General features: G+C 71.7%; 51 protein-coding genes and 1 pseudogene (1 of these 52 only partly in view). 26 read left to right on the forward strand and 26 right to left on the reverse strand.

Annotated features, from left to right (window positions below; all coding sequences use genetic code 11):
• Window positions 1–261, forward strand: a 261-nt coding sequence (locus AB0K28_RS03615) for a hypothetical protein (RefSeq protein ID WP_364364623.1), incomplete at its 5' end; no start/stop codon positions are given.
• 46 nt (window positions 262–307) lie between these two features.
• On the opposite strand, the gene AB0K28_RS03620 is transcribed toward AB0K28_RS03615, so the two are convergent.
• A complete protein-coding gene (locus AB0K28_RS03620) occupies window positions 308–2,149 on the reverse strand; it encodes a hypothetical protein (protein WP_364364625.1) in 1,842 nt (613 codons plus the stop codon).
• Between the two features lie 194 nt (window positions 2,150–2,343).
• Window positions 2,344–3,591: a methyltransferase domain-containing protein gene (locus tag AB0K28_RS03625; protein WP_364364628.1), complete on the reverse strand. Its 1,248-nt coding sequence runs from the start codon at window positions 3,589–3,591 to the stop codon at window positions 2,344–2,346.
• Between the two features lie 380 nt (window positions 3,592–3,971).
• Here AB0K28_RS03625 and groES point away from each other — a divergent pair, with 380 nt between their 5' ends.
• The 5 genes from groES to AB0K28_RS03650 all read left to right on the forward strand — a co-directional run bounded on the left by groES (window position 3,972) and on the right by AB0K28_RS03650 (window position 7,834).
• The gene (gene groES, locus AB0K28_RS03630) at window positions 3,972–4,286 is read left to right on the forward strand and encodes a co-chaperone GroES (protein ID WP_219545199.1); all 315 of its coding nucleotides are present in this window, start codon (window positions 3,972–3,974) and stop codon (window positions 4,284–4,286) included.
• Between the two features lie 73 nt (window positions 4,287–4,359).
• Window positions 4,360–5,979 carry a chaperonin GroEL gene (gene groL, locus AB0K28_RS03635; RefSeq protein ID WP_345395756.1) on the forward strand — a complete coding sequence of 540 codons (1,620 nt, stop codon included), beginning with the start codon at window positions 4,360–4,362 and terminating at the stop codon, window positions 5,977–5,979.
• 160 nt (window positions 5,980–6,139) lie between these two features.
• Complete coding sequence (locus AB0K28_RS03640) at window positions 6,140–6,739, forward strand: hypothetical protein (RefSeq protein WP_364364631.1); 600 nt, start codon at window positions 6,140–6,142, stop codon at window positions 6,737–6,739.
• A 310-nt stretch (window positions 6,740–7,049) separates the two neighbouring features.
• Window positions 7,050–7,685 (forward strand): sigma-70 family RNA polymerase sigma factor, encoded by a 636-nt coding sequence (locus AB0K28_RS03645; RefSeq protein WP_132334441.1) that lies wholly within the window; start codon window positions 7,050–7,052, stop codon window positions 7,683–7,685.
• Complete coding sequence (locus tag AB0K28_RS03650) at window positions 7,682–7,834, forward strand: hypothetical protein (RefSeq protein WP_345395765.1); 153 nt, start codon at window positions 7,682–7,684, stop codon at window positions 7,832–7,834. Before AB0K28_RS03645 ends, AB0K28_RS03650 begins: the two co-directional genes overlap by 4 nt.
• Here AB0K28_RS03650 and AB0K28_RS03655 read toward each other — a convergent pair.
• Together AB0K28_RS03655 and AB0K28_RS03660 are read right to left on the reverse strand one after the other, a co-directional pair.
• Window positions 7,795–8,172, reverse strand: a complete 378-nt coding sequence (locus AB0K28_RS03655; RefSeq protein WP_355425493.1) for a DUF5319 domain-containing protein — start codon at window positions 8,170–8,172, stop codon at window positions 7,795–7,797. The genes AB0K28_RS03650 and AB0K28_RS03655 overlap by 40 nt on opposite strands.
• Window positions 8,173–8,211: 39 nt before the next feature.
• A complete protein-coding gene (locus AB0K28_RS03660; protein WP_364364635.1) occupies window positions 8,212–9,228 on the reverse strand; it encodes a LuxR C-terminal-related transcriptional regulator in 1,017 nt (338 codons plus the stop codon).
• Between the two features lie 504 nt (window positions 9,229–9,732).
• On the opposite strand from AB0K28_RS03660, the gene guaB reads away from it, so the two are divergent.
• The 4 genes from guaB (at window position 9,733) to AB0K28_RS03680 (ending at window position 13,246) form a co-directional block, all read left to right on the forward strand.
• Window positions 9,733–11,214: an IMP dehydrogenase gene (gene guaB, locus AB0K28_RS03665; RefSeq protein ID WP_364364638.1), complete on the forward strand. Its 1,482-nt coding sequence runs from the start codon at window positions 9,733–9,735 to the stop codon at window positions 11,212–11,214.
• A 4-nt stretch (window positions 11,215–11,218) separates the two neighbouring features.
• Entirely contained in the window at window positions 11,219–12,340 is a 1,122-nt protein-coding gene (locus AB0K28_RS03670) for a GuaB3 family IMP dehydrogenase-related protein (RefSeq protein ID WP_364364641.1), read from the forward strand.
• A gap of 46 nt (window positions 12,341–12,386) precedes the next feature.
• Window positions 12,387–12,632 (forward strand): hypothetical protein, encoded by a 246-nt coding sequence (locus tag AB0K28_RS03675; RefSeq protein WP_345395777.1) that lies wholly within the window; start codon window positions 12,387–12,389, stop codon window positions 12,630–12,632.
• A 173-nt stretch (window positions 12,633–12,805) separates the two neighbouring features.
• Window positions 12,806–13,246 (forward strand): phosphotransferase, encoded by a 441-nt coding sequence (locus tag AB0K28_RS03680; protein ID WP_364364644.1) that lies wholly within the window; start codon window positions 12,806–12,808, stop codon window positions 13,244–13,246.
• Here AB0K28_RS03680 and AB0K28_RS03685 read toward each other — a convergent pair.
• Genes AB0K28_RS03685 through AB0K28_RS03700 form a run of 4 tightly spaced genes read right to left on the reverse strand, consistent with a single transcriptional unit; the run spans window position 13,233 to window position 16,979 of the window.
• A complete protein-coding gene (locus AB0K28_RS03685) occupies window positions 13,233–14,060 on the reverse strand; it encodes a class II fructose-bisphosphate aldolase (protein WP_364364647.1) in 828 nt (275 codons plus the stop codon). The genes AB0K28_RS03680 and AB0K28_RS03685 overlap by 14 nt on opposite strands.
• 11 nt (window positions 14,061–14,071) lie before the next feature.
• Window positions 14,072–14,977 carry a 1-phosphofructokinase family hexose kinase gene (locus AB0K28_RS03690; RefSeq protein WP_364364650.1) on the reverse strand — a complete coding sequence of 302 codons (906 nt, stop codon included), beginning with the start codon at window positions 14,975–14,977 and terminating at the stop codon, window positions 14,072–14,074.
• A complete protein-coding gene (gene nagA / locus AB0K28_RS03695; RefSeq protein WP_364364653.1) occupies window positions 14,974–16,110 on the reverse strand; it encodes an N-acetylglucosamine-6-phosphate deacetylase in 1,137 nt (378 codons plus the stop codon). The genes AB0K28_RS03690 and nagA overlap by 4 nt, the downstream gene beginning before the upstream one ends.
• Entirely contained in the window at window positions 16,107–16,979 is an 873-nt protein-coding gene (locus AB0K28_RS03700) for a sugar isomerase (RefSeq protein ID WP_364364656.1), read from the reverse strand. The genes nagA and AB0K28_RS03700 overlap by 4 nt, the downstream gene beginning before the upstream one ends.
• 130 nt (window positions 16,980–17,109) lie before the next feature.
• Between AB0K28_RS03700 and AB0K28_RS03705 the strand changes: the two genes are divergently transcribed.
• Window positions 17,110–17,880, forward strand: coding sequence for a DeoR/GlpR family DNA-binding transcription regulator (locus AB0K28_RS03705; RefSeq protein WP_345395795.1), 771 nt, complete (start codon window positions 17,110–17,112; stop codon window positions 17,878–17,880).
• An 86-nt stretch (window positions 17,881–17,966) separates the two neighbouring features.
• Window positions 17,967–19,703 carry a glycerol-3-phosphate dehydrogenase/oxidase gene (locus tag AB0K28_RS03710; protein ID WP_364364659.1) on the forward strand — a complete coding sequence of 579 codons (1,737 nt, stop codon included), beginning with the start codon at window positions 17,967–17,969 and terminating at the stop codon, window positions 19,701–19,703.
• Between the two features lie 58 nt (window positions 19,704–19,761).
• Here AB0K28_RS03710 and AB0K28_RS03715 read toward each other — a convergent pair whose 3' ends face one another.
• From AB0K28_RS03715 to AB0K28_RS03725, 3 genes are all read right to left on the reverse strand, one after another.
• Window positions 19,762–21,018, reverse strand: coding sequence for a S8 family serine peptidase (locus AB0K28_RS03715; RefSeq protein WP_364364661.1), 1,257 nt, complete (start codon window positions 21,016–21,018; stop codon window positions 19,762–19,764).
• A 157-nt stretch (window positions 21,019–21,175) separates the two neighbouring features.
• Window positions 21,176–23,146 carry a beta-propeller domain-containing protein gene (locus AB0K28_RS03720; protein WP_364364664.1) on the reverse strand — a complete coding sequence of 657 codons (1,971 nt, stop codon included), beginning with the start codon at window positions 23,144–23,146 and terminating at the stop codon, window positions 21,176–21,178.
• Between the two features lie 31 nt (window positions 23,147–23,177).
• Window positions 23,178–25,391, reverse strand: coding sequence for a protein kinase (locus AB0K28_RS03725; protein ID WP_364364667.1), 2,214 nt, complete (start codon window positions 25,389–25,391; stop codon window positions 23,178–23,180).
• 118 nt (window positions 25,392–25,509) lie between these two features.
• On the opposite strand from AB0K28_RS03725, the gene AB0K28_RS03730 reads away from it, so the two are divergent.
• Window positions 25,510–26,493 (forward strand): pyridoxal-phosphate dependent enzyme, encoded by a 984-nt coding sequence (locus AB0K28_RS03730; protein WP_364364670.1) that lies wholly within the window; start codon window positions 25,510–25,512, stop codon window positions 26,491–26,493.
• Window positions 26,494–26,548: 55 nt separating this feature from the next.
• Here the strand turns inward: AB0K28_RS03730 and AB0K28_RS03735 are convergent, their stop codons facing one another.
• Window positions 26,549–27,292, reverse strand: a complete 744-nt coding sequence (locus AB0K28_RS03735; RefSeq protein WP_364364673.1) for an N-acetyltransferase — start codon at window positions 27,290–27,292, stop codon at window positions 26,549–26,551.
• A gap of 87 nt (window positions 27,293–27,379) precedes the next feature.
• On the opposite strand from AB0K28_RS03735, the gene AB0K28_RS03740 reads away from it, so the two are divergent.
• The 4 genes and pseudogenes from AB0K28_RS03740 to AB0K28_RS03755 all read left to right on the forward strand — a co-directional run bounded on the left by AB0K28_RS03740 (window position 27,380) and on the right by AB0K28_RS03755 (window position 30,180).
• Complete coding sequence (locus tag AB0K28_RS03740) at window positions 27,380–28,873, forward strand: DUF885 family protein (RefSeq protein WP_364364676.1); 1,494 nt, start codon at window positions 27,380–27,382, stop codon at window positions 28,871–28,873.
• Between the two features lie 56 nt (window positions 28,874–28,929).
• Window positions 28,930–29,805: an SDR family NAD(P)-dependent oxidoreductase gene (locus AB0K28_RS03745; protein WP_364364679.1), complete on the forward strand. Its 876-nt coding sequence runs from the start codon at window positions 28,930–28,932 to the stop codon at window positions 29,803–29,805.
• Window positions 29,783–29,872: pseudogene (locus tag AB0K28_RS03750) on the forward strand (hypothetical protein); the annotation flags it as partial. The gene AB0K28_RS03745 and the pseudogene AB0K28_RS03750, both read left to right, overlap by 23 nt.
• The gene (locus AB0K28_RS03755) at window positions 29,845–30,180 is read left to right on the forward strand and encodes a transposase (protein ID WP_345395821.1); all 336 of its coding nucleotides are present in this window, start codon (window positions 29,845–29,847) and stop codon (window positions 30,178–30,180) included. The pseudogene AB0K28_RS03750 and the gene AB0K28_RS03755, both read left to right, overlap by 28 nt.
• Here AB0K28_RS03755 and AB0K28_RS03760 read toward each other — a convergent pair.
• The gene (locus AB0K28_RS03760) at window positions 30,125–31,066 is read right to left on the reverse strand and encodes a hypothetical protein (protein WP_364364682.1); all 942 of its coding nucleotides are present in this window, start codon (window positions 31,064–31,066) and stop codon (window positions 30,125–30,127) included. The two genes, AB0K28_RS03755 and AB0K28_RS03760, sit on opposite strands and share 56 nt — an antisense overlap.
• A 100-nt stretch (window positions 31,067–31,166) precedes the next feature.
• On the opposite strand from AB0K28_RS03760, the gene guaA reads away from it, so the two are divergent.
• A complete protein-coding gene (gene guaA / locus AB0K28_RS03765; protein ID WP_364364685.1) occupies window positions 31,167–32,714 on the forward strand; it encodes a glutamine-hydrolyzing GMP synthase in 1,548 nt (515 codons plus the stop codon).
• 113 nt (window positions 32,715–32,827) lie between these two features.
• Here the strand turns inward: guaA and AB0K28_RS03770 are convergent, their stop codons facing one another.
• Entirely contained in the window at window positions 32,828–34,249 is a 1,422-nt protein-coding gene (locus AB0K28_RS03770; RefSeq protein WP_364364688.1) for an MFS transporter, read from the reverse strand.
• Between the two features lie 79 nt (window positions 34,250–34,328).
• Between AB0K28_RS03770 and AB0K28_RS03775 the strand changes: the two genes are divergently transcribed.
• The 4 genes from AB0K28_RS03775 (at window position 34,329) to AB0K28_RS03790 (ending at window position 38,201) form a co-directional block, all read left to right on the forward strand.
• Window positions 34,329–34,763 carry a helix-turn-helix domain-containing protein gene (locus AB0K28_RS03775; protein WP_364364691.1) on the forward strand — a complete coding sequence of 145 codons (435 nt, stop codon included), beginning with the start codon at window positions 34,329–34,331 and terminating at the stop codon, window positions 34,761–34,763.
• Between the two features lie 185 nt (window positions 34,764–34,948).
• A complete protein-coding gene (locus tag AB0K28_RS03780) occupies window positions 34,949–36,136 on the forward strand; it encodes a SpoIIE family protein phosphatase (protein ID WP_364364694.1) in 1,188 nt (395 codons plus the stop codon).
• Complete coding sequence (locus AB0K28_RS03785) at window positions 36,136–37,737, forward strand: ATP-binding protein (protein ID WP_364364697.1); 1,602 nt, start codon at window positions 36,136–36,138, stop codon at window positions 37,735–37,737. The genes AB0K28_RS03780 and AB0K28_RS03785 overlap by 1 nt, the downstream gene beginning before the upstream one ends.
• Entirely contained in the window at window positions 37,734–38,201 is a 468-nt protein-coding gene (locus tag AB0K28_RS03790) for a response regulator (protein WP_345395837.1), read from the forward strand. Before AB0K28_RS03785 ends, AB0K28_RS03790 begins: the two co-directional genes overlap by 4 nt.
• Here AB0K28_RS03790 and AB0K28_RS03795 read toward each other — a convergent pair.
• From AB0K28_RS03795 to AB0K28_RS03840, 10 genes are all read right to left on the reverse strand, one after another.
• The gene (locus AB0K28_RS03795) at window positions 38,143–39,594 is read right to left on the reverse strand and encodes a hypothetical protein (RefSeq protein WP_364364700.1); all 1,452 of its coding nucleotides are present in this window, start codon (window positions 39,592–39,594) and stop codon (window positions 38,143–38,145) included. The two genes, AB0K28_RS03790 and AB0K28_RS03795, sit on opposite strands and share 59 nt — an antisense overlap.
• A gap of 27 nt (window positions 39,595–39,621) precedes the next feature.
• Entirely contained in the window at window positions 39,622–40,263 is a 642-nt protein-coding gene (locus AB0K28_RS03800; RefSeq protein WP_345395846.1) for a polysaccharide deacetylase family protein, read from the reverse strand.
• Window positions 40,264–40,365: 102 nt separating this feature from the next.
• Window positions 40,366–41,073, reverse strand: coding sequence for a class I SAM-dependent methyltransferase (locus AB0K28_RS03805; RefSeq protein WP_345395849.1), 708 nt, complete (start codon window positions 41,071–41,073; stop codon window positions 40,366–40,368).
• A gap of 4 nt (window positions 41,074–41,077) precedes the next feature.
• The gene (locus tag AB0K28_RS03810) at window positions 41,078–42,283 is read right to left on the reverse strand and encodes a glycosyltransferase (protein ID WP_364364704.1); all 1,206 of its coding nucleotides are present in this window, start codon (window positions 42,281–42,283) and stop codon (window positions 41,078–41,080) included.
• Window positions 42,284–42,390: 107 nt separating this feature from the next.
• On the reverse strand, window positions 42,391–44,484 hold the full coding sequence (locus tag AB0K28_RS03815) for a hypothetical protein (protein ID WP_364364707.1): 2,094 nt from the start codon (window positions 44,482–44,484) through the stop codon (window positions 42,391–42,393).
• On the reverse strand, window positions 44,481–45,989 hold the full coding sequence (locus AB0K28_RS03820) for an acyl-CoA reductase (RefSeq protein WP_364364709.1): 1,509 nt from the start codon (window positions 45,987–45,989) through the stop codon (window positions 44,481–44,483). Before AB0K28_RS03820 ends, AB0K28_RS03815 begins: the two co-directional genes overlap by 4 nt.
• Complete coding sequence (locus tag AB0K28_RS03825) at window positions 45,989–47,065, reverse strand: acyl-protein synthetase (RefSeq protein ID WP_364364712.1); 1,077 nt, start codon at window positions 47,063–47,065, stop codon at window positions 45,989–45,991. The genes AB0K28_RS03820 and AB0K28_RS03825 overlap by 1 nt, the downstream gene beginning before the upstream one ends.
• Window positions 47,066–47,183: 118 nt before the next feature.
• The gene (locus AB0K28_RS03830) at window positions 47,184–48,521 is read right to left on the reverse strand and encodes an AMP-binding protein (protein ID WP_364364715.1); all 1,338 of its coding nucleotides are present in this window, start codon (window positions 48,519–48,521) and stop codon (window positions 47,184–47,186) included.
• Window positions 48,521–49,288 carry an SDR family oxidoreductase gene (locus AB0K28_RS03835; RefSeq protein ID WP_364364718.1) on the reverse strand — a complete coding sequence of 256 codons (768 nt, stop codon included), beginning with the start codon at window positions 49,286–49,288 and terminating at the stop codon, window positions 48,521–48,523. The genes AB0K28_RS03830 and AB0K28_RS03835 overlap by 1 nt, the downstream gene beginning before the upstream one ends.
• 58 nt (window positions 49,289–49,346) lie before the next feature.
• On the reverse strand, window positions 49,347–49,595 hold the full coding sequence (locus AB0K28_RS03840) for an acyl carrier protein (RefSeq protein WP_345395873.1): 249 nt from the start codon (window positions 49,593–49,595) through the stop codon (window positions 49,347–49,349).
• A gap of 162 nt (window positions 49,596–49,757) precedes the next feature.
• On the opposite strand from AB0K28_RS03840, the gene AB0K28_RS03845 reads away from it, so the two are divergent.
• From AB0K28_RS03845 to AB0K28_RS03855, 3 genes are read left to right on the forward strand one after another with little or no spacing between them, the layout of a single operon-like run.
• Window positions 49,758–50,660: a hypothetical protein gene (locus AB0K28_RS03845; protein WP_364364721.1), complete on the forward strand. Its 903-nt coding sequence runs from the start codon at window positions 49,758–49,760 to the stop codon at window positions 50,658–50,660.
• A complete protein-coding gene (locus tag AB0K28_RS03850; protein WP_345395882.1) occupies window positions 50,657–52,273 on the forward strand; it encodes a hypothetical protein in 1,617 nt (538 codons plus the stop codon). The genes AB0K28_RS03845 and AB0K28_RS03850 overlap by 4 nt, the downstream gene beginning before the upstream one ends.
• A 19-nt stretch (window positions 52,274–52,292) precedes the next feature.
• Window positions 52,293–54,179 (forward strand): glycosyltransferase family 2 protein, encoded by a 1,887-nt coding sequence (locus tag AB0K28_RS03855; protein ID WP_345395885.1) that lies wholly within the window; start codon window positions 52,293–52,295, stop codon window positions 54,177–54,179.
• Between the two features lie 4 nt (window positions 54,180–54,183).
• Here the strand turns inward: AB0K28_RS03855 and AB0K28_RS03860 are convergent, their stop codons facing one another.
• Window positions 54,184–55,308 (reverse strand): aminotransferase class V-fold PLP-dependent enzyme, encoded by a 1,125-nt coding sequence (locus AB0K28_RS03860; RefSeq protein ID WP_364364726.1) that lies wholly within the window; start codon window positions 55,306–55,308, stop codon window positions 54,184–54,186.
• Entirely contained in the window at window positions 55,308–56,285 is a 978-nt protein-coding gene (gene pseB / locus AB0K28_RS03865; RefSeq protein WP_355410927.1) for a UDP-N-acetylglucosamine 4,6-dehydratase (inverting), read from the reverse strand. The genes AB0K28_RS03860 and pseB overlap by 1 nt, the downstream gene beginning before the upstream one ends.
• Window positions 56,286–56,398: 113 nt before the next feature.
• On the opposite strand from pseB, the gene AB0K28_RS03870 reads away from it, so the two are divergent.
• A protein-coding gene (locus AB0K28_RS03870; RefSeq protein WP_364364729.1) for an NTP transferase domain-containing protein crosses the window boundary here: on the forward strand, window positions 56,399–56,607 show its beginning. The gene runs 511 nt beyond the window's last position; only the first 209 of its 720 coding nucleotides appear in the window; it begins with the start codon at window positions 56,399–56,401; its stop codon lies beyond the right edge, outside the window.

Here is a 56,607-nt window from a genome sequence, read left to right on the forward strand (position 1 = left end):
TCGCATCGCGCCGCATCGCATCGCATCGCGCCGCATCGCATCGCATCGCGCCGCATCGCATCGCATCGCGCCGCATCGCATCGCATCGCGCCGCATCGCATCGCATCGCGCCGCACCGCGCCGCACCGCATCGCGTCGCGCGCCTGTCTGCGCCGTTCGCCCTTAGGGGGCACCTGTCCGCGTTGTTCTGCGGGGCCGTTTGTGCCGTTCGTGGCCTGGCCTGGGCTGTGCGCGGGCTTTGCGGTAGAGGTGCCTTGGTGACAGGGGCCGCCCGCCTCCGATCGTGGGGCGGGCGGGAGCGATCTGCTCAGTCCTTGGGGCGGGTGGGGCGGAGGAGGGCTTCGGCTAGGGCGAGCATGGTTTCCTCCAGCGCGCTCAGGCGCTTTGTCAGTTCGTCCGTGGCCGGCTGGACGACCTCTGTTACCACGCCTGAGACGGCGCCGGTCATCTCCTCGCTGTCGGGGCGGGAGCGGACCAGTTCGCTGAGGGCTTCTGTGGCGGCGGCGAGGCGTTCTGACTGTTGGCCTGCGTGGGTCTGGAGGAGTTCGCCTACCTGCTGGGTCATCCGGTCGGTCAGGTCGGGAAGGTCGCCCACGCGGCGGTTGACCGCTTCGATGCGGTCGTCGACCGACTCCAGGTGTTCTGTGGCCTGTTCGGCGCGGGTGGCGAGGCCGTTCAGGTGGGTGTTGAGGCCGTTGAAGCGGCTGTCGAGGCCGCCGAAGTGGTCGTCGAGCGAGTCGAAGCGGCTGCTGATGTGCTCCTCGGCCTCGACCAGGCGTTCGTCGATGGCGTCGACCTGGCTGTCGAGGCGGTTGAAGCGGCCCTCGTTGCGGGTCGCGATCTCGGCGGCGCGCTGGTCGGTGGCCTGCAGGCGTTCGTCGAGCGAGGCGAAGCGGGTGTCCATGCGGACGTCGAGGGCGTCGAAGCGGTCGTCGTGCCGCCCGAGGTGGCCGTCGAGGGTGCCGAGGCGCTTGTCGACGGCGCCGAGCTGGCCGTCCATGGACGACAGCCGCTTGTCGACGCCGCCGATGCGCCCGTCGAGGCCGTCGAGCCTGGTGTCGATGTCGGCCAGGCACTCGTCGGCCGACTCCAGCCGGCTGTCGAACCCGGTGAGCCGGGAGTCGAGGCCGGTGAGCCGGCCTTCGGCGCGTTCGAGGCGGGCGTCCACGGCGCTGAGCCGGGACGTGAGGCGCTGCTCGCTCTCGCCGAGCTGCACGGCGAGGTGCTGGTCGGTCTCGTCGAGGCGGACGGTCAGGCGCTGCTCGATGGCGGCCAGGCGGGCGCCGGCCTGCTCGTCGGCCTCCTTGAGCCGGGCCACGAGCCGCTCGTCGGCCTCCAGCAGGGCCGTGGCGAGCCGCTGGTCGGTCTCGTCGAGCCGGGTGCTGAGCCGCTGGTCGGTCTCGCCCAGACGGGCGCTCAACCGCTGGTCGGTCTCGTCCAGCCGAGTGGTGAGGCGCTGGTCGGTCTCGTCCAGGCGGGTCGTCAGGCGCTGGTCGGTGTCGTCGAGGCGGGTGGTGAGGCTCTCGGACAGGTCGGAGACCGCCACCTCGACCCGGTCGGTGCGGGACGTCAGCTCCGCCATCGACCGGTCGAGCCGGGTGAAGCGCCCGGCCGCGGCCTCCATGCTGGCGTTGAGCCCCGCCAGGGTGGCGGCGAAGTCGGCCATGCCCTTGGTGATGCCGTCGGTGGTGTCGAGCACCGACTGCAGCCGGTTGAGCGCCTCGTCGACGCTCTCGCCCACGGTGCCGAGGTCGGCCCACACGCTCGGCAGGTCGGTGATCGGGGAGACTCTGGCGTCCACCCCGCTCACCCTGTCGCCCACGGCGTCCACGTGGTCGCGTACGGCCTCGACGTGCTGCGCGAGGCCCTCCGCCCACATCGGCGGCTTGGCGGAGATCTCGTCGAGCCGCCCGCTCACCGCCTCGATGGACCCGCTCAGCCCGCCCAGCTCCCGCTCGCGGACCTCCCGCAGCAGCCATTCCATGCCCTCCAGGCGCTGGCGGATCTCGTCGAGCACCGCGCCCTGGGTGCGCTGCTCGTAGACGTGGTCCTGGGCGGCACGGGCGAGCAGGTCCCGCATCCTCTTGGGGACGACGTCGGCGTTGTACGCGCCCGATTGGAGAAGGGTGGTGTGGTTGGAATGGTCCACCGAAAGCTCCTTCGCTCGCCGACGGACTGCCGCGCAGTGGTCGGGTAGGTCCGGTTCAATATCTGAAGAGCGAGAACGCGGTTAACCGCAATAGGGGGAGAACTCCCGCCCGCCCACCTTAGCCTTTCGATCAAGGTCCGTCAGGGCTGAAGTGAAAGATCGAGGAAAGCGATTCGATGGCCGAATTTGGCGATTCAGGCAGGTGAGGAGGGCTTACAGAGGATTACCGAGGGTTTGTCGAGAATCCTGGTCAGGGCGATGACCATGGTGTTCTCCCCGCTGAGCCGCAAATCGGCACGGAGGCGCTCGATGTCGACGGCGGACCCGCGCTTCTTGATGGTGACATTGCCGATTTGTCGGGCGCGGAGTGCGGCGCGGAGTTTTTTCAGAGAAAAGGGGATGATGTCTTCTATTTCGTATCTGGCGGCCCATGGGGTGTCCGCCGGGGCGTCGGACGTGACGTACGCGATCATCGGGTCCATCAGCCGCCCGCCGACCAACTCGGCCACCTCGCCGACGAGGTGCGCGCGGATGGCGGCGCCGTCGGGCTCGTAGAGGTAGCGCCCTGGCGGGCCCACCTCGGCCGTGACGCCGGTGGCGGTCAGCGTGTGCCCGCCGGGCAGCAGGGCCGCGCGCCTGCCCGCGGTCACGCCGGCGCCCGTCCACAGCGTGGCCTCCTTGACCTCCCCCTTGTACGACACCCACTCGGCCAGCCCGCCCTCGGGGATGAACTCGTACGGGATGCCCGGCGCCACCTTGAGGCAGGCGAGCCGGGCGCGTGAGATCAGGTCGAGCACCACGGGCCAGGGCGGCGAGTACGCCATCGGGTCGAACGTCCTGCCCCTGCCCGTGCGCCGCGCCGGGTCGGCGAACAGCGCGTCGTACTCCTCGGGACGCACCTCGGCCGCGTCGCCCACGTGAATCGTCACCCGCTCGCCCAGCCCGAACGCCTCCGCGTTCGCCCGCGCCACGGCCACCGTCAGCGGGTCGGTGTCGAACGCCGTCACCGTGCACCCGGCGCGGGCCAGCGCGAGCAGGTCGCCCCCGATGCCGCAGCAGGCGTCCACGACGCGGGCGCCGGAGGGCGGCAGGGCGGGCGGCAGGGCGGGCGGCAGGGCGGGCGCCTGGGTGGGCAGCAGGGTGGACAGCAGGGCGGCGCGGTGGGCGGCGACCTCGGTGCGGGTGGCCTGTTCGAGCCCGTGCGGCGTGAAGAACATCCGGTCGGCGTCCGCGCCGAACTTGGCCCTTGCCCGCTGCCGCAGCCCCGCCTGGGTGAGCGCGGCGGAGGTGAGCGCCGCGTCGTACGTCTTGCGCAGGGTCGTGGCGGCGGCCACGGGATCGGCGCCCGCCAGCTCGCCCGCCTCGGCGAGCGCCCGCAGGCCGCGCGGGGTCAGCAGCTCCGTGAAGGCGTCGAGGTCCACGTCACCCGACGTTAGCGCCACGCCCGCCATCCTCAGGACGCTGAGACGCGCCTCGGGGGAGTCCTAAGGGCGGGGAGACCTGTGCGAGGTGGTGCGGGTAGGAGGTGTGCAGGTGGGTAGGGGCGGGTCGGCGTCGTGGTCCGAGCGGGCGGGAGCGGCGTGGCCGGTGGGGCGAACATTCGTGCACGTGGGAGACTGGACCAGGTCAACGGCCTCTTCCCGAGCTCTGATCGCTCTCAGCAGACGCGTTCGTGTTGACTGTCAAGCCCCTCTTGCATATGTTTCCTGTTGGCACTCTCCCCTTGAGAGTGCCAACGTGCGACGAGGCAGGTCTGACACCCGCGACGGCAGGCCCAGCTGGTCGCCTCTTCTAGATCATTCAAATCTGAAGGGGAGGTCCGATCGTGACGACCGCCACCAAGGTTCCCGTTAAGCCGCTCGGCGACCGCATTGTGGTTCAGCCGCTTGAGGCCGAGCAGACCACCGCTTCCGGTCTGGTCATCCCGGACACCGCCAAGGAGAAGCCGCAGGAGGGCAAGGTCCTCGCGGTGGGCCCGGGCAACTGGGACGAGGACGGCGAGAAGCGGATTCCGCTCGACGTCTCGGAGGGCGACATCGTCCTCTACAGCAAGTACGGCGGCACCGAGGTCAAGTACGGCGGCGAGGAGTACCTCGTGCTCTCCGCCCGCGACGTTCTCGCGATCATCGAGAAGTAGGCCGGATGTGTCGAGCCCCGGGCGCTCTTGAGGGCGGCCGGGGCTTTCGACGCTAGGAGAGGACTTTCAGACAATGGCGAAGATCCTGGAGTTCGACGAGGACGCCCGCCGCGCGCTCGAGCGCGGCGTGAACGCCCTCGCGGACGCCGTCAAGGTAACCCTCGGCCCGCGCGGCCGTAACGTCGTCATCGACAAGAAGTTCGGTGCGCCGACGATCACGAACGACGGTGTGACCATCGCTCGTGAGATCGAGCTGGAGGAGCGCTACGAGAACCTCGGCGCCCAGCTCGCCAAGGAAGTGGCGACCAAGACCAACGACATCGCGGGCGACGGCACCACCACCGCGACCGTCCTGGCCCAGGCCATGGTCCGCGAGGGCCTGCGCAACGTCGCCGCCGGCGCCTCGCCGCTGTCGCTCAAGCGCGGCATCGACAAGGCCGCCAAGGCCGTCAGCGACCGCCTGCTGTCGACCGCCCGCGAGGTGGCCGACAAGAAGGAGATCGCCAACGTCGCCACGATCTCCGCGCAGGACGCGCAGATCGGTGACCTGATCGCCGAGGCGTTCGACAAGGTGGGCAAGGACGGTGTGCTCACCGTCGAAGAGTCCAACGCCATGGGCATGGAGCTCGAGTTCACCGAGGGCATGCAGTTCGACAAGGGCTACCTGTCGGCCTACATGGTCACCGACCCCGAGCGCATGGAGTCCGTCCTCGAGGACGCCTACATCCTGCTCACCCAGGGCAAGATCTCCTCCATCGCGGACTTCCTGCCGCTGCTGGAGAAGATCGCCCAGACGAAGAAGCCGCTGCTCGTGGTCGCCGAGGACGTCGAGGGCGAGGCCCTGGCCGTCCTGGTCACCAACAAGATCCGCGGCACCTTCACCTCGGTGGCCGTCAAGGCCCCCGGCTTCGGCGACCGCCGCAAGGCGATGCTGCAGGACATGGCCATCCTCACCGGCGGCCAGGTCGTCAGCGAGGAGGTCGGCCTCAAGCTGGAGCACGTCGGTCTCGAGGTGCTCGGCACGGCCCGCCGCGTCGTCGTCACCAAGGACGCCACGACCATCGTCGACGGCGCCGGTGACGCGCAGGCCATCGAGGACCGCGTCAAGGAGATCAAGATTGCCATCGAGCAGTCCGACTCCGACTGGGACCGCGAAAAGCTGCAGGAGCGGCTGGCCAAGCTGGCCGGCGGTGTGTGCGTGCTGCGCGTCGGCGCCGCCACCGAGGTCGAGCTGAAGGAGAAGAAGCACCGTCTCGAGGACGCGATCTCCGCGACGCGCGCCGCGATCGAGGAGGGCATCGTCTCCGGCGGTGGCTCCGCGCTGATCCACGTCTCCAAGGACCTCGATGACCTCGGTCTGTCGGGCGACGAGGCGACCGGTGTCGGCATCGTGCGCCGCGCGCTGGTCGAGCCGGCCCGCTGGATCGCCGAGAACGCCGGCCTCGAGGGCTACGTCGTGACGCACAAGGTCGCCGAGCTGGAGGCCGGTCACGGCCTCAACGCCGCGACCGGCGAATACGGCGACCTCATCGGCCAGGGCGTCATCGACCCGGTCAAGGTCACCCGCTCGGCCGTCCAGAACGCCGCTTCGATCGCGGGCATGCTGCTCACGACCGAGGCGCTCGTGGTGGACAAGCCCGAGGAGGAGGCGCCCGCCGCCGGCGCGGGTCACGGTCACGGCCACGGCCACTGACCGTCCCTTCCTTCCGCTGACCGTACGGCCCGCACCCGCTCAGGGTGCGGGCCGTACGGCTTTCCTGCGTCTGTACGGCTTGGCGGTGCCTGGGGTCGGCGTGCGGCTGGGGTGGGCACGTACGCTGGGCGGCGGTCGGTGTGAGGAGGTGGCCGGGGGCGTGCGGTACCGGCGGGCGGTGGAGCGGTTGCGGATGCTCGCGCGGGCGTGCGAGCAGACGCGGCGGGTGCGGGCGGACGAGCCGTTCCTGCGGGCGGCGTACGTGTTCGGCGACCTGCTCGGCGGGGCCGATGAGATCGAGTGCTTGGAGGTGGCGTTCGTGCTGAACCTGCCACCCGAGGAGGTGGCGTGGGGCACGCAGCCGCCGGGGACGGCCTGGCTGGTCGACTTCCTCGATCTGGACAAGGGCGGGGTGGCCTACGTCTGGCGCTCGCATCGGGACCCGGTGGCCAACCATCACGTCAGGGAACCGGTGCGGATCTGGTCGCTGGACGGCATCGAGGAGGACGTGCTGGCGGCGCTGGCGGAGCGGCGCTTCGGCGAGGCGCGGGCGGCGTCCGAGGGCGGGGCCGCCGGCAACGGGGTGGCCGACGTCGAGGCGGAGCTGCGGACGGCGCTGGAGCACCTCAGGGCGGTGCACGGGGCGTACTGGGACCGGCGGTGGCGGCGCGAGCACCGGAGCCTGGGCCGCTACCCCGAGCATCACCTGTGGGAGGCCGTACGGGGCTACCTGGAGCTGCTGGACGCGCGCGACGACTGAGGGAGCGCGCGCGGCGCGGCGCGGCGGGAACTCGGCCGAGGGCGCCCACGCTTGGGGGCCGGTTCTGGGCGGGCGGCTTATCGGGCGATGGGGGAAATTGGGGGGAAAGGTGGATTGTTGGTCGTAAACCGGGAGTGGGCGATAAGCGTCTGAGGTCTGACAAATGTCGTGCATTCCGGGTTATCAGGTGAAATATTATGTCAGTATTAAGGCTTAGTGTGGTCGCCTGATTACTGCTCGTTATCGTCGCTTCAATGTGACCAATCCGTAGCCGTTCGCCATGACGACAGGCCGGATCAGTGCGGGCATCATGCCTATCGTGAGCGAGGGAAGCGTCGCCGACGCCAAAATTGGGGTAAGGCTCGCGTCGAGACTTCCGGCACGGACGGATGACTCCGACCTTAGGGAACTGACGAGCCTCGCCGTACAGGGGGATCGCAGTGCGATCGAATCCCTGCTCGGCGAGTTGCGTCCGATGGTGGTGCGGTATTGCCGCGCCCGGCTGGGCAGGGTTTCAGGGCAATATCACATTGCCGATGACGTCGCCCAGGAGGTGTGCATCGCGGTGTTGTCCGCGCTGCCGCGATACCGCGACATGGGGCGGCCGTTCGCGTCGTTCGTGTTCGGCATCGCCTCGCACAAGGTGGCCGATGCGCTACGAAGCTCGGTACGGTCGGCGGTGCCGACACAGGACCTGCCCGACGGCCCCGACGACGGCCCGGGGCCCGAGGAGACCGTGGTCCGCTACATCGAGGTCGAGCACGCCAGGCGGCTGCTGGCCCGTCTGCCCGAGAACCAGCGGGAGTTGCTGCTGCTGCGGGTGGTGTCGGGGCTCTCGGCGGAGGAGACCGGTAATGTACTCGGTATGTCACCGGGTGCAGTGCGCGTCGCCCAGCATCGGGCGCTGGCCAGGCTGCGGCAGATGGCCGAGCTGGAGTCCGCTTGACGCCAGAGGACGAGACCGACGCGCTGCTCGACGCGCTCGGCCGTGGAGAGATGCCCGATCCGGGCGATCCCGCGGTGCGGCTGCTGGCCGTGCTGCGGGATGACGTGACTCAGCGGCGCTCCTCCGTGTCGATGACGCCGTCGACGTAGCCTCTGGCGTAGTCCCAGCTGACGTAGTCGGCGGGGTCAGGGTGGAAGGCCGGCTCGTGCACCTGTGGCTGGCCTTTCTCGATCATCTGCTTGAGGTTGCCGCGCAGCAGATCCCAGTCGAAGAAGTGCTGCTCGCCACACTCCGGGCAGTCGAGTACGAGCCCCAGCACCCCCTGCGGTTCGAGCAGGGAACGGAAGACCTCGACGTCGGCGAGGTCGGTGATGGCCTCGTCGCGCTCGGCGGCCGTGAGCGGCTCGGCATCGTCGAGCGCGCCCATCGCTGAGGAAGGGTCGTTAGGGTCGTCCGCGAACGGATCGCGGGGGACGTCTTCCAGCACCTTCCCACCATATGACCGATGCGGCCCGCGCGGTGAGTATTACCTCAGCCACCCGCGCCTGGCGGCCTCCACACCTGCGCGGAAGCGGGATTGCGCGCCCAACTCGGTCATGGCGTCGGCCCATCGGGCGCGCACGGTCCGTACGGACACGCCGAGCTGGCGGGCGATGGAGTCGTCGCACAGGCCCTGTGCGGCCAGGCGCAGCACCTGGCGCACGCCGTCGGCCCTGGGCGCCCACGGCAGGGGCTGCGCGCGGGCCCACAGCTCCGTGAACAGGGTGCTCAGCACGCCGACGATGACGGGAGTGCGGACGAGGTAGAAGTTGTAGGCGTGGTCGGGCAGGTTGCCGCCCCAGCAGGCGGGCAGGCCGGCTGTCTCGGACCCGGCGGTCATGAACCAGCTCGGCACCCGGTCGAGCGTGCGGACCTCGCCGCCGGCCTCGATGACGTTGGTCAGCTGGTCGCGTACGCCGGGGTCGCTCAGCGTGAAGACCGGGACGACGGCGCGTACGGTCAGCAGGTTTCGTTTTTGCGCATCAATCCAGGGATCCGCGAATTTACGCGCAAAATCGGTCATCGTGCGTTCGTCGGGAATCGCGGTCAGTAAAGGCATCGGCGGCGACTGCGACTGCACCGCGATGCCGACGACGCTTTCGTAGAGGATGTCGGCGCCGCTCGCCATCTCCACCATGAATGGGCCGCTGCGATAGTCGCGCCCGGCGTCGTAGTCGCGGATCAGGCCGCGGATGGAGCCGAGCGCCGAGTCGATTCTGCGGCTCTCCTCGGCGAGCCGGTCGAGGCGCTGCGCGATCACCCGGCCGAGCGCGGCGGCGGGATGCCTGGCCAGGTATTGGCCCGACTGCTCGTCGATGACGCCCAGCTTGACCAGGTCGTCGAGCTGGCGGCCTACTTTGTCGACCGGGCCGTCCATCGCCTGGGCCAGATCGGAGAGGGTCGCCCTGTGCAGGCGCAGCACCGCCGTGTAAAGCGCGGTTTGGGCCGAGTCGAGACCCAGCGTCTCGAAGGGATCGGACACGGTGTGGGGCTCGTCGCGCATGCTGGGCGGCTCCGGCGGGGGGACACGGGCGTGCCGCGAGGATAACTCCGCGATCGGCGCCTGTCCCGCCCTTTCGGCGAGTTGTTCCGGTGGATGTGCAACTTCGTGCAGTTGCACGTTTGCCCATTGCGATACGCCGCTCCGTAACGCACGCTTTACCCAGCGTCGGCATTCAGAGATGGGCGCGGCGGCGCCGGCCATCAGGACGCGGAGGGGGGTTCGGTGGTGCGGAGCGCCACCTCGCCCGGATGCCGATGGCCCGGGGACGGGACGGATCACCGACCGTCCCGTCCCCGGGCACTTCCGATGCCGGGAGTACGAACGGCTGTGGGGGCCTTCGTCCTCCCGGCATCAGTGCGTTCCCCGCCGGATCCCCGCCGGATCCCACCGATTCCCCGCCGATTTCACGCCGAATCGCGCGGGCCGCCTCCCTGCCTCGATGCGTTTGGAGGCAGGCCCTAGACTTGAGTCCATTCAGCGTGCGAGGCAGGAGGGGGCCGCGGCATGTCCAAGTTCACCGAAATGGGTTTGACCTTCGATGACGTGCTGCTGGTGCCCGGCTATTCAGATCTCCAACCAGGCGAGGCCGACACCCGATCACGCCTGTCACGGGGCATCACGCTGTCGATCCCGCTGGTCTCCGCGGCCATGGACACCGTGACCGAGGCCCGCATGGCGGTCGCCATGGCGCGCCAGGGCGGCATCGGCATCCTGCACCGCAACCTGGCGGTCGAGGAGCAGGCCCAGCAGGTCGATCTCGTCAAGCGGTCCGAGGCCGGCATGGTCACCAACCCGGTGACCTGCAGCCCCGACGACACGCTCGCCGACGTCGAGCGGCTGTGCGCCACCTACCGCATCTCCGGTGTGCCGGTGACCGACGTGGCGGGCAAGCTCGTCGGCATCGTGACCAACCGTGACATGCGCTTCGAGACCGACCAGACGCGCCCCGTGCGCGAGGTCATGACGAAGATGCCGCTGGTCACCGCGCCCGTCGGGGTCTCCCGCGACGAGGCGTTCACGCTGCTGCGGCACAACAAGATCGAGAAGCTGCCGCTCGTCGACGCTGACGGCCGGCTGCGCGGGCTGATCACCGTCAAAGACTTCACCAAGAGCGAGCAATACCCGCTGTCCACCAAAGACGCCGACGGCCGCCTGCTGGTCGGCGCCGCGGTGGGCGTCGGCGGCGACGCGGAGGAGCGGGCCAAGGCGCTCATCGACGCCGGCGTCGACGTGATCATCGTCGACGTCGCGCACGGCCACTCCAAGGGCCTCGCCGACATGATCGCCAAGGTCAAGGCCAACAGCGGCGTCGAGGTCATCGGCGGCAACATCGCCACCAGGGCGGGCGCCCAGATGCTGGTCGAGGCGGGCGCCGACGCCGTCAAGGTCGGCGTGGGCCCCGGCTCCATCTGCACCACCCGCGTCGTGGCCGGGGTCGGCGCGCCGCAGGTCACCGCCATCTACGAGGCGTCGAAGGCGTGCGTGCCCGCCGGGGTGCCGGTCATCGGCGACGGCGGCCTCCAATACTCCGGCGACATCGTCAAGGCCATCGCCGCGGGCGCCGACACGGTCATGCTGGGCTCGCTGCTCGCCGGCTGCGAGGAGTCGCCCGGTGAGCTGATCTTCATAAACGGCAAGCAGTTCAAGTCCTACCGGGGCATGGGGTCGCTCGGCGCCGTACGCAACCGCGAGCGCGGCGGCACCTCCTACAGCAAGGACCGCTACGCGCAGGCCGAGTCCGGCGGCGAGGACAAGTACATCCCCGAGGGCATCGAGGGCCAGGTCCCCTACCGCGGCCCGGTCGCCGCGGTCGCCCACCAGCTCGTCGGCGGGTTGCGCCAGGGCATGTGGTACGCCGGCTGCCGCACGATCGAGCAGATGCACACCGACTGCGAGCTCATGCCGATCACGGCGGCGGGGCTCAAGGAGAGCCACCCCCACGACATCCAGATGACCGTGGAAGCTCCGAACTATCACAGAAGGTAAGTTCATGACTCAGCAGGTGGAGATCGGCCGGGGCAAGACCGGGCGGAGGGCGTACTCGCTCGACGAGATCGGCCTGGTGCCCTCGCGGCGCACCCGCGACCCGGAGGAGGTGTCGATCGCCTGGCAGATCGACGCCTACCGGTTCGAGCTGCCCGTGGTCGTCGCTCCCATGGACAGCGTGGTCTCGCCGGCCACCGCCATCGAGATCGGCCGGCTCGGCGGCCTCGCCCCGCTCGACCTCGAAGGGCTGTGGACCCGTTATGAGGACCCGCTGCCGCTGCTGGAGGAGTGCGCCGCCCTCGACCAGGAGGCGGCCACCAGGCGGCTGCAGGAGATCTACGCCGCGCCGATCCAGGAGGAGCTGATCGGCCGCAGGATCGAGGAGATCCGCGCGTCCGGGGTGACCGCGGCCGTCCGCCTGTCGCCGCAGCGCACGGTGCAGTACCACAAGGCCGTGATCGACGCGGGCGTCGACATCTTCGTCATCCGCGGCACCACCGTCTCCGCCGAGCACGTCTCGGGGCGGGCCGAGCCGCTCAACCTCAAGCAGTTCATCTACGAGCTCGACGTGCCGGTCATCGTGGGCGGCTGCGCCACCCACACCGCCGCGCTCCACCTCATGCGCACCGGCGCGGCCGGCGTGCTGGTCGGCTTCGGCGGCGGCGCCTCCCACACCACCCGCAACGTGCTCGGCGTCGCGGTGCCGATGGCGACCGCGATCTCCGACGTGGCGGCGGCCCGGCGCGACTACATGGACGAGTCCGGCGGCCGCTACGTGCACGTCATCGCCGACGGCGGCATGGGCACCTCCGGCGACATCGCCAAGGCCATCGCCTGCGGGGCCGACGCGGTCATGGTGGGCTCGCCGCTGGCCCGCGCCGCCGAGGCGCCCGGCCACGGCTTCCACTGGGGCTCCGAGGCACACCACCCCGACCTGCCGCGCGGGCGCCGGGTCGAGTTCGGGACGGTGGGCACGCTGGAGCAGATCCTGCACGGGCCGTCCAGCGTGGCCGACGGGTCGATGAACCTCATGGGCGCGCTCAAGCGCACCATGGCCTCCACCGGCTACTCCGACATCAAGGAGTTCCAGCGGGTCGAGGTCGTGGTGGCGCCGATCCAGCGCTGATCCTCCTCAAGGCGCACGCGCGGGGCCACCGCTAGAGTCCCTGTCCATGGACGAATCGCTCGAAGACCGGGTCAAACGGCTCGAACAGCAGGTGGCCTCGCTCCAGCGTTACCTGGGCATCCAGCTCGACGACTCCGGCGGGCTGCGGCTGCCGCCGGAGTTCCACGAGGCGTTGCGCAACGGCAAGCTGGTCAAGGCCATCGCGATCTACCGCAAGGAGACCGGGGCCTCGCTGGTGCACGCCAAGAAGGCCGTGGAGAACATGCAGCGCCGCCTGTCGGTCGAGCCCTGACCCCCGGATGGCTGATCTGACGCACACCCACGCCCTGTCGTACGAGGGCGATCGGGTCGTCAAGCGGCACCTCGCGACCGAGCCGGGCGCGGGCGATCGGGAGTGGCGGGCGCTGACCCTGCTGGCCGCGCCGGGAAGGCGTCCCCGTACGTCCCTATCAGCGGGAGGACGTCGTGGAGTGGGTCGGGCGCAGGTGCGCGGAATGGCGGTCCAGGGGCGCCAGGGCGGACCTGGCGGTCAAGGAGGGGCTGCGGTGGCTGGAGGGCTGGCAGCCGGGGCAGGAGGGCGTCACGCCCGTCTTCGGGGCCGGTGACGGCAACCTGGCCAACTTCCTGTGGGACGGCGACCGCGTCCGCGTCGTCGACTTTGAGGAGTCAGGCCGCAGCGACCGGGCGTACGAGCTGTCCGAGGTCGTGGAGCACGTGTCCACGTGGGTGGACGGCGATGTGGACATCGCGGCGGCCGTCGAGCTGAGCCCGCAGGAGGAGCGGCGGATGCGGGAGTGCAGGAGGCTGCACGCGCTGATGTGGCTCTTCCTGCTCTCGCACGAGAGTCCCCGCAACCCGCCGGGCACGTTCGAGCGTCAGGTGGAGCGGGTCCTCACCCGCCTGTGAGCACGCCGAGCAGGTGCGAGACTTCGCGGGCCACGGCGTCGCGGCCCGCCTTGAGGTATTTGCGGGAGTCCACCACGCGCTCGTCGTGGGCCAGGTAGTCGCGGACGGCCCCGGTGAACGCCTTGTTCAGGTGGGTCGCGATGTTGATCTTCTTCATGCCCCGCTGTACGGCCTCGCGCAGCACGTCGTCCGGCACCCCGGAGGAGCCGTGCAGCACCAGCGGCACCGGTACGGCGGCCCGCAGCTCGGCGATCAGCTCCAGGTCGAGCACCGCGTCCTTGGTCGTCATGGCGTGGGAGGTGCCGACGGCCACGGCCAGCGCGTCCACGCCGGTCCGCGTCACGTAGTCGACGGCCTCGTGCGGCTTGGTGCGCGCCCCGGGCGCGTGCACGCCGTCCTTGCCCCCGACCTCGCCCAGCTCGGCCTCCACCCACACGCCGCGCTCGTGGCACCAGGCGGCGACCTCGGCCGTGCTCGCGACGTTCTCCTCGTCGGGCAGCGCGGAGGCGTCGTACATGACCGAGCCGAGGCCCAGCCCGACGGCCTCCTCGACGAGCGCGCGGTCGGTGGCGTGGTCGAGGTGCACGGCGACCGGCACCTCGGCGCGCCGGGCGACGGCGAGCGCGGCCAGCGCGATGGGCTCCAGCGCGCCGTGGTAGCGCACGCAGTTCTCGCTGATCTGCAGGACGACGGGCAGGCCGAGCGCCTCGGCGCCGGCGACGATGGCGGTGGCGTGCTCCAGCTGGATCACGTTGAACGCGCCCACTCCTGCGGGTGACCGACGGACGATGTCGCCGATGGGGGTGAGGGGCATGGCGGGCTCCTTCAGCTGATGGTGATCTGGGGGTGGATGTCGGCGTACACGCCGGGGTCGATCTCGCCGGCGACGGGCGTGGCGACGGCGGCGGCGCCCAGGGCGGCGGCGCGGCGCAGGCGCTCCGGCCACGGCTCGCGCTCGACCAGGCCCAGCGCCAGCCCGGCGACGAGCGAGTCACCGGCCCCCGTGGGGTTGCCGCGCACGGCGTACGGCATGCGCGCGCGGAAGGTTCCCTCGCCGGTGACGGCGAGCAGCCCGTCGGCGCCCATGGACACGACCACCGCCTCCGCGCCCTGTCCGCGCAGGGCCTGGGCACCCTCGGCCGGATCGCCCGGCACGGCTCTGGCCAGCTCTTCGGCGTTGGGCTTGACGATGGAAGGACGGCCCTTGGGCGCGTGGCGCAGCGGCTCGCCGTCGGCGTCCACGATGGCGGGCACGCCCAGGGAGGCGGCGATGGCGGCGAGCGTGGCGTAGGCGTCGGCGGGGACGCCGCGCGGCAGGCTGCCGGACAGCACGACCGCGTCGGCACCCGCCAGCAGCGACTCGTAGCGGCGGGTGAAGCCGGCCAGCTCGGCGGCGCTCACTTCGGGCCCTGGCTCGTTGAACAGCGCCGTACGGCCCGCGTCCGGGTCGGTGACGGCGAGGGTGGTCCGCGATTCGGCGGTCACGGGGTGGAGGTCGTGGGGGAGACCGACGGCCCGCAGATCGTCGGCGATCGCCTGGCCGGTGGCGCCCCCGGCCAGGCCGGTGACCAGCACGTCGCGGCCGAGTGCGCGCAGCACCCTGGCGACGTTCACGCCCTTGCCCCCGGCCCGCCGGTGCACGGCGGCGACGCGGTTGACGCCGTCCCAGTCGGCGCCCGGCACCCGGTAGGTGGTGTCGAGGGCGAGGTTGAGGGTCACCGTGACGATCATGAAGGCTCCGTGATCCAGACGCCGTCCTTCAGCACGCCGTCCACTTGCAGGGAGTCGGAGAGCACGACCAGGTCGGCGGCCTTGCCGACGGCGATCGAGCCGATGCGGTCGGCGAGGCCGAGCACGCGGGCGGGGGTCAGCGAGGTCACCTGGACGGCGTCCGGCAGCGACAGGCCCAGCTCCTGGACCGCGCGGCGGAAGGCGACGTCCATGGTGAGCGTCGAGCCGGCGATCGAGCCGCCCTCGGCCAGCCTGGCCACGCCGTCGCGCACGTGCACCTTCATGGGGCCGAGCACGTAGTCGCCGTCGCCGAGCCCGGTGGCGGACATCGCGTCGGTGATGAGCATCGTGCGTCCTGGCCCGGCCACCTCGTACGCCAGCCGCAGCATGGCCGCGTGGACGTGCACCCCGTCGTTGATCAGCTCGACCGTCACCCGCTCGTCGTCGAGCAGCGCCGCGATCGGGCCGGGCGCGCGGTGGCCGAGCGGCGGCATCGCGTTGTAGAGGTGGGTGGCCACGGTGGCGCCCGCCTCGATGCCGGCGATGGTCTGCTCGTAGTCGGCGTCGCTGTGGCCGATGGCGGCGATGACGCCCTCGGCGGCGGCCATCCTGATCGTGTCGAGCGCGCCGGGCAGCTCGGCCGCGATCGTCACCATGCGGGCGTGCCCGCGCGCGGCCTTGACCAGCCCGGCGAACTCCTGCGGCGACGGCTCGCGCAGCAAGGCCGGGTCGTGCGCGCCGCAGCGGGCCTTGGCGATGTAGGGGCCCTCGAAGTGCACGCCGGCCAGCAGGCCCTCCTCGCACAGCTCCGCCAGCGCGGCGGCCGCCCTGCTCACGCCGTCGAGCATGTCGGTGACCAGGCTGCCCACCATCGTGGTGGTGCCGTGGCGCCGGTGCAGCGCCACGGCGTCACGTGCCTTGTCCTGCTCGCCGGTGGGGAAGGAGCCGCCCGCGCCCCCGTGGTTGTGCACGTCCACGAACCCGGGGACCACGTGACGTCCGCCCAGCCGCAGGCCGGGCCCAGGGGCGGCGCCGTGGCCGACGTGCGTGACGCGGCCGTCTTCGATGGTCAGCCACCCCTCGTGAACTCCCTCGGGCGTCACGATCCTGGCGTCGGCAAGAGTAAGGCTCATGAAGAAAGGATCACAGATCGCGTGAGGTGCATGGGCTCGTCGGGGTTGAGCCCGCGGGCGAAGGCCCGCGCCACCGCGACCCGCTGGGCGCGGATCAGCTCGGCCATCGGGTCGAGCCCGGTCTCCACGAACGTGCCGCCGGTCGCCTCCACCTGGGCGCGCAGGCCCTCGGGAGCGGTGCCGAGCATCCACGTCACGCGGCCAGGCCCCGCGATGCTGATCGGGCCGTGGCGGTATTCCATCGCCGGGTACGCCTCCGTCCACGACCTGGACGCCTCGCGCATCTTCAGCGCCGCCTCCTGGGCGAGCCCGACCGACCAGCCGGCGCCGAGGAAGCTGAACTGCTCGGCGGCGACCAGCGCGTCGGGCAGCGGCTCGGCGACCGCCCGCTCGGCGTCGGCGATCGCCTGGGTGAGGTCCTCGCCGAGGCTGGCGCGGAGCATGGCGAGCTGGGTCGTGGCGAACCTGGTCTGCACGACGGACCGCTCGTCGGCGTAGTCGAGCACGATCAGGTCCTGCGCGGTGTCCCTGATCGGCGTCTCGGGGTCGGCCGTGATGGCGGTGGTCCTGGTCCCGGTCCTGCCGAGCAGGTCGAGCACCTCGGTCGTGGTGCCGGAGCGGGTCAGCGCGAGCACGCGGTCGTAGCCGCGGCCCTCGGGGAACTCGGAGGCGGCGAACGCGTCGGTCTCGCCGTGCCCGGCACGCTCGCGCAGCACCGCGTACGCCATCGCGATGAACCACGACGTACCACAGCCGACGACGGCGACCCGCTCACCTCGTGCGGGGAGCGCGCCGGCGGGGACGTTCGCGACGGCGCGCTGCCAGCACGACGGCTGGGACGCGATCTCGGCTTCGGTGTGGGTGGTCACCACTTACCTCCCCATGATTGATTGTTTCTGCGGTTTTTATACCAGAACAGAGCATAAATGAACATTGGTAGCTCTGGAGTCCCAGGTTGTGCCACGCTTGCTCCTGACCTCATCACCTAGGGAGTCCGCCGTGTCCCGCTACGACCGCTGGAATGCCATCCTGGAGCTGCTCGCGCAGGAAGGCAGGCTGTCGGTGGAAGAGGCAGCGCAGGCGCTCGACGTCTCCACCGCCACCATCAGGCGGGACTTCGACCAGCTCGCCCAGCAGCAGATGCTCATGCGCACGCGCGGCGGCGCGGTCTCCCAGAGCGTCAGCTACGACCTGCCGCTGCGCTACAAGACCGCGCGGCACGCCGACGAGAAGCACCGCATCGCCGCGGCGGCGGCCGAGCTGGTCTCGCCCGGCGCCGTGGTCGGGCTCAACGGCGGCACCACCACCTCCGAGCTGGCCCGCACGCTGGCCACCATGGCCACGCTGGAGAGCGGCTTCACCATCGTCACCAACGCGCTCAACATCGCCTCCGAGCTCACCGTGCGCAGGCACGTCAAGATCGTGGTGACCGGCGGGGTGGCCAGGCCGCAGTCGTACGAGCTGATCGGCCCGCTGGCCTCGGGCGTGCTCGAACAGGTCACGCTCGACGTCGCCTTCCTCGGCGTGGACGCGCTCGACGTCGAGCTGGGCGCCTCCGCCCACCACGAGGGCGAGGCCAGCGTCAACCACCTGCTGATCAGCAGGGCCGCCCAGGTCGTGGTGGTGGCCGACTCCTCCAAGGTCGGCAGGCGGGCGTTCTCCCGCATCTGCCCGATCGACCAGATCGACACGCTCGTCACCGACGCCAGGCTCAGCGACGAGCTGGCCGGCCGGCTCACCGAGGCCGGGGTCAAGGTCGTCCGCGCCTGAGAGCGCGCCCCCGCAGAAGGCGTTACAGGTCGGACGCTGGGCGGGTAGGTATGAGTAACAGCGACAAAGCCGTTTCAGGGGGAAATATGGCGTCGGGAAAGTGCGCGGCCCGGCTCGGGCCCGCGGAGCGGGCCGAGGCGCTGGAGCGCATGACGGCTCAGGAACTCGACGTGGTCGTGGTCGGCGGCGGCGTCGTGGGTGCCGGCATCGCGCTCGACGCGGTGACGAGGGGCCTCGACGTGGCCCTCGTGGAGGCGCGCGACTTCGCCTCCGGCACCTCGTCACGCTCGTCCAAGCTGATCCACGGCGGCCTGCGCTACCTGGAGCAGCTCAACTTCGACCTGGTACGCGAGGCGCTCCAGGAACGCGCCCTGCTGCTCCAGCGCATCGCGCCCCACCTGGTCAGACCCGTGCCGTTCCTGTTCCCGCTGACCCACTACGGCTGGGAACGCCCGTACGTGGGCGCCGGCGTCACGCTCTACGACACGCTCGGCTTCGCGACGGGCCTCACCCGCGGTGTGCCCGGACACCGCCACCTGTCCAGGTCGCGGGCGCTGCGCCTGGCCCCCGCGCTGAAGAAGAGCGCCTTCACCGGCGCCGTCCAATACTGGGACGCCCAGGTGGACGACGCCCGCTTCGTCATGATGACGCTGCGCACCGCGGCGACCTACGGCGCGCACGTCGCGCAGCGGGCCCAGGTCGTCGGGTTCCTGCGGGAGGGCGAGCGGGTCACCGGCGTACGGGTGCGCGACCTGGAGAGCGGCGACGAGTTCGACGTACGCGCCAGGCAGGTGGTCAACGCGACCGGCGTGTGGACCGACGACATCCAGGAGCTGGTGGGCGGCCGCGGCCAGATCCACGTGCGCGCCTCCAAGGGCATCCACCTGGTCGTGCCGCGCGACCGCATCCACTCGCTGACCGGCATCATCCTGCGTACGGAGAAGTCGGTGCTGTTCGTCATCCCGTGGGGCCGCCACTGGATCATCGGCACCACCGACACCGACTGGACGCTCGACAAGAGCCACCCGGCCGCCTCCCGCGCCGACATCGACTACCTGCTCGACCACGTCAACGCGATCCTGTCGGTGCCGCTGACCCGGGACGACGTCGAGGGCGTCTACGCGGGGCTGCGGCCGCTGCTGTCGGGCGAGTCCGACGAGACCTCGAAGCTGTCCAGGGAGCACGTGGTCGCGCACCCCGTGCCCGGGCTGGTGATGGTGGCGGGCGGCAAGTACACGACGTACCGGGTGATGGCGCGCGACGCCGTGGACGCGGTGGCGCACGGGCTGGACCAGCGGGTGCCGCGCTCGTGCACCGACCGCGTCCCGCTGGTCGGCGCCGAGGGCTACCAGGCGCTGTGGAACGCCCGCCACCGCCTCGCCCAGGAGTCGGGGCTGCACGTGGCGCGGATCGAGCACCTGCTGCACCGCTACGGCTCGCTCATCGACGAGCTGCTTGAGCTGATCAAGGAGGACCCGTCGCTGGCCAGGCCGCTGGACGGGGCCGACGACTACCTGCGGGCCGAGATCGTCTACGCCGCCACCGCCGAGGGCGCCCGGCATCTGAACGACGTGCTGACCCGGCGTACCCGCATCTCCATCGAGACCTTCCACCGCGGGGTGGGGGTGGCGCGGGAGTCCGCCGAGCTGATGGCCGGGCCGCTCGACTGGGACGGCGAGCAGGTCAAGCGGGAGGTCGAGTACTACACCAAGCGGGTGGAGGCCGAGCGGCGCTCCCAGGAGCAGGACTCCGACCAGGAGGCCGACGCCATCAGGCTGGGGGCGCCGGAGATCGTCCCCGTGGTGGTGCCGGAAGGCGCCTAGCCATAGGGAAGGGCGGCCCGCGGCGCTGCGGATCTCCGCGGACCGCCCGTGTCAGAGGTCAGGCGGGGTTGTAGACGCTCGCGTCATGGACGTCGAGCAGGGGCTCCTTGACGCCGTCGCCGGAGTCGTCGGTCCAGTTGGAGTTGCCGGTCGAGATCAGCGTGCTGCGCACGGCCAGCGAGCCGGCCCGCGTCGTCGGCTTGGCCGCGCCCGAGGTGAGCAGGGCCGCCGCGCCCGCGACGTGCGGGCTGGCCATCGAGGTGCCGCTGATCGTGCTGTAGCCGCCGCTGCGGTAGGTCGAGTAGATGCAGGTGCCGGGTGCGGTGATCTCCACCGTGGCGCCGTAGTTGGAGTAGAACGCGGACGTGTCGTCCTGGTCGGTCTCGCTGCGACAGGACAGCCTGTTGCCGCCGGCGCCGCCCGCCAGGCCGTCGTTGTCGGTCAGCGCGGAGACGGTGACCACGTCGGGGTGGTTGGCGGGGAAGAACGAGGACGTGTTGGCGTGGCTGTTGCCCGCGGCCACCACGACGACGATGCCGGCGTTGACCGCGTTGGTGATGGCCGAGCTGATCGCGCTGCTGGAGCAGCCGCTGCAGCCCAGGCTCAGGTTGATGACCTCGATGGTGGCGCGCCGTGCCACCACCCAGTCGATACCGGCCGCGATGCCCGCGAGCGAGCCGGAGCCGGCCGAGTTGAGCACCTTGACGGCGTGGATGCGCGCGCCGGGGGCGACGCCCACCGGGCCGATGGCGTTGTCGATCGCGCCGACGGTGCCGGCGACGTGGGAGCCGTGGCCGTTGTCGTCGGTGCCGGAGTTGTTGGTGCAGAAGCCGATCACACAGTTCGCCCTGGCGACCACGTTCAGGTCGGGGTGGTTCTGGTCGACACCGGTGTCCACCACGGCGACGTCCACGTCAACGCGCTCGTCGTCGGTGCCGTCGATGTCGAGGTTGGGGTTGCTGGGGCCGAAGATCCGGTTGACGCCGGTGGGCGTGGTCTGCGCGAAGTGGGTGACCACGGCGTCGGGCTCCACGCTGAGCACGCTGGGGTCGCCCTTGAGCTTCTCGGCGGCGGCGGCGCTCAGGCGGGCGGTGTAGCCCTTGAAGGCGTGCTGGTAGACGCCGACGAGCTCGCCGCCGAGCTGCGCGACCTGGGTCTCGGCCGCGCTGTGCGTGCCGCGCAGTGACGGGTTGAGCTGGACGATGTACGTGCTGTCTGGGGCTGCTTGCTGGACGGTTGCGGACACGGGCAGCGGCGCCGCGGATAACGCGAGCGCGCTGACGAGCAATGCGAGCAGGGGGGTGCGTGGTCGCATGGCAGCGTGGGCCCTTTCTCGTGACGCGGACCGGCGGCGGCTTGTGACGGTCTACCGCCTGATCCGACAGGACGGTGTCATCAAAGTTTTCATCATTTGTCGGGATAAGTCCATAAAAAAGGTGCCGATTCGTTACGAACCGGCACCTTTTGGTTGCTTAACGAAGCGGGATCCACGCTTGTGAGGCGAGCGACTCCATGTCGTTGACCTGGACGCCCTCGTGCGAGACCGTCCAAATGGAGTCACCGATGACCACCGAGCGCTCGATGCCCGGCTGGTATGGGTACTCGCCTTCCTTCACGGGATGCTCGATCATGCCGAGCCGCCGCACCTCCCTGTCGTCGATCTTCAGCACCAGCGCGCCCGACTTCTCCGCCTGGACCAGCGGCACCACCGCGAGTCCCGTCTTCGGCCAGTACAGGAACGCGTGCGGGTCCCACTCCGCGCCCGAGCCCGAGTCGCGCTGGAAGAACTGCGACAGCCGGCGCGGCGCGGCCGGGTCGCTCACGTCGAACAGCGACACCTGCGTGCCCAGCGTCCTGCCCTTCTCGCTGGCCTCCTGCCCGATCCCGATCAGCCGGCCGTCCGCACCCGGATGCAGGTACGCCGAGTAGCCGGTGATCTTCAGCTCGCCCGTCACCTTGGGCCGCGCCGGGTCGCGCAGGTCCAGCGTGTAGAGCGGGTCCACCTGGCGGAACGTCACGCAGTAGCCGATCGGGCCGATGAAGCGCACCGAGTAGATGCGCTCGCCCTTGCCGAGGCCGCCCACCTCGCCCACCTTCTCCAAGGTGGTGGCCTTGAGCACGTGGACGGTGCTGGAGCTGTCGGCGCCGTCGGCCGCGGTGAGCGTGGTGGCCAGGCGGAGGTGGCCGTCGTGCTCCGACAGCGAGTACTGGTTGAGCAGACGGCCCGGCACCTTGCCCGAGGCCACGTACGCGGGAGCGCCCGGCTTGGTGATGTCGAAGCGGTGCACCTCCGTCTCCTCAGGAGGCGGCGTGCGCGTCGGATACGGCACGTCGACGGCCGGCTCGCTCGGGGTCGGCTCGTCGGCGGGGGCCGCGCCCGACGAGCGGGGCGCCGGGGTGGGCGGGGGCTCGACGGGGAGCGGGCGCACGATGGGGAACCACCAGCGGGGGTTGCTGGCGACGTACAGGCTCTGGCCGGTGCCGTAGACGATGTCGCCGTCGGCGGCCAGGCTGATCGGGTCGGTGCCCGCCGCCGTGACGCCGCCGGCCAGGTCGATCGTGTGCACGGTCAGCATCGAGGTGCCGGTGTAGTCGGCGGGGTGGCTGACCCGCTCGCACGCCACCCGGCTCTTCGTGACCTTCCCCGCCGCGTCGGTGATCTCGATGGTCGGCAGCCAGCTCTCCGCCGGCGCCCGCTTGACCGCGGCCCGGTTCGCCGCGATCAGCTCCGCCTGCTGGGCGTCAGGGCGCGGCTCCGGGAAGGTGATCTCGGGCTCGCTGCGGGTGACCAGCCGGACCGTGTCGCCCACCAGCCGGGCGTCCACGTACGAGCCCTGCGGCTTGATCGTGCTCAGCACCTTGGGCTCGCCCGCGAGGTCCACCAGCACGTACCGGGTGTCACCCACCGGGCCGGCGATCCGCTTGTACATGATGTCGCCGCCGCGCATCAGCACCAGCGCCCGGTCACCCGAGACCAGCAGGTCCGCGGGGACGCCGGGGCCGCCCTCCCCCTCGGTCAGCCTGAGTGAGGCGGTGATCTTCCTGGTCGCCGTGTCGATGACGCGCAGGGTGCCGTTCGCGACCGTGATGAGCCGGTCGCCGTCGGTCTTGACCAGGTCGGGCTCGTCCACGCCGGCCTCGTGCACGTTCGTGGTCGAGTGCTCGGGCGTCTGCGTCGTCCGCGCCTTCGCCTCGCTGCGTACGCTGTCCTCCATGACCATCGGCATCGCGTGGCCGAAGCCGTACGGGCCGACGTTCTCGGCGGCGTGCTCGCGCAGGCCGGTCAGCAGGTCGTCGCACCCGTCGTAGGCCACCAGGCGCACCGCGCCGAGACTCGTCCTCCTGGGCGCCGGGTCCTCGCCCCCGCCCGTCGAAGCGGTGCAGGCGGTCGTGACCGCGGCCAGCGCGGCGGCGGTCACGACCGTACGGATCAGCGTGTTCATGTCCCCATCACGGCCGGGCGGGCCGGATGGTTCACGAACCGTGCGCCGGGTTCCTGGTGAAGACCGGATCGAGGTCGAGGCTGTCGGGCACCTCCATGAGCTTGCGCACGAGCTTGCCCTTGAAGTCCACCACCTGCACCTCGTCGTTGGCGCCGTTGTCGTTCTCCCAGCAGAACAGGTGCTCCTCGTCGTAGAAGCCGAGCACCTCGTCGCAGTCGGAGTAGAACGTGCGCAGCCGCTCGCCCGTCCCGGCGTCCCACACGCAGTGGTCGTTGTACGTGCCGTCCGGGCAGTTGGTGACGAACGCGTCGCCCGAGGGCGAGAAGAGGTCCTGGGTGGTGTCGGCGGCGAGCGTGCCGATGTTCGCCTGCGAGCGCACGGCCCTGCCCTGGGCGTCGAAGAAGCGCAAACTCAGATTGTCCTCGTCGCCGTGGACGTTGACCGTGCCCGTCTCGTCGCCGTCGAAGCCCCACGAGCTGCCCCTGACGTCGGGGTCGCTGACGTCCACCCGCCTGACGCGCTTCGTGGCCACGTCCACCAGCATGAAGCCCGGGTACGTCCAGGTGTCGCCGCGCTTGTGCCCGATGCTGAGCAGGATCGTCGCGCCGTCCTTCGACCAGTTCCTGATGATGCCGGTCTGCGGCTTCTTGACGGTCTTGATCGTGGTGCGCTCGCCGGTCTCGCGGTCGGCGATGACGATGAAGTCATGGTCGTCGGGGGTGTAGCGCTTGCCCCTGGAGGCCAGGTAGCGGCCGTCGGGGGAGACCAGCGACTCCATGTTGCCCGCGTACTTCGTGAACGGGCCGCGCAGCGAGTCCCTGGCGTAGTCGGTCCACGTCTCCTTCTTCTCGTCGTAGATCTCGTACGAGGTCAGCACGATGGCGTCGGACGGGTTCTCGTACAGGGAGATCGCGCCGCCGGGCAGCGTCCGTTTCGTGCCCCTGGCCGGGACGTCCGTCCGGCCCGCCGAGGTCGTCTCCTGCCTGGGGCGGCCGCGCTCCGCCTGCGGGGTCGTCGTCTTCCTCCCCTCCTCCCGCGGGGTGGTGGACGGGCTCGCCACCGACGCCTTGTCCGCCTGGATCGCCACGAAGACGCCGGCGAGGACCAGCAGCGCGATCGCCACGGCGGCGCCCGCGACCAGCGGCGCCCGCCTGCCGCTCCTCGGCGGCTGGGCGGCCGGGTGGGTGGGCGGAGCGTAGGCGGGCGGCGTGTAGGCGTGCGCGGGGACGGGCCCCTGAGAGTGCGGGCCCGCGGTGTGCGGGCCCGCGTGCGAGTGCGGGCCTGCGGAGGGAGGGCCGGCGTGTGAGGGCGGACCTACGTGGGAGGGCGGGCCGGCGTGTGCGGGCGGGCCGGCGTGGGAGGGCGGCCCCGGGAAGGCAGCGGGGGGTGGCGCCGCCGCCTCCGCCGCGCCCTGTGCGAGCATGCCGGAGCCGGGCGCCGACTGCTGCAGCAGCCGCATCATCACCTGCTCGGCCGTGGGCCGCTGCGCCGGGTCCTTGGCCAGGCAGGCGGCCACGACCTCGCGCAGCGTGCCGTCCAGCACGCCGAGGTCGGGCTGCTGGCTGAGCACCCGGTTGATCACCGCGGGCATCGTGTCGCTGCCGAACGGCGCCCGCCCCGACGCCGCGTAGATCATCGTCCCGGCCCACGAGAACATGTCGGCGGCCGGACCCACCGTGTGCCCCATGATCTGCTCGGGCGGCATGTACGACGGCGTCCCCACCACCGAGTTGCTGATCGTCGAGGTGGCGTTCAGCGCCCGCGCGATGCCGAAGTCGATCACCCGCGGCCCGTCCGCGCCGATGATGACGTTGGCCGGCTTGAAGTCGCGGTGCACGATGCCGGCCTGGTGGATCGCGGCCAGCGCGGTCGCGGTGCCGATGGCCAGCCGGTGCAGCACCGTCCCCGTACGCGGGCCCTGCTCCTGCACCACCCGCTGCAAGGAGGGGCCCTCGATGAATTCGCTGACGATGTAAGGACGGTCCTGCTCGATGCCCGTGCCCAGCACCGCGGCCGTGCAGAACGGCGCCACGTGCCTGGCCACCTCGACCTCGCGCAGGAACCGCCCCACGCTCACCTCGTCGCCCGACAGGTCGGGCCGCAGCCACTTGACCGCCGCCTTGCCGCCGTCGGCGTTCTCGCCCAGGTAGACAACGCCCTGACCGCCCTCGCCGAGCCGGCCGAGCAGGCGCAGGCCCCCCAGCGAGCGCGGATCTGCCGGGCGGAGCGGAGCGAAGGATGCCATGTCAGGATTCTGGCCCCATGCCGCCCGTACGGGGAAACTTCGCAGTTCCAGTGATCGAGTCGGTACGTTCCTGGCGAAACTCCGGACCCCGTGCGGGCATGCCTGAAAGGCTGGACACGTGAGCTGGAACGCACGAGCCCTCGATGTGCTGGCGGCCGGGGAGCCCACCCCGCTGATCGAGTTCCCGGTGCGCGTGCCGGGGATCACGCTGTTACTCAAGGACGAGTCGCGCCAGCCCACCGGCAGCCTGCGGCACCGGCACGCCAGGGCGCTGTTCCGCCGGGCCGTGCTCGACGGGCTGGTCACCGAGGGCGCCACCGTGGTCGAGGCGACCGGCGGCAACGCGGCGGTGGCGCAGGCGTGGTTCGCGCGGCGGCTCGGGCTGCCGTACATCGTGGTCATGCCGGGCAAGGCGGGGCCCGAGCGGGCGCGGCCGGTGGAGGAGCTGGGCGGCGAGTGCCGGTTCGTGACGCCGCCACTCGCCATCTACGACGCGGCGCGCGAGATCGAGGGGCACTTCCTCGACCAGTTCGGCCGGGCGGCCGAGCACGACCTGGCCGGCGAGCTGTTCTCCCAGGTGAGCCCCGACTGGGTGGTCACCGGCGCGAGCACCGGGGCCACCTCGGCGACGCTCGGCGGCTGGATCAAGGAGCACGGCCTGGGTTGCCGGGTCGCGGTGGCCGATCCGGAGAACTCCGCGTACTTCCCCGGCTGGACGCTCGACGTGCATGACTACGCGACCGGCATGCCGTCGCGCATCGAGGGCATCGGGCGGCCGCGGATGGAGCCGGGGTTCCGTCCCGAGCTGGTCGATCTGGTCGTGCCCGTGCCCGACGCGGCGAGCGTGGCGGCGGCCCGGCACATCAGGGAGGTCACCGGGCTGCCCGTGGGGCCCTCGTCCGGCACCGCGCTCTGGGCCGCGCTTGAGCTGATCGAGCGCATGGTCGTCCGGGGTGAGCGCGGCACGATCGTCTCGCTGATCGGCGACGCCTCCGAGCGCCACCTGACGACCTGCCACGAGGACGCCTGGGCCACGGAACGCGGCCTCGACGTCGCCCGCCACGCCGAGCGACTCCGCCTGGTCAGCCCCGGCGGCGGCTGAGGGGACCGAACCGGCCCCCCGATGACCGGGCCGCCCCCGCCCGATGACCGGGTGGTCAGGTCAGGGGGTGGGTGACCCAGACGTTGGGTTCCACGTAGACGGCGTGGTCGTGGTCCACGTCGCAGTGCACCGGCGTGAGCGCCCCCGGCACCTCCACCGGGCCTGGACGGTCGAACGGCAGGCCGGTCCAGGCCCGCCACTCCGCCAGCGTGCCCGGCACCACCATCGACCGGGGCGCCACCTTCACGATCTCGGCGCCGGCCCGCACGTGCACCCGCAGCCACGGGTCGTGGGGCAGGCCGTCGGGGCGCTTCCTGAAGGCGTACTCGGCCATGGGGGTGTGGGGTTCGAGGTGCTTGTGGTTCGGGCGTACTGGGGCGACGAGCGTGCGGAAGCCGAGCCGGGCGGCGTGCTCGCGCATGGCGGCCACCATCAGCCCCGACAGCCCGTTGCCCTGAAGGTCGCGGCGCACGGTGATCTCCAGCGCGGAGACGGCGTCGGGCTCCTGGCCGCGCTCGCGGGCCAGCCAGCCGGCCCTGATCACGCCATCCCAGCCGTCGTCGGGCAGCCCGTCGCCGCCGGCCACGTACGGGACCATGCACGCCCGCGCCACCGCCCGCCCTGGCTCGGCGTCGTCGTCGGCCACGAGCACGTGGTTCTTGTGGCGGGTGGTGACGAAGGGGTAGTAGAGGTCGGCGATCGGGTCGCGCAGGACGAACTCCTGCCAGGTGTGCTCCATCTCCCACAAGGTCGCGGCGAATTCCGGACGTTCTGCGAGCGTGGTGATGCGGAGAGCCATGTGATCATCTTGCCCTGCGTACATCCGAAAATCGCCTGAAATATCGACACTTAAGCCCACTACCTGCGGTGCGCTAGCGTCGGCGGCATGACAGAACTTGACGCCAGGCTACGAGCCATCACCGACCTGATCGTGGCCGAGGCTCGCGAGGGCGGCGGCAGGCACGAGTACGACGGCCGGATCCAGGACCTGTCGCCCGACGGCGTACGGTCCGGGCTGGCGCGGCTCGGCGAGGGACCCGCGCCCGCGGACGCGCACGACGCCAGGCACCTACAGGTGTTCGAGGAGTCTCTGCGCACCCAGCTCGGCGAGCTGGAACTGCACCGCAAGAACCCCCTGATCCACCTGTCCAACCTCGATCTCGCCTGCTACGACCGCGACTACGCGCCGGAGGAGGAGCGCGCGGCGGCCAAGTCGGCCCACCTCGCGCTCTGGCCCGAGGCCGTCGACCAGGCGCTCGCCTCGCTCGACCAGGTCCCCGCCCCCGTCGCGACCTCCCTGCTCGGCGCGGTCAAGGGCCTGGCCGCCGGGGTCACCGACGAGGCCGCGCTGGCCGCGCACGCCAGGCTCGTCGCGCACGTCGAACGGGCCGCGCGCGAGGGCGACCCCGACGCGGCGCTCGGCGGCGACGCGCTCGCCCGCCTGATGGGCACCGCCGAGGGCCTGCCCGTGGACCTCGGCAGGCTGGCCGAGCGCGCCGACGCCGAGCGCGACCGGCTGCTCGACCGCCTCACCGAGTCCTGCGCCAAGCTGGGGGAGACCGGCCGGCCGCCGCTCGACGTCGTACGCGAGCTGGTCAAGGACCACCCCGACGCCGACGGCGTCATCGAGGCGGCCAGGATCGGCACCGAGAAGGCCATCGCGTTCACCCGCGAGAAGGACCTCGTGCCCTACCACGACGGCGAGTGCCTGGTCGGGCTGGCGCCCGAGTCGCGCCGCTGGGCGATGGCCATGATGGCGTGGAACTCGCCCGGCGAGCCCGAGGGCCCGTCCTGGTACTACATCACCCCTCCCGAGCCCGGCTGGCCGCGCCAGGAGCAGGAGGAGTGGCTGGAGGTCTTCAGCGCCACCACGCTGCCCGCCATCAACGTGCACGAGGTGGCCCCTGGCCACTTCTCGCACGCCAGGGCGCTGCGCAGGGCCCCGTCGGAGGTGCGCAGGCTGCTGCAGTCGATGGCGTTCATCGAGGGCTGGGCCCACTACGCCGAGGAGCTCTGCGTCGAGGAGGGGTTCGGCGACGGCGACCCGCGCTTCGAGATCGGCGTCTGGGTGGAGGCGCTCATCCGCGTCACCCGCCTGGCCTGCGCGATCGGCGTGCACACCGGGCAGATGACGGTCGAGGACGGCGCCCGCCGCTTCGAGTCCGACACCCACCTCGCCGGTCCCGCCGCGCTGTCGGAGGCGCGCAGGGCCTCCTTCGACCCGACCTACGGCCGCTACACCTGGGGCAAGCTGCTCATCCTCGACCTGCGCGAACGGGCGCGCGAGGAGTGGGGCGCCGGCTTCACCCTGCAGCGCTTCCACAAGGCCCTGTTCGACCTCGGCTCACCGCCCCTGGGACTCATGGACGCGGTCCTGTAGCGTCGCACGGACTGATCGGGGAACGACCTATGGCGTGTCCCTAGGGAGGTCTGTTCGTGCGCGAGCTCTCCGGCAAGGTCGCGGTGGTGACGGGTGCGGCGAGCGGGATCGGCAGGGCGCTGGCCCTCCGGTTCGCGGCCGAGGGAATGACGCTGATGCTCGCCGACGTCGAGCACGGCGGGTTGGCGGAGACGGCCGCGCTGTGCGGGGACGCGACGGTGCTCACGCAGATCACCGACGTCTCCGACGCCTCGTCCGTACGCCACCTGGCCGACCGCTGCTTCGGTGAGCTGCGGGCCGTGCACGTGCTCTGCAACAACGCGGGCGTCTTCCAGGGCGGCCACATGTGGACCAGGGACGAGGAGGACCTGTCCTGGCTGCTCGGCGTCAACCTGTGGGGCGTGCTGCACGGCATCCGCGCGTTCGTGCCGCGCATGATCGAGCAGGACACCGAGGGTCACGTCGTCAACACCGTCTCCGTGGCGGGACTGCTGGTGACGCCGGGGACCGGCGGGTACGCGGTGTCGAAGCACGCCGCGCTGGCCGCGTCCTTGGCGCTCGCCCAGGACCTGGCCGCGACGGGGTCGAAGCTGCGCGTCAGCGCGCTGTGCCCCGGCGCGGTCAGGACCCGCATCGCCGACTCCGACCGGCTGCGCCCGCCCAGCCTCACCATCACGCCGGGCGCGGACGAGGTGGCCGTCAAGGAGCGCGTCGGCAAGGCGGCAGAGCGCGGCATCGAGCCGTCGGAGGTGGCCGACCTGGTGGTCAGGGGCATCCACGAGGAGCGGTTCCTGCTGCTGACCGACCCGTCGTACGCGGCCGCGCTGCGCCTGCAGACCGAGACACTGCTGACCGGGACCCTGCCCGGCTACCTGGGTCGTCCGCAGTGCTCCGGCCTTCGGGCAGGGGATGAAGCGGACTTCCCCGCGTAGCGGGCCGGAACGCCGGGTAGAGGCGAGCGTTGCGTTCGGGTGCGCGCGGGTGGTGTTCAACGACGGGTTGCGCGCCAGGCGGAAAGCTCACGCGGCGCGCACACCAGGGTGGCCGACGCGCGCCGGGACTTCGCACACAAGCTCTCCACCCGGATCATCCGCGACAACCAAGCGGTGTACGTGGAGGATCTGTCCGTGAAGGGCCTGGCCGGCACAAAGCCGGCCAAGAGTGTGCACGATGCAGGCTGGTCGCAGTTCGCGGCCATGCTGGAGTACAAGGCCGCGGTCCCCGGCCATCAGCTCAAGACCGGGAAGCGCGTCAACACTGACGGTCGTGGGCGAGGACCCGGACGACGGTGCCGCCCGGCGGCTTGACCAGCAGGCGTACGGTGTCGCCCGGCAGCACGTCGCGATAGAGGCCCTGCTTGACCCGGAACGCGGCGGCCCGCTCGGAACGGCCGTCGTGCAGCGCGATGTAGTAGTCGCGCCGCACGCCCTCCTCCTGCGGGATCACCTCCACCCAGCGCTTGACGACGTGGCCCGTCACCTCCTGGCGGCCGGAGCCGCGCGGCAGCTCGGCGGGCGCGATCTCGACGCCCTGCCAGCCGCTGCCGGTGAAGATCCACTCCTGGTCGGGGTTCGCGGGCAGCGGGCCGGGCCCGGCCACCTCCCTGCCGCGCGGGGTCAGCAGGAAGCCCCTGCCGCCCGACAGCAGCGAGACCCCCGCCACCAGCGAGACCATCGTCGCGATGATCGCGGGCCAGGAGAACAGGGCCACCGACACGGTCGCGTACCAGGGGACGATCAGGGCGGCCGTCAGCAGCACGGGGACGAGCACCGTGCGCCAGCGCCTGCGGGCCAGGCCGAGGTCGATGGCGTGCCGGCGGACGAGCTTGACGAACCCGCCCTCCAGGTCGGAGCCCTCGGGCATGAGGGCGATCACGGGCGCCGCGGGCCGGTCCGCCATGCGGGCGCGCACGCGTTCGAGCACCCAGGTCTCGTACGGGCGCAGCGGCTCGCGTACGGGCGGGCCGAGCGTCAGGCGGTCGCCCTCGATCGTCGCCCAGCCGCGTCCGGCCAGCTCGAACAGCACGGTGTAGAACACGTCCTGGGCGCGCATGCCGCGTAAGAGCTCGGCGACGGGGGCGGGCACCGGGTGCTCGGGCGCCTCCGTGTCCCTGTCACGGCCGGACACCTTGAAGGCGGCGGCCAGCGTGGCGGCCCACAGGGCCCACGCGGTCGCCGGCCAGACAAGATCCATCGTTCTGTGTTTAGCACGTCCCACCCGGCCAGGCCAGGTGTCCTGGCCAAGGCCGATAGACTGGTGTCACCGCACTTCGCCTTTTCAGGGGGTTCTCACGGTGTCTGAATTCGACACGGTCCTGGTGGTCGACTTCGGCGCTCAATACGCGCAGCTGATCGCCAGGCGGGTGCGTGAGTGCCATGTCTACTCCGAGATCGTCCCGTCGACCATGCCGGTCGAGGAGATGATGGCGAAAAACCCCAAGGCGATCATCCTGTCCGGCGGTCCTTCGTCGGTCTACGCCGAGGGCGCGCCGCCGGTGCCCCACGGGCTGTTCGACACGGGCGTGCCGACGTTCGGCATCTGCTACGGCTTCCAGGCCATGGCGCAGGCGCTGGGCGGCGAGGTGGCCCGCACGGGTGTCGCCGAATACGGCGGCACCCCGCTCGAGGTGCTCGACGAGGGCGTCATCTTCGCCGGGCTGCCCACGTCGCAGACCGTGTGGATGTCCCACGGCGACAGCGTGGCCGCGGCCCCCGAGGGCTTCGCGGTGACCGCCTCCACCAGCGAGACGCCGGTCGCCGCGTTCGAGAGCGTCGAGCGCGGCCTCTACGGCGTGCAGTTCCACCCCGAGGTGCTCCACTCAGAGCACGGCCAGGCGGTGCTCAAGCACTTCCTGGAGGCCGCCGGGTGCCGGCCCTCGTGGACGATGCTCAACATCGTCGAAGACTCCATCGAGGCCGTGCGCCGCCAGGTCGGCGACGGCCGGGCCATCTGCGCGCTGTCCGGCGGCGTCGACTCCGCGGTGGCCGCCGCGATCGTCCAGCGCGCCATCGGCGACCGGCTGACCTGCGTCTTCGTCGACCACGGGCTGCTGCGCAAGGGCGAGGCCGAGCAGGTCGAGCGCGACTTCGTCGCCGCCACCGGGGTCAAGCTGCGGGTGGTCGACGCCGCCGACCGGTTCCTCAAGGCGCTCGAAGGGGTCAGCGACCCGGAGGAGAAGCGCAAGATCATCGGGCGCGAGTTCATCCGCGTCTTCGAGGACGAGCAGCGCGCGATCATGGCCGACGGGCCGGTCGACTTCCTCGTCCAGGGCACCCTCTACCCCGACGTCGTCGAGTCCGGCGGCGGCACCGGCACCGCCAACATCAAGTCACACCACAACGTCGGCGGCCTGCCTGAAGACCTGCAGTTCACGCTGGTCGAGCCGCTGCGGGCGCTGTTCAAGGACGAGGTGCGCAGGGCCGGCGAAGAGCTGGGCCTGCCGGCCGCCATGGTGTGGCGGCAGCCGTTCCCCGGTCCAGGGCTCGCCATCCGCATCGTCGGCGAGGTGACCGGCGAGCGGCTCGACCTCCTGCGCGAGGCCGACGCCATCGCCCGCGAGGAGCTGTCGCGGGCCGGGCTCGACCGGCAGATCTGGCAGTGCCCGGTGGTGCTGCTCGCCGACGTACGGTCGGTGGGTGTGCAGGGCGACGGCCGCACCTACGGCCACCCCGTGGTCCTGCGGCCGGTCACCTCCGAGGACGCGATGACCGCCGACTGGGCGCGGGTCCCCTACGACGTGCTGTCGCGCATCTCCACCCGCATCACCAACGAGGTGCGCGAGGTCAACCGCGTGGTGCTCGACGTGACGAGCAAGCCCCCTGGCACCATCGAGTGGGAGTGACCCCATCGCGCTGACCGGCTGAAAGCCGCCGCAGCCCCGGCCCGTGACGGGCCGGGGCTGCGAGCTTTCCTACGGCCGTGGGCCGCCGGGCGGCCCCCAAGGCCGTTCGGGGGTCAGGCCACCGGGGCTTCTGCGGGGGTCGCCGGCTGGGTGGTGACCTGGCGGGTGCGCCTGGGGAGCAGGGTGAGGGCGGCGATCAGGCCGAGCAGGGCCAGGCCGGCCGAGCCGATGAACGCCGCGTGATAGCCCGACACCAGGGCCTGCGGGGTGCCGGTGTCGCCGGTGACGGCCGTCGCGACGGTGGCCAGGGCGGCGATGCCGACCGAGATGCCCACCTGCGTCGTCGTGTTGAACAGCCCCGACACCATGCCCGCCTCGTCGGCCGCCGCCTGCGACGTGGCGGCCACGGTGACGGCGCCGATGAGCAGGCCGAAGCCGAACCCGCCGAGCAGTTCGGGCGCGAGCAGCGTGCCCACGAAGTCGTCCCGCACGCCGATGCGCTGGTAGAGCAGCGCGCCCACGGTGATGAAGACGAGGCCGGCGACGGCGGTGGCGCGCATGCCGTACCGGGTGAGCACGCGCCCGCCGAGGAACGACGCGGTCAGCGCGATCGTCACCGAGATGGCGACCAGCGACATGGCGGAGCGGGTGGCGCTGTGGCCGAGCACGTCCTGCGTGTAGAGGGTGAGCAGGAAGAAGATCGGCTGCATGCCGGCGGCCACCAGGAACATGATGAGGTTGCCCGCCCGCAGCGTACGGCGGCGGAAGACGTCGAGGGGCACCAGCGGGCTGGCCGAGCGCCGCTCGACGGCGAGGAAGGCGCCGAGGAGCGCGACGGACAGCGCACCGAGCGCGAGGGTCCTGGCCGACGTCCAGCCGGCCTGCGGCGCGTCCGTCAGGGTGTAGATGAGCAGGCCGAGCCCGGCCGTCGAGGTGAAAGCGCCGGCCAGGTCGAAGCCGCGCTCACGTCCGGCGGCGCGTACGGCGGGCAGCATGACCAGCGCCAGCGCTCCGACGACCAGCCCGATGGGCGTGTTGACGAGGAACACCGACCGCCAGCCGAACCAGTCGGTGAGCAACCCGCCGAGCACCGCCCCCGCGGAGGCGCCCATGCCGCCGACCGCTCCCCAGAGGCCCATGGCCTTGTTCAGCGCCGGGTCGCCCTTGAAGATCACCATCACCAGCGACATGCCCGCCGGCGCGACCAGTGCCCCCGCCAGCCCCTGCAGGGCCCGTACGGCGACCAGCACGGCGCCCGACGACGCCACACCGCCGATCAGCGACACCAGCCCGAACATGACCATCCCGGCGATGAACATCCGCCGCCGACCGGCGTAATCCGCCAGCCGCCCGCCGAGCAGCAGCAATCCGCCGAACACCAGCGAGTACGCCGTCGTGGTCCACGACAGGTCCGTGGCCGTCATGCCCAGCTCGCGCCCCATGGGCGGCAGCGCGATGCCCACGATCGTGGTGTCGAGGATGAGCACGAACTGGGTGGCGGCCAGCAACGAGAACGCGGCCCACTTGCCTTGCATGACCAACTCCCTTAGGGAACTTTTTGTAACAGCCGCCATGATGTGTGACCATCGAGGTCAACCGGAAGAAGGCACTTTCATGTCTCAGAGGAACACGGCTGTACCAGAGCAGCTCAAGACGCTGGAGGACGCCGATCTCCTTCTGGAGAGCGGCGAGTGCCCGGTCCCGCCGCGCGAGATCCTCGACCGGATCGCCGGCAAGTGGGCGATCCTCATCGTGGTGGCCACCGCGCGGCAGCCCCGGCGCTTCACCGAGCTGGAGCGGCTCATCGAGGGCATCAGCCGCCGCATGCTCACCCTGACCCTGCGCAACCTGGAGCGCGACGGCCTGCTGGAGCGCACGGTCTACCCGACGGTGCCGCCCAAGGTGGAATACCGGGCCACCGAGATGGCGCTGGAGCTGTACGAGGCGATGCTGACGATCACCAACTGGTCGCGCAAGCACAGCTCCTGCGTGGCGGCATCAAGGCGGCGCTACGACGAGCGCCAGGCCGCGGAGGCCGAGCACATCTGACCAGTCTCGTGTGCATAGAGAGGAAAATGAGGGGAAGAGAGGCTTCCCCTGGGCCGGTTCCCTGTGATCGCAGACGGGCGCCGGCGGGGGTCGGTGTGTGCCCGGTGTCGACAAGCGATCCGAGCGCGGCCGGCGACAGGCCGGTTGCGGTTCGGGAGCGGTTCAGAAAGGGTGGCAAGGCCTTCATGGCCCACGGGAGCGAAGACGGCTGCGACGCCGCCGGGCAGCCGCTGGTGCTGCTCGTGGAGGACGATCCGCAGGACGCGCTGATCGTCGAGGAGTTGCTTGAGGACAGCGGCCTCTTGGTCCGCCTGGAGTGGGCCCGCTCGGTCGACGAGGCCCGCCGCGCCCTGGCCGGGCTGCGCCCGCAGTGCGTGCTGCTCGACCTCGGCCTGCCGGACGCCCACGAGTTCTCCGCGCTGTCGGCGGTGATCGAGGAGGCGGGCGACGCGGCCGTGGTGGTGCTCACGGGCCTCGCGGAAGAGCAGGCGGGCCTCGCGGCGCTGACCGCGGGAGCCCAGGACTACCTGGTCAAGGGCCGGGTGGAGGCCGAGTGGCTGGGCCGCACGCTGCGCTACGCGATGCAGCGCAAGCAGTCGGAGCAGGCCGCCGTCGCGCTCAACGCCGAGCGCATGCGCGCCAAGGAGAACGAGCGGCTGGAGCGCGGCCTGCTGCCGACGCCGCTGCTGCAGAGCATGCCGATCGAGGTGGCGTCCCGCTACCGGCCGAGCAGGGGCTCGGCCACGCTGGGCGGCGACTTCTACGACGTCGTCGAGGACGACGAGAAGGTCGTGCACGCGCTGATCGGCGACGTGTGCGGCCACGGCCCCGACGAGGCGGCGCTGGGCGTCTGCCTGCGCATCGCCTGGCGGGCGCTGGTGCTCAGCGGCGTCACAGGCCCGACGCTGCTGCGCCGGCTCGAACGCGTCCTGGAGGCCGAGCGGCCCAGCTCCGAGATCTTCGTCACGCTGTCCACGCTGGAGCTCGACCACGACCGCCGTACGGTCAGGATCTGGCGGGCCGGGCACCCCGGCCTGCTCGTGCACGACGGTGAGACGGTGACGCTGGCCGAGCCCGGCCGCGGCCTCGCGCTCGGCTTCCCGGTGCAGACCGACTGGCACCAGGACGTGCTGGAGCTACCCGAGGGCGGCGGGCTCACGCTCTACACCGACGGCCTGTTCGAGCGGCGCCTGCCCGGCGAGCCGGCCCGCTGGCTGGGCGAGGAGGGCCTGCTCGATCTGGCCGCCCGCCATGCCCACCTCGACGGCGAAGGCTTCCTCGACGCGCTGATCGCCGACGTCGAGGCCGCCACCGCGCCCGACGCGCCCGCCGACGACCTCGCCGTGGTCCACCTGCGCTGGACGGAGCGGTGATGGCAGGAGGACGCTGGCACCGGCTGACGGTGCACGGCTGGTTCGTGGTGGTCATCTCGGTCATCGCGACCCTGCTCCTGGTCTGCGCGGTGGTCGGTGCCGTCACGCTCGACCGTACGAGCAGGCTCTCGCAGCAGCTCACCACCCGCATCTCGCCCGCCCTGGTCGAGGCGGCCAACATGCAGAAGGCGCTGATCGACCAGGAGACCGGCGTCAGGGGCTACCTGCTGACCGGCCGCGCGGAGTTCCTCAGCCCGTACAGCGAGGGCGTGCGCGCCGAGCAGGTCAGCCGCGATCGGGTGGCGGCGCTGCTGGCCGACCGCGCGGACCTGCGGGCCGACCTCACCGCCATCAGCGAAAGGGCCGCCGCCTGGCGCCGCGACTACGCCGAGTTCATGACGGCGCACCGGCAGCGCGACGAGGCGGTGCCCGACGCCACGGTGGAGGCGGGCAAGCAGGCGTTCGACGGCATCAGGGCGCTGCTCGACAGCCAGAGCGCCCACCTGACGCAGGCCCGCGACCAGTCCAAGGCCGAGCTGGCGGGAGCCGAGCGGGTGCGCAACTTCGCCTTCCTCGGGATGCTCGTGGTGTTCACGCTGGCGGCCGCCGCGGTGGCCGTGCTGCTGCGGCGCGCGGTCGGCCGGCCGCTCGACGAGCTGCGGGCGGCCTCGCGGCGCGTCGCGGCCGGTGACTTCGGGCTGGGCATCCCGGCCAGGGGGCCCGCCGACATCCGCGAGGTGGCCAACGACGTCGAGCAGATGCGCGTACGCATCGTCAACGCGCTGCACGAGTCCGGCCAGCAGCACGCGCTGCTGCGCGAGCAGGCCGAGGAGCTGCGCCGCTCGAACGCCGAGCTGGAGCAGTTCGCCTACGTCGCCTCGCACGACCTGCAGGAGCCGCTGCGCAAGGTCGCCACGTTCTGCCAGCTGCTGGAGAAGCGCTTCGGCGACGTGCTGGACGAGCGCGGTAGGCAGTACGTGCACTTCGCCGTCGACGGCGCCACCCGCATGCAGGTCCTCATCAACGACCTGCTGCGCTTCTCCCGCGTCGGCCGGGTCTACGACGAGCGCGAGCCCGTGGACCTGGAGAAGGCGCTGGACAAGGTGATCGACGACCTGTCGGCGCCCATCGAGGAGTCGGGCGCGACGTTCGAGCGTCCCGACCCGCTGCCCACGGTCGTCGGCGACGCCACGATGCTGCGCCTGCTCTGGCAGAACCTCATCAGCAACGCCATCAAGTTCCGTGACCCCGCCCGCCCGCCGCTGGTCCGCATCGCCTGCGAGCGCGGCGAGGAGGGGGAGTGGGAGTTCTCGGTCGCCGACAACGGCATCGGCGTCGAGCCCGAGTTCGCCGACAAGATCTTCATCATCTTCCAGCGCCTGCACAGCCGCGAGACCTACACCGGCACCGGCATCGGCCTGGCGATGTGCAAGAAGATCGTCGAGACGCACGGCGGCCGCATCTGGCTCGACACCGATTACACCGGCGGCGCCCGCATCCGCTTCACTCTGCCGGTCCACGAAGACACCGAAGACACCGAAGACACCGGACACGAAGACACCGGACTCGAAGACACCGGACACGAAGGAATCGACTCATGACCACCGGGCAGCCCATCGAAGTACTCCTCGTCGAGGACGACCCCGGTGACGAGCTCATCACCCGAGAGGCGTTCGAGGACAACAAGATCCGCAACAACCTCCACGTCGTCAGGGACGGCCTGGAGGCGCTCGACTTCGTCTACCGGCGCGGCGACTACGTCGGCGCGCCTCGCCCCGACCTCATCCTGCTCGACCTCAACCTGCCCAAGTACGACGGCCGCCAGGTGCTCGAACAGGTCAAGGGCGACCCCGAGCTGCGCTCGATCCCGGTCGTCGTGCTGACCACGTCCTCAGCCGAGGAGGACATCCTGCGCAGCTACCAGCTCTTCGCCAACGCGTACGTGAGCAAGCCCGTCGATCTCGACCGGTTCATGGCGATCATCCGGCAGATCGACGAGTTCTTCGTCACGGTCGTCCGGCTGCCCGGTCGCGCGGCCGCGTACGGCGGGGAGGACCGTCACTGACCGGCCGCCGTCGCGGCACCAGGCTGCCGAGCAGCAGCGGCACCAGCAGCGCCCCGATGAGGATGGGCGCGGCCATGTAGCGGAAGTCCTGCGCCGAGATGTTGGCGAGGACCGCGAGCTGCTGCCCGGCGACCACGGCGGCCACGCCGAGCACCAGCCGGTTGCGCCGCGCCAAGGCGGCCAGCGCCACCGCGACGTACGCCAGGTAAGCCCACGACGCTCCCCGCCACAGGATCCGGTCCCACTCGGGGGTCAGCGAGCCGGCCAGCCACGGCGCCGCCACCTGGTGCAGCTCCATCGACAGCGGGCGCAGCGAGAACACCCCGCGCCCTGGGAAGTCGGTCACCTTGCCGGGGCCGACGTAGGTGTCGGCGTTCGGCCGCAGCGACAGCCGGTACGTGGTGCCGCCGGTCGCCGTCTCGTCGCCGACCGGCCGCCAGGCGATCGCGCCCCGGCAGAGCCTGGCCCGCACCACCAGGCCAGGCTCGGTGACGAGCAGCCGCCGCCACAGCGCCAGCAGGTCGCCGGAGCGCGCGTCGGCCTGCTGCCAGTCGAAGTCGCGCCGCCAGATCAGCGGGTTGATCGTGGAGCAGGTGCCGCCCGCCCACCAGCGGCGCAGCGGCGCGACCGTGGTCATCAGGCCGACGTCGGCGGGGGTGAACAGGTCGGGGCGCTCCCGGTAGAGGACCGCGATGTCGCCGTAGGCGGTGTGGTAGACGTACGTCGGCGACGGGGCCACGATGCCGGCCTGCGGGAAGACCAGGGTCGAGAGCGCCAGCGGCAGCGCGGCGGCGACGGCTCCGGTCAGCAGCAGCCGGACCCGCCTGACGATCACGACCAGCGCGAGCACGGTGACGCCCGCGACCAGGAAGCCGTTCGCGCGGAAGAGCCCGAGCAGCGCGAACAGCACGCCGAGCCCGAGCAGCGCGGGCAGGCCGACGGCGCGCCCGGCCGCGATCCGCGCGCAGCACGCCGCGATCGCCACCGCGCAGATCGTGAACGGCACGTCCTTCCACAACGTCACCGTGAACGCGCCGACCGGCGGCGCGAGCGGCATCAGCACGGCCACCGCGGTCGTCAGCGACCCTGGCGCGCCCAGCCGCTTCAGCGACTGCGCCAGCCACGTCAGCGCCCCCGCCATGGCCGTCGTCTGCGCGAAGGTCACGGCGCCCAGGTCGCCGGTCCTGGTGAAGCTCAGCCACAGCAGCGCGTCGTAGAGCACCGAGTGGTCGGCCACCCAGGGCCCGGCCACCGTGTGGCTGAGATAGAGCACCGAGTCGCGGCTGAACAGGCCGGGATAGAACGCCGCCCACCAGCATCCGAGCACCGCCTGGACGGCCAGGAAGGTCGCGAGCGCGACCCAGGGCCGGCCGGGCCGGGTGTCACTCCCCATGGTTCCCGTCCCGAGCTGCGGGAGTGATTACCTGAAGTAGCTCTCCCCGGCCGCCGGGCCACCCTTGCCGCGCAGCAGCGTGGGCACGGTGACGAGGTGGTAGCCGCGCTTCTTGAGCTCCTTGAGAATCTGCGGCATGACCTGCACGGTCTGCGGCACCACGTCGTGCATGAGGATGACGCCGTCGCGCTTGGCCAGCCTGAGCACGGCCGCCTTGATCTTCTTGGCGTCGCGCAGGCTCCAGTCGAGCGTGGTGCCCGTCCAGAGGATCTGCGACAGCTCGTTCTGGTACGCGACGCCGAGCACCCGTTCGTCGCTCTGCCCGTACGGCGGGCGGAACATGGTGGGCCGCTGCCCGGTGGCCTTCTCGATGGCCTCCTGGGCGAGTTTCAGCTCCTCGTCGATCTCGTTGTCGGAGTGCGCGGGGAGCGCGGCGTGGGAGTAGGTGTGGTTGCCGATCGCGTGCCCCTTGGCGACGATCTGCCTGGCGATCTTGGGGTGCGCCTCGACCCGCTTGCCCACCAGGAAGAACGTGGCCTTCGCGCGCGCCTTCGACAGCGTCTTGAGCAGGGCGGGGGTGTGGGCGCCCGGCCCGTCGTCGAATGTCAGCGCCAGGCACTTGACCCGGGAGCAGTCGGTGGCGGGCGCCTGAGCGGGCGCGGACGTCAAGACCAGAGAGGCTGCGATAAGGGCATGAATCACCACATGCGCAAGCCTAGAGCCAACTTCGATCGCGGATGTGGCGGCAATGTCTCGTTCTGAGAACCGATCTCAGCGACGCAGGCGGGCGCTCAGGAACAGGGTGACGCCCCGCAATGAGGTGACCGGCAGCCACCGCTCGGCCCTGACGACCGCCGACAGCCCGGCGTTCACCAGCACGGGCATCCTGCGCAGGTCGCTGCCCGCCGAGCGGCGCCGGTGCAGGGCCACCAAGGGGCGCAGCAGCACGTTCCAGCTCCACACCCGCTCGACGGTCAGCCCGGCCTTCTCGACGACGACCGTGAGCGTGTCGCGGTCGTAGCGGCGTACGTGGCCGACGGCCTCGTCATGCGCCGACCACAGCGCCATGTCGCACGGCACCGCGATCAGCGCGTGCCCGCCCGGCGCCAGCACCCGGGCGATCTCGGCGGCGACCAGGTCGTCCTCGCGGACGTGCTCCAGCACGTCGAACGCGGTCACCAGGTCCATGCTGCCGGGCAGGAACGGCAGCGCCCGCGCGTCCGCGCGTACCGCGTCGAGCCCGCGCTCCCTGGCCGACTCGACCGCCTCGGGGCACATGTCGGTCGCCGTCGCGGCCCAGCCGGCGTCGGCGAGCACCCGGGTGTTCCCGCCGCCCGCCGCGCCGACGTCGAGCGCCCTTCCCGGCCGTCCCAGGCGGGCCAGCCGGCGGAGCTGCGCGCGCAGGATGGCTCGCCGCTCGCGGTACCACCAGTGCGTGTCCTCCACCGCGACCAGCCGGCGGACCTCGTCACTCTCCATGAAGTCAGTTCCTCGTACGGGCCAGGACCAGCCGGTCAAGGGCGGCGAACCTGAGCAGCGTGAGCAGGCAGTACGTCGTGACGATCGCGCTCACCTCGGCGGCGAGCCCCGCCCACGGCGGCACGGTCAGCACGGCCAGCGTGGTCAGCACATAGGTCGCCAGGACGAGCGCCGGCGCCCGCAGCCGCATGGCGGCCCGCAGCCCAGGGGCCCAGCGCCGGTTGGCCACCAGCGTGCACAGGCAGGTCAGGACGAGCGCGCCCAGGTTGGCGGGCACCGGCGGCCAGAGCCCACGCAGCGGCAGGTAGAGCAGCGCGTACAGGACGGCGGAGACGGTGCCGATGGCGGCGAACGAGGTGATGGCCGCGCTCGTCACCACGCGCGGTGAGAGCACCGGGTCGGGGTGGGCGGGCGCCGGCTCGCGCCTCGCCACCTCCACGCCGGCGCCGCCGCGCGCCATCGTCCGCGCGACCCTGGCCAGCCCCTTGAGGTCGTCGATGGCGGTCCTGACCACCTGGACGCGGGAGTCGGCGTCCTCGATCCAGTCCACCGGCACCTCGTGCACCCGCAGCCCGTTGTGCTCGGCGAGCAGCAGCAGCTCGGTGTCGAAGAACCACGAGTCGTCCTCGACCCTGGCCAGCAGCGGCCTGGCCACGTCGGCCCTGACCGCCTTGAACCCGCACTGGGCGTCGCTGAAGCGCGCGCCGAAGCCGTACCTGAGCAGGGCGTTGTAGCCGCGCGAGACGATCTCCCTGCGCAGCGAGCGCCGCGTGCGCGAGCCGTGCGCCAGGCGGGTGCCGATCGCGATCTCGGAGTGGCCGCTCGCCACCGCGGCGAGCAGCGGGAACAGCGCGTCGAGATCGGTGGACAGGTCCACGTCCATGTACGCCACGATGTCGGCGGGGCTGGCCTGCCAGGCCGCCCGCAGGGCCGCGCCGCGCCCTTTGACCTGGATCCGCCGGGCGTGCACCTCGGCGAACTCCCCGGCCAGCGCCCCCGCCACCCGCCACGTCGCGTCGGTGCTGCCGTTGTCCACGATCGTGACGCGCCACGGCAGCGGGAAGCCGTCGAGGCGGTGGAGCAGCGTGCGTACGCAGCCGGGCAGGGCGCGCTCCTCGTTGAGCACGGGGATGACGATGTCCACGCTCGCCAGGCTCGGCACCGGATCGAGCAGGAGAGGGCTCGGCTCCAGGGCGGCACGGGTGTCCACTTCACTCCCCCGATCGTGCTCGTGGCCATGGTCAAGACGATGGTGGTGGGGAGGCCGGGCGTGCCGGACGGGTTTCTCCGCGGCATTCCGCGGCGCGGTGGAAGTCTTTACCTTCCTGAGCTCAGCTCGTAGACGGAGGTGGTCGCGTTGCGGAAGCGCAGGCGGGCGTACGCGTCCAGCTCGGGCCTGATGCCCGTGTAGAGCCAGCGCACGCCGTAGTCGGTGGCGAGCCGCTGGACGTTCTGCGCCGTCGGGGTGGTGAACGCGGCGTCGTTGGCGGCCAGCCTGGCCTGGTCGGCGTACGGGACCTCCAGGTAGGACCGGGTACCGGCCCTGGCCAGCGTGCTCTCCGCGTACGCCCAGCCCTCGACCAGCACCCGCCGCTCGGTGAACGCCGAGACGTAGAAGTGCCTGCTGTCGCACACCTTCCATCTGGGGTGGTGGCAGTGCAGGTCGGTGGCCACCACGTCGCCGGGCGAGGAGTGGTCGCGCAGCCACCGCCCGGCCGCCAGGGCGCCCTTGGGGATCAGCCGGTGCCGGCGCTCCTCCGGGGTGACGTGGGCGGCGATCACGCGTACGGAGGTGGGCAGCGCGTACCCGGTGAGCAGCGCCACCACGGCCAGCACGTGCCCGCGCCGCCACACCGCGAGCGCCGCGACGGCGAGCACGGCGTACGGCGCCACCACCCGCGCCGGCGGCCCGCCATCGATGTCGGGCGCCGCGACCAGCAGCGCGCCACCCGCGCCCAGCCCCGCCAGGCAGGCCGCCCGCGCCCACGACACGGGGGGCGCCGCCAGCACCCCGCAGACCGCCGCGATCGACAGGTAGGGCCGTGCCGCCTCCAGGAAGTAGAGCTGCGACTGCGCCGGATGCCCGAGCAGCACCGCCGCCCCGATCCCGGCCGCCCCGATGCCCAGCATCAGTTGCAGCGGCGGCTCAAGCGCCCGCCGCCCCAGCCCGGCCGCCCCGCCCCACACGCAAACCAGGCAGAACAGGTGCACCCCGGTCAGCAGTGCCAGCGTCGGGATGGTGGCCTGCCCCCAGAGCGCGCGCATGGTGGCGAACGGATCGACCCGCGTGCCCTGCCCGCCGCCGTACAGGACGACGTGCGCCACCACCAGGAACCCCAGCGTCAGCCCCGCCGCGACCAGCCACCGCCGCTCCGCCCGCCGCCGCACGGCCACGACCGTGATCAGCCCGGCCAGCAACAGCGGCAGGTACGTCGCCTTCGCCCCGCTCAGCACCGCCAGCAGCACCGCGAGCGCCGCCCACCGCATCCGCCGCCGCACGAGCAACGTCATCACGGCCGCGAACAGCAGCGCCCCGAACGTCTGCGTCGGGCTGGCCCATACGGTGAACATCGACCGCGAGCTGAACACCACGCCCTCCACCAGCTCGGGGCTGAACAGGAAGTACGTCACCCCGGCCGCCGCCGCCCCGGCGCCCCAGCTCCCGCCCAGCCGCCGCCCCAGCACCGCCACCAGCACCACCGTGGCCACCGCCATGGGCAGCGTGCCCAGCCGGTAGACCAGCGTCAGCGGTTCGATGCCGGTGACCCAGCTCGTGGCGGCCAGCTCGGCGTAGACGAACCAGTGGTAGGACAGCGGCTCGCCCAGCACCACCGGCAGCGCGGGCGGCACGTGGTGCCGCAGCTCGCCGACCAGCGCCAGGTGATAGGGCAGATCCCCGTACGCCGCCCCGACCGGCACCCCGTACAGATGCACCGCACTCCACACGATCAGGAACGCCACGATCCCGGCCAGCACCCACGCGCACCACGGCGGCACCCGCTCGCTCAGCCCAGGCCCGCGCCAATGCCGCCGCAGCCTCGGCACGCAAACGAACGCCGCCACCACCGCGACCGGCACGACCAGCACGAGCAGCGGCTGCCCCACGGCTCTGGCGGGCAGGTAGGCCGGCACCTCGACCGCGTACCCGAACGCCAGCCCCGCCGCCAGATCCTCCGCCATCGAACGGCCGCCACCCGTCAGCGCCCGCCACAACAACGTGCCAGGCAGCACCAGGCCCACGCCGACGTACCCGGCGAACACCACCAGATCCCGCCAGGACACCCCGCACCACAGGAACACGGCGACGGCGAGCACGCCCACCAGCGCCGCCGGCGCCCACCCCGAGCCGAGCCTGCGCCCCCTCGACATCGTCAGGCGCACCAGCGTGCTCGCGGGCGGCGCCAGCGTCATGCGACGACGGTCACCAGTCGCGTGAACTCGGCCGGCAGGTCGACGCCGTCCCACACCCGGTGGAAGCTCAGCGCGCCGCCCACCGGCACCATGCGATCGACGCCGCGCCCGGCCAGGCCCCTGGCCAGCTCCTCCAGCTCGCCCCTGCCGAACCCGAAGTGGGTCATCGTCTGGTCGCGCCGCTCGACCAGGGCCACCAGCTCCGCCAGCGACTCCAGCCTGGCGTGCGCGAACGTCCCCGCGCCCAGCCAGCGCCGGGGAGCCGCCGCCGCGGCCGCCAGGCGTACGCAGGCCAGCGCGTTGCCGTGGAACTCCACGCTCTCCGCCACCCCGTCGGCCGCCAGCCCATAGGTGGACACCCGCTTCTCCACCGCCATCGCCGCATCGACCCCCCACCCGCGCACGGTCACCACCCGCGACACGTGCCCGGTGAAGTCGGCCCGCGCGGCCTCGCAGTCGTCCTCCGCGCCCACCCAGAACACCGTGCGCGGTGACGAGCAGGCGGCCTGGTCGAACCAGTAGGTGTCGTTGACGAAGCCCTCCGCGATCGACACCCGTGCCGCCCTCGGCGCGCACAACCAGGCCGCCGCCCGCACCACCGCGAACGACGAGCGGTCGGGGAAGGTCAGGTCGCGGGCGTGCGGGGCCAGGGGGTGGCGGCGGATCTCGCGTACGGAGTGGTCGCCGCCCCACACCACCCGCAGGTCGCAGGCGGCCGACAGCGCGGCCGTGACCTCGTCGGAGCGGTGGTAGGAGACGATCCGCTGCGTCGCCGCGATCACCGGGTCCGCCGTGGCCAGCGTCTCGTGCAGCGTCTCCAGGATCACCTGGGCCACCGCGCCCGAGCGGGGCGACAGGCGGACGACGTTGCGGTTGCCCATCAGGGCCGACAGGGCCCAGGAGTAGACGAAGACGGTGTCGACGTTCGCGGGCGGCAGGTGGAAGATCAGGCCGCGCGGGACGCGTACGTGCTCGCCGGCCAGCTCCGCCAGCGTACGGGCCAGCTCGGCCGGGCGCAGGAAGAAGCCCAGCGAGCCCAGCTCGGGGTGACGGCGCGCGAGCGCCGGCCGCAGCAGCCGCCTCCCGAACGCCGCCAGAAACTCCTTGACCCGCTCATCACCCACCTGCAGCCGGCTCTCGCCCACCTGCTTCAACAACTCCTCGACCGGCACCGCCGCCCCCGCGGGGAACAGCACCTCGACCAGGGGACCGCCTTCGGCGGCGTGGCCCTGCTGAGCGCGGGTGGCCTGCGGGGAGCGGGCGTTGTGCGGGATGCGGGCGTCCTTGAGGGTGTCGGCGTTGTGCGGAGCGCGGGTGTCCTCGGAGGGGCGGGGGTTGTGCGGTGTAGGGGTGCTCTGCGGGGTGCGGGCGTCCTGCGGAGCGACGACGTTGCGCGGGGTGCGGGCGTCCTTCGAGGTGTGGGCGTTGCGCGGAGTGCGGGCGTCCTTCGACGTGTGGGCGTCGTGTGGGCTGGCGGCGCTTCGGGGGGTGTGGGCGTCGGTCATCAGCCTCGCCCCATGGTGTCGCTGCAGCCGCGCGCCTCGGCTCGCGGCAGCCTGCCGAGCACCTCGAACCGCTTGCCGGGCCAGGCCCCGTCATCGACGCCGCGCACCACGCCGAGGTCCTCGGTCAGCAGCACGTGACCTGGATAGGACGTGGGAAGCGTGCTGACCACCTCGACCAGCCCGGGGACGCCGGTCGGCGCCTCCTGCCAGGTCTCGGGGTCGCGGATCACGACGTCGGCGAAGTCGGGACAGTAGAGCCCGTCGCCTTCGGGTCCTTCCAAGAAGACCGTCCCGATCTGCTCGACCATGCCGTAGAAGTTGTGCATCCTGCTCAGCCCGCACTCGGCGGCCAGCCGCCGCCGGAACTCGGCGTTGTCGACCGCCTGCTCGGCCAGCCGCTTCCAGCCGCCGGAGTGGATCAGCACCCCTTGCGACAGGTCCGCGCCCAGGCCAAGCAGATGCAGCCAGACCATGAACGTGAACCCGAAGATCAGGAACGGCTCGCCGCCGTGCCGGGCCAGGAAGTCGTGGACCGCCCGCGCGTCCACCTCGCCCCGATCGTCGAGCACGAAGGTGTGGTCGCGGCCGAAGTTCATCATCCCGAGCACGCCCGCGCCGCGAGCGCTCAGCATCGGGTCGCGGACCACCGACCGCATGTCGACGACCAGCATCGGCAGCCGCCGCTCGCCCAGCACCTGCCGCATGGTGGCGGCCAGCATGCGGGTCTGCGCCGCCGCGGCCGCCCTGTCGAGGTGGATGCGGCTCGGCGCCTGCCCGGTGGTGCCGCTGGAGGTCAGCACCCTGAACACCTCATGGGCAGGCACGCTGCGCAGCTCGTGGGTCTTGAACAGGCGTACCGGCAGCCACGGCAGGTCGGCAAGCCGTGCATAGGGCGGCGTCGCGCCGATGGCGTCGAGGATGCGGCGATAGGGCGGGCACGCCAGGCGGTGCCGCTCGGTCAACGCGGCCAGCTCAGGCAGCAACACGGCCTCCCGCCGCGCCGCCCCCAGCGTGAACACCGACTGCCCCGGCGCCGCCTGGGCCGGCCCCGCCACCCCGGTCTGCGGACGGATCATGCGCTCGACTCCGACGCTCGGCTGCCGATCACGCCCGTCGCCAGGGCCTGTCCTGCCGTCCCGGTCAGGTCAGCGGCTCCTGCCTCGCCCGTCGCCAGGGCCTGTCCTGCCGTCCCCGTCATGTCATGGACTCCAGCGCTCGGTAGTCGATCTTGCCCGTCGGGAGCAGGGGCAGGCGGTCGATGTGGCGGATCTCGAAGCCGCTCCAGTGCAGCCGCAGTTGTGCGGCGAGCTGCCGGGCCAGCAGCGCCATCGCGGGTTTGTCGAGGGTTTCCGTCCAGATCGTCACGCGGTCGTCGCCGCTGGTGGCGGCCACCGCGCCGGAGCCGCGCAGCAGGCGTTCGACGTCGTCGAGGTTGACGCGGGTGCCGAAGACCTTGGCGATGCGTTTGGTGCGGCCCGTGACGTAGAGGAAGCCCTCGTCGTCGAGCCGGCCCAGATCGCCGGTGCGCAGCACGCCGCCCAGGTCGTCGCCCCTCGCCAGGTCGGCGGCCGTCTCGGCGTAGCCCATCATCACGTTGGGCCCGTGGTAGACGACCTCGCCGCCGTCGATCTCCAGCCGCCCGCCGGGCACCGCCACGCCCACGGACCCCGGCTTGTCGTCGAGCCGGTCGGGCGGCAGCACCGCGATGCGGGCGGTGGCCTCGGTCTGGCCGTACATGACGTAGAAGCGCTTCGCCTGCGCGGCGAACTCCTTGACCAGCTCAGGCGCCAGCCGCCCGCCCGCCTGGGTGAGCGTGGTGAGCGCGGGGTAGTCGGCGTGGTCGAAGCGCAGCCTGCGCAGCATCGTGTACTGGTAGGGGACCGCGGCGAGCGACGTACAGGAATGGGCCTTCAGATCGGCCCAGAACGACCGCTCCAGCAACCCCGCCTCGGTGAGCACCACCGTGCCCCCGGCGACGAGGTGACTGTTGAGCACCGACAGCCCGTAGCTGTAGTGCAACGGCAGACTGGTCGGCGCGACGTCGTGCGGTCCGAGACTCAGGGCGACGGCGATCGCCCGAGCATTGGCCAGCACCGCCGCCCGCGAGATCCGGACCAGCTTGGGGTTGCCCGTGGAGCCGGAGGTGGCCAGCAACAACCCGAGGTCGGGATGCGGATCAGGCGCGGTGCGCCGCCGCCCCAGCTCACCGCCCGCCTGCGTGAACCCGATGAGCGCACTCGGCTCGAACCGCTCGACCAGCTCGCCCAGCGCGGCGGCCGGCAACTCAGGATCAAGCAACGCGATGGGCCGCCGAGCCTCCAACGCCCCCAGGTAGCAGAAGACGGACGCCGGCGTGTTCCGCATCCCGCAGAACACCGGCCCGGGCGGCAGCTCCCCGAACCGTCCGGCCGCCCGCCGGACGGACCGCGCCAGGTCCTCCCCGGCGACACCGTCCCGATCGCCGGCGGCGATGAGCCGAGCCTGCGGATGCGGGAACAGGCCGGTGGCGTGCGGCTGCGGGTCTTCTGACATCACTGGACCAGACCGCCGTCCACGCCGAGGACCTGGCCGGTGATGAACGCGGCCTCAGGGGAGAGGAGGAAGGCCACGGCCCGTGCGACGTCGTCGGGCTCGCCGAGGCGGCCGAGCGGGGTCGCCGCGATCGTGGCGAGGCGCTCGTCGTCGCCGAGGGTGGCGAGCATGTCGGTACGGATGTAGCCGGGCGCCACCGCGTTGACCCTGATGCCGTGGGGGCCCAGCTCTTTGGCCGCGGCGAGGGTGAGGCCGAGCACCGCCGCCTTCGTGGCGGAGTAGACCGTCTGCCCGGCGCCGCCCGCCCTGCCCATGATCGACGAGACCAGCACCACGGCCGGCTCGCTGCCCCTGCGCAGCAGCCTGAGCGCGGCCTGGAGCGTGTGGGTGGCGCCGACGGCGTTGACCTCGAAGAGGCGGCCGATCGTGTCGCGGCTCGTCAGCCCGAGCAGCCCGGCCGCGTGCACACCGGCGTTGACCACGAGCGCGTCGAGCCGGCCGTGCCGTTGGTAGATGCGCCGCATCATCGTGTTGACCCGCGCCGGGTCGGCGACGTCGCCGTGCACGGAGTCGGTGGCGCCACCGGTCTCGGCGGCCACCTCGGCCGCCGCCTTCGCGGCCCGCTCCTCGTCATGGCCGTGCATGACCACGGCGTGACCGGACGCGGCCAGCAGCATCGCCACCGCCCGCCCGATCCCTCGCGTCGACCCGGTGACCAGCACCACCCGCCGCTCCACGAACGCCTCGCCCTCGGTCTCGGACCCCACCCGGGTCTCCTCACACGACCCGAGCTCAGGGTGCGGTGGGTGCGAACCGGGGCGGGGGTCAGACGGCGGCGGCGCCGATGCCATGCTTCTCCAGCAGCTCGGCCGCCTTGGCGAACGAGCTCATGTCGATCATCTCGTCGGTGTCGATCATGATGGAGAACTCGTCCTCCATCGCCGCGATGAGCGCCATGTGCGCGAGGGAGTCCCACTGCGGGATGGCGCGGTATTCGAGGTCGTCGACGCCGGCGTCGGGCGGAAGGTTGAGCGCCATGCGGAACACGGCCCGCAGGCGGTCGAGATGACTCATGATGCACTCACTCTCTGTCCTCAAGCCATGACGAAGTGTAGCCGTATCGCGAAGGCGATGAAAAACCAAGCCCCCGACCTGAGTAATGGAAGCGTATAACGATGCGTGACCCGTCATGGGTGCTGGGAATGTCGGGAACGACACGCCAGCCGTACGGGGGGAATGATGGACGAATCCAATCACTGGTACGGGCACTCCCGCATTCTCGGCAGATACTGCGGCCTGCCGGACGAGGCGCCAAAGCGCATTCAAGGTTTCCTCCAGCACGGATGGAACTATCTGCACGGATTTCCCCCGAACGACCACTGGTGCAGCCCCGGTTACCCCCGTTTCATCTGGTCGGACGTCCTGCGCCGCCGGGGCTGGTCGATGGGCAGGAGGGGGCACTATCTCATCGGCGCGCCGTGGATCTACCTTCTTTACCAGGAGCCCGGCCTCGGTGTGCGGGAGGATCGCGAGGGTACGATCTGGTATCCCTTTCATGGCTGGGAAAAACATTCCGTCAGCGGGGATCACGCCCGGCTTGCCGATGAAATCCGAGATGTCGAGATTGGCCCGGTAACGGTCTGCCTTTATTGGTTGGAATTCGCAAATCCGGACATTCGGCGGGCGTACGAATCGAGGGGGTTCCGGGTCATCTGTCACGGCGAGCGCGGCTCCCGCTGGGAGGCGAAGGGCCGCGACTTCCTGCGCAAGCAGCTCGTCGAGTTGCGGCGCCACCGCAGGGTGGCCTCCAACCGGCTCGGCAGCGCGCTGTTCTACGGCGCGTCGGTGGGGTGCGAGGTGGCCGTCTACGGCGACCCGATGCAGTTCGAGGACGAACGGCCCGAATACGGCGGCACCGCCCGCCGCATGCGCCTGTGGCCCGAGCTGCACGGCACCCACGTCGATCGCGAGCTGGCGGCCGAGGTGGCGCGGCGCGAGCTGGGCTTCGAGTATCAGGCGACACCGGAGGAGCTACGGCGGATGTTCGGATGGAAGCGCCCCCCGGCGGCGGCCCCACGCAGGCGCTTCGCCCCGTCCGCCGCCGGCCACACCAAGGTGAGTGCAGGAGTGCGGGGATGAGTGTGAACGAGGCGCCGGCGAACGTGCGGCTGATCGGCGGCGAGATGCTGCTCTGGTCCGACATGTCCGGTATCGGGGGCGTCACCGAGTGGCGTGGCGCGGCGCTGGAGCTGATCAGGCGGCTGGTCCCCGTGGACGGCAGGGTGCTGCTGGTGGGCCCGCATCCGCAGCCGCTGGTGGACGACGTGGTGGCCAGGGCGGGCGAGGCGGCGGCGCTGCTGCGCTCGTTCCCCGACGCCCGTGACCTGGGGGAGCGGCACCCGGGGCTGGAGGTGTTCTGCGGCCGGCTTGAGGTGCTGGACGTCGACGAGCCGTACGACCTGGTGCTGGCCCTCGACGGCCTGCTGCGCACCCACTCGGCGGAGGCCCCGGCCTCGGCCTGGAGCGAGTCACTGGCCGCGCTGGCCGAGCTGACCAGGCCGGGTGGCCGGATGGTCCTCGGCGTACGCAACGACCTCGGCATCGACCGGTTCATCGAGGCGCGGCCGGCCGACCGCGAGTGCGGCGACGACCAGTGGGCCCCGCACGGCTTCGACCCCAGCTACCCGGGCGGCCCCGCGGCGCTCGACCTCGGCCTGGAGTCGGCCGGGCTGAGCCTGCAGCGCTGCTACGCCGCCTACCCCGACCGCCAGGCCCCGCGCTCGCTGCTGTCGCGTGAGTCGCTGGCGTTCGAGCTGCCCGAGGCGCTGACGTTCCCGCTGAGCGCCCGCGAGAGCGACCGCATGCTGGTGGCCGACCCGCTCAGCCTGACCAGGCTGGTGTTCAGGCACGGGCTGGGCGAGGAGCTGGCGCCGCTGTGGCTGGCCGTCGCGACCCGCCCGCCCCTGACGTCCGACCCGGTGCACCCGGTGGAGCTGCCGCTCGGCCTCATCGAGGAGGGCCAGGCCCTGTACGAGCTGACCGCCGGCGGCACCCGTCGCCTGCCGGGCGGCGAGGAGCAGCCGGTGCCCGCGGGCCGCGTTGTGGAGGAGATCCTCGTCGAGGCGTGCGCCCGCGAGGACGTCAAGACCGTACGCGAGCTGCTGTCGGAGCTGGCCTGCTGGCTGGAGGCGGGCGGCGACGCGTCGGCCGCCACCGACAGCCTGGTCTACGACGGCGAGCGGTTCGCCGCGGTCAACCCGCCCGCCGCCCCCGCCACGCCGCCCGAGCCGCGCGTGGTGCTGTGCCGGATCCTGTGGCGGTTCGCGGTCAGGCTGCTGGCGGCCGGTCACCATCACCCGTGGCCGTGGCCGCTGGAGGCCGACCAGCTCGCGCTGACCCTGTGCGGAATGGCCGAGCGGCCGTGCGACCAGGGCGACCTCGACCTGGCCCGCAAGCTGGACGCCGAGCTGGGGCAGCCGGCCGAGCTGGGCGAGCACGCGCCGACGTACCGGGATCTGCTGGGCGCCCGCGACCGGCTGGCCGACCAGCTCACGTCGGCCCTGGCCAGGATCGCCCGCCTGGAGACCAAGCTCTCCTACCGCGAGCGCGAGCTCGTACGGGCCAAGGCCAAGCTGCGCAGGACGCAGCGCAAGGCCACCGCCTACCGCAGAACGCTCGGCTACCGCCTCTCCCGCCGACTGGCCCGCCCCCGCAAGGTCGCCCGCCGCGTCATACGCCTGCTGTCCGGCTGACTCACCATGAGGAGCTCCTGTGCCGGTTCTTTCGGTGATCGTCCCGTTCCACAACGTCGAGAAGTACATCGGACCCTGCCTTGACTCCATAACCGCGCAGACGCTGGACGACCTGGAGGTGATCTGCGTCGACGACGGCAGCGGCGACGAGGGCGCCGCGGCCGTCGCGGCGAGGATGGCGGACGACCCGCGCATCACCCTGCTCAGCCAGGACAACCACGGGGTGGGCCACGCCCGCAACGTGGGCGTGCGCCACGCAACCGGCACCTACCTCGCCTTCGTGGACGGCGACGACACCGTGCCGCGCGACGCGTTCAAGCGCATGGTGTCCTCGCTGGAGACGACCGGCTCCGACCTGGCCTGCGGCAACGTCATGCGGCTCTACCGCAACCTGCTCATCCCCTCGTGGGCGCACCGGCAGGCGTTCGCGAGGCCGGCCAGGCGTACCCACATCACCCGCCACCCGCTGCTGGTCCGCGACCGCATGTTGTGGAACAAGGTCTACCGCCGCTCGTTCTGGGACCGCCTCGGGCTGCGCTTCCCCGAGCGCATGTACGAGGACCAGCCCGTCGCCATGGCCGCCCACGTAGGGGCGCGGTCGGTGGACGTGCTGGCCAGGGTCGTCTACCACTGGCGGCAGCGCGACGAGCAGGGCGCCTCGATCACCCAGCGCTGCCTGGAGCCGGCGAACCTGCGCGACCGCCTGCTGTCGGTGACGCAGACGGCCGGGCTGCTCGCCCGCGGCGCCCCTGGGCTGAAGGCCGACTTCGACCGCGACACGCTGGACATCGACATGACCGTCGCCGTCGAGGCCATGGCGGCGATGGGCGAGAAGGCCGACCCCGACCTGGTGGACCTCGCCGTCCGCTACCTCGACGGCGTGTCGCAGGAGGCGTGGCTGAGCATCCCGTTCGAGCACCGCCTGATGGTGCACCTGCTGCACACGCGCAGGCTGGATGAGCTGTCGCGGGTCTTCGCCGAGGCGAGGCAGGGCCGGCTGCAGCCGAAGGTCGGCTCGTCGGGGTGGTGGCGCAAGCGCTGGCACGGCCGCCACCCCTCGATGCCGGGCCACCTGTCGGACGTCTCCGGCGAGCTGGGCCTGCGGGCCAGGCTGGTCAGCCTCGACTGGCACGACGACGTGCTGCACGGCGCGGGCCGGGTGGCGGTCGGGAAGTTCGACATCGGCGACCTGCGGCGGGTGCGGGTGCGTACGTGGCTGCGCGAGCGCGGCACCGGCGAGACCGTGGTGCTGTCGGAGAACGGGAGCTTTCCCCTCTGGGAGGAGATCGAGCAGGAGGACGGCGGCCGGCTGCCGGAGCACGCGTTCCCGTTCAGGTTCGCCTTCGACCCCGAGACGCTGTCGCGGGCGCAGCTCGCCCGGCACGGCCAGTGGGACCTGCACGTCCGGGTGCGCGGCGGCGGGCTGCGGCTGGAGTGCAGGGTGGCGGGGCCGCGCTGGCTGCCGCCGCTGATCCCGGCGCCGCGCCGCAGGTCGGGGGTGTGGCTCGTGCCGGTACGCAGCACGAAGGGCGCCTGGGGCATCAGGGTGCGCACGGCCCAGGCGATCATCGGCGAGTGCCGGGTGGACGGCGGCGACCTGGTGCTGGCGGGCCGCATCTCCGACCTCGGGGACGGCGAGCCGGTGCTGCGGCTGCTGCGCAGGAGCGACGGCGAGGAGATGTACTTCCCGGTGGAGCTGACCGGCCAGAACTTCCACGCACGGGTGCCGCTGGCCGGCATCGACGCGTGCGTGGGCCACGAGTCGTGGTGGGAGGTGCTGATCGATCAGGGCCGTGCGCTGCGCCCGCTCGTACGCTCGCGGCAGCGCACGGTGACGACCGTGGCCGAGCGCCGCTTCCTCATCGACCGCGGCGAGGACGGCTGCCTGCTGCTGGCCGAACGCTGAAGGCTCAGCGCAGGATCCCGGCCAGCGTCTCGGCGACGTGGTCCTGCTGGGCGTCGGTCAGGCCGGGCCACAGCGGCAGCGACAGCTCCTCGAAGTAGTAGGCCTCGGCCTGGGGACACAGGCCGCGCCGGTAGCCGATGTCCTCGAACACCGGGTGCCAGTAGACCGGCATGTAGTTGACCTGCACGCCGATGCCGGCCGCCCGCATGCGGTCGTAGACCTCGCGCCGCCGCCCGTCGCCGATCCTGACGGGATAGAGATGCCAGCTCGGGCGTACGTAGGCGCGCTGGGCCGGCAGCGTCAGCCCGGGCACGTCGCGCAGCAGCGTGTGGTAGCGGGCGACCAGCTCGGCGCGCCGCTCGCGGAAGCGCCCGAGCCTGCGCAGCTGGCTGATGCCGAGCGCGCAGAGCACGTCGGGCAGCCGGTAGTTGAGCCCGAACGCGTGCACCTCCTGGTGCCAGCCGCCCTCGCCCGGCGTGCGCTGCTCGGCCGGATCCCTGACCAGGCCGTGGTTCCTGAAGCGGGCCGCGCGCCGCAGCATCGCGGGGTCGGGCGCCGCGACGGCGCCGCCCTCGGCCGTGGTCACGGTCTTGGTGGGGAAGAACGAGAACGTCGTCAGGTCGGCCAGCTTCCCCACGGGCCGGTCCTTGTACGTCGCCCCGATCGCGTGCGCGGCGTCGGCCATCAGCGTGGCCCCCGCCCGCTTCGCCACCTTGCGCAGCTCGTCGTAGTCGGCGGGGTGGCCCGCGTAGTCGACCGCGGTGATCGCCCGCGTCCGCGTCGTGACGTGCGCGGCGGCGGCGCCGGGGTCGAGGTTTCCGGTGTCGGGCTGCACGTCGGCGAAGACCACCCGCGCGCCGAGCAGCGCGGCCGTGGCGGCCGTGGCCACGAACGTCAGCGGCGAGGTGATCACCTCGTCTCCGGGGCGCACCCCGGCCGCGACGTAGGCGACGTGGAGCGCGGCGGTGCCCGACGTGACCGACACGCAGGGCACGCCGCCCGTCCACTTGGCCAGCTCCGCCTCGAACGCGCCGACCGCCGGCCCCGTGGTCAGCCAGTCGCCGCGCAGCACCTCCGTGACGGCCTCGACGTCGGACTCGTCGATGGACTGGCGTCCGTAGAGCAGCATCAGCCGGTCACCATCGCCCGCAGGTCGTCGACCGACAGCCACTGGTCGTTGGTGTCGGAGCGGTAGGAGAAGCCCTCGGGCAGCGTCTCGCCGGTCTCGGGCGGCCGGTAGCCCCAGGTGGCGATCGTCGGCTGGACGACGTAGCGGTCGGCCAGGCGCAGCGCCCTGCGGCTGTCGTCGGGGCCGATCATCTCCTCGTGCAGCTTCTCGCCGGGACGCACGCCGATCTCGTAGACCGCGCTCTGCGGGGCCAGCGCCTCCGCCAGGTCGGTGATGCGCATGCTCGGGATGCGCGGCACGTACAGCTCGCCGCCCTGCATCATGTCGAACGAGTCGACCACGAACCTGACGGCCTGCTCCAGCGTGATCCAGAACCGCGTCATGCGCTTGTCGGTGATCGGCAGGCTGCCGCCCTGCTCGGCCAGGCGCTGGAACAGCGGGACCACCGAGCCCCTGCTGCCCACCACGTTGCCGTAGCGGACGACGGAGAAGCGGGTCTCGTGGGCGGCGGCGTAGTGGTTGGCCGAGACGAACAGCTTGTCGGCCACCAGCTTCGTGGCGCCGTAGAGGTTGATCGGGCTGCTGGCCTTGTCGGTGGAGAGCGCGACGACCTTGCGCACGCCGCAGTCGATGGCGGCCTCCACGACGTTCTGGGAGCCCGCGACGTTGGTGCGGACGTATTCGAACGGGTTGTACTCGGCGGTGTCGACCTGCTTGAGCGCGGCGGCGTGGACGACGTGGTCGACGCCGTGCATGGCGCGGGTGAGGCGGTCGCGGTCGCGTACGTCGCCGATGAACCAGCGCAGGCGCTCGTCGTCGCCGAACAGCTGCTTGCTCTCGTACTGCTTGAGCTCGTCGCGGGAGAAGACCACCAGGCGGCGCACCCCCAGCGAGTCGAGCGCGTGGCGGATGAACGCCTTGCCGAAGGACCCCGTGCCTCCGGTGATCAGTATCGATGATCCGCTGAGAATGCTCACGTGGCCCCCTGAGTCGCGCCGGACGGCGCTGTAGTCGTCGTGGCAGCCGGTAGCATAGCGCGATCGCACAACGACACAGAGTCACACGGGGGATTGGGGCTTCGGTGCGGATTGTGGGGATCATTCAGGCCAGGACGGGATCGACACGGCTGCCCGGCAAGGTGCTGCGCGAGCTCGGCGGGCGGTCGGTGCTCGGCTGGGTCGTACGCGCGGCGCGCGAGGCCGGGGCGCTCGACGACCTGCTCGTCGCCACCACCACCGAGCCGGCCGACGACGCGGTGCTCCGCGAGTGCGACCGGCTCGGCGTGGCCTGTCACCGGGG

It is taken from the genome of Nonomuraea sp. NPDC049504, from assembly GCF_040676845.1.
GTDB lineage: Bacteria > Actinomycetota > Actinomycetes > Streptosporangiales > Streptosporangiaceae > Nonomuraea > Nonomuraea salmonea.

Excerpts from the sequence above, each read along its gene's own strand:
- groL (WP_345395756.1), top strand. The coding sequence starts at position 4,360 with ATGGCGAAGATCCTGGAGTTCGACGAGGACGCCCGCCGCGCGCTCGAG.
- AB0K28_RS03645 (WP_132334441.1), top strand. The coding sequence starts at position 7,050 with ATGCCTATCGTGAGCGAGGGAAGCGTCGCCGACGCCAAAATTGGGGTA.
- AB0K28_RS03660 (WP_364364635.1), bottom strand. The coding sequence starts at position 9,228 with ATGCGCGACGAGCCCCACACCGTGTCCGATCCCTTCGAGACGCTGGGT.
- guaB (WP_364364638.1), top strand. The coding sequence starts at position 9,733 with ATGTCCAAGTTCACCGAAATGGGTTTGACCTTCGATGACGTGCTGCTG.
- AB0K28_RS03670 (WP_364364641.1), top strand. The coding sequence starts at position 11,219 with ATGACTCAGCAGGTGGAGATCGGCCGGGGCAAGACCGGGCGGAGGGCG.
- AB0K28_RS03675 (WP_345395777.1), top strand. The coding sequence starts at position 12,387 with ATGGACGAATCGCTCGAAGACCGGGTCAAACGGCTCGAACAGCAGGTG.
- AB0K28_RS03685 (WP_364364647.1), bottom strand. The coding sequence starts at position 14,060 with ATGCCCCTCACCCCCATCGGCGACATCGTCCGTCGGTCACCCGCAGGA.
- AB0K28_RS03690 (WP_364364650.1), bottom strand. The coding sequence starts at position 14,977 with ATGATCGTCACGGTGACCCTCAACCTCGCCCTCGACACCACCTACCGG.
- nagA (WP_364364653.1), bottom strand. The coding sequence starts at position 16,110 with ATGAGCCTTACTCTTGCCGACGCCAGGATCGTGACGCCCGAGGGAGTT.
- AB0K28_RS03710 (WP_364364659.1), top strand. The coding sequence starts at position 17,967 with ATGGCGTCGGGAAAGTGCGCGGCCCGGCTCGGGCCCGCGGAGCGGGCC.
- AB0K28_RS03715 (WP_364364661.1), bottom strand. The coding sequence starts at position 21,018 with ATGCGACCACGCACCCCCCTGCTCGCATTGCTCGTCAGCGCGCTCGCG.
- AB0K28_RS03720 (WP_364364664.1), bottom strand. The coding sequence starts at position 23,146 with ATGAACACGCTGATCCGTACGGTCGTGACCGCCGCCGCGCTGGCCGCG.
- AB0K28_RS03725 (WP_364364667.1), bottom strand. The coding sequence starts at position 25,391 with ATGGCATCCTTCGCTCCGCTCCGCCCGGCAGATCCGCGCTCGCTGGGG.
- AB0K28_RS03735 (WP_364364673.1), bottom strand. The coding sequence starts at position 27,292 with ATGGCTCTCCGCATCACCACGCTCGCAGAACGTCCGGAATTCGCCGCG.
- AB0K28_RS03740 (WP_364364676.1), top strand. The coding sequence starts at position 27,380 with ATGACAGAACTTGACGCCAGGCTACGAGCCATCACCGACCTGATCGTG.
- AB0K28_RS03760 (WP_364364682.1), bottom strand. The coding sequence starts at position 31,066 with ATGGATCTTGTCTGGCCGGCGACCGCGTGGGCCCTGTGGGCCGCCACG.
- AB0K28_RS03770 (WP_364364688.1), bottom strand. The coding sequence starts at position 34,249 with ATGCAAGGCAAGTGGGCCGCGTTCTCGTTGCTGGCCGCCACCCAGTTC.
- AB0K28_RS03775 (WP_364364691.1), top strand. The coding sequence starts at position 34,329 with ATGTCTCAGAGGAACACGGCTGTACCAGAGCAGCTCAAGACGCTGGAG.
- AB0K28_RS03780 (WP_364364694.1), top strand. The coding sequence starts at position 34,949 with ATGGCCCACGGGAGCGAAGACGGCTGCGACGCCGCCGGGCAGCCGCTG.
- AB0K28_RS03785 (WP_364364697.1), top strand. The coding sequence starts at position 36,136 with ATGGCAGGAGGACGCTGGCACCGGCTGACGGTGCACGGCTGGTTCGTG.
- AB0K28_RS03790 (WP_345395837.1), top strand. The coding sequence starts at position 37,734 with ATGACCACCGGGCAGCCCATCGAAGTACTCCTCGTCGAGGACGACCCC.
- AB0K28_RS03795 (WP_364364700.1), bottom strand. The coding sequence starts at position 39,594 with ATGGGGAGTGACACCCGGCCCGGCCGGCCCTGGGTCGCGCTCGCGACC.
- AB0K28_RS03805 (WP_345395849.1), bottom strand. The coding sequence starts at position 41,073 with ATGGAGAGTGACGAGGTCCGCCGGCTGGTCGCGGTGGAGGACACGCAC.
- AB0K28_RS03815 (WP_364364707.1), bottom strand. The coding sequence starts at position 44,484 with ATGACGCTGGCGCCGCCCGCGAGCACGCTGGTGCGCCTGACGATGTCG.
- AB0K28_RS03820 (WP_364364709.1), bottom strand. The coding sequence starts at position 45,989 with ATGACCGACGCCCACACCCCCCGAAGCGCCGCCAGCCCACACGACGCC.
- AB0K28_RS03825 (WP_364364712.1), bottom strand. The coding sequence starts at position 47,065 with ATGATCCGTCCGCAGACCGGGGTGGCGGGGCCGGCCCAGGCGGCGCCG.
- AB0K28_RS03830 (WP_364364715.1), bottom strand. The coding sequence starts at position 48,521 with ATGTCAGAAGACCCGCAGCCGCACGCCACCGGCCTGTTCCCGCATCCG.
- AB0K28_RS03840 (WP_345395873.1), bottom strand. The coding sequence starts at position 49,595 with ATGAGTCATCTCGACCGCCTGCGGGCCGTGTTCCGCATGGCGCTCAAC.
- AB0K28_RS03845 (WP_364364721.1), top strand. The coding sequence starts at position 49,758 with ATGATGGACGAATCCAATCACTGGTACGGGCACTCCCGCATTCTCGGC.
- AB0K28_RS03850 (WP_345395882.1), top strand. The coding sequence starts at position 50,657 with ATGAGTGTGAACGAGGCGCCGGCGAACGTGCGGCTGATCGGCGGCGAG.
- AB0K28_RS03860 (WP_364364726.1), bottom strand. The coding sequence starts at position 55,308 with ATGCTGCTCTACGGACGCCAGTCCATCGACGAGTCCGACGTCGAGGCC.